Here is a 57671-nt window from a genome sequence, read left to right on the forward strand (position 1 = left end):
GCGTTCCCGCTACCGTCCCGGCAGCGAAGAAACCGAACTATACCGACTCAAAAACATCCAGTCAATACCCGATAACTCAAAAATATCCAACATATCATCACTACTTTGTTTATCTTGAGAATTTTTTTAAACGCTATTTTATCTTTATCCAACACTCGGCTATTACAACTCTATTTTTTTCATACATTAAGCCAGCTGATCAGTATATTTTTTGATATGATTTGGTGTTCTTTTTTATAAGGCTTAGGTTATGTCTGTTTACACCAGTGTTTCCGATGAAGAGATGCGCCAGTTTCTAACTGATTATGATTTAGGTGATTTTCTTTCGCTTCAAGGGATTGCTCAAGGAATTACCAATAGTAATTACTTTTTAACGACAACTGCGGGACGTTTTGTTTTAACCATTTTTGAAACACTAAAACAAAATGAACTGCCTTTCTTCTTAATTCTGAAACAGCATCTAAGCCAAAACGGCGTTGCCTGCCCTGCCCCCATCGCCCGTAAAGACGGAAAGTTTGACTCGGTTTTATCGGGGAAACCGGCTTGCCTGGTGACTTGCTTGGAAGGTTCAAATACCAGCTGGCCATCTGAAAAACAGTGTTTCCATACCGGTGAAATGTTGGCCAAAATGCATCTGGCCGGCCAAAATTTCCCATTAAAAATGGATAATCCCCGTTACACACGATGGTGGCATGACGCTGCCGTTCAATTACAGCCTGTATTAGATACGGAAGACGCTGAATTACTCCAAAGTGAAATCCGTTTTATTGATGAGCATAATGGTGAAAATTTACCATCAGGCATTATTCATGCGGATCTTTTTAAGGATAATGTTTTATTAAATGGTGAGGAAGTTGCCGGTTTTATTGATTTTTATTATGCCTGCAATGGTAATTTTATGTATGACTTAGCCATTGCTGTAAATGACTGGGCTAGAACTGCCGATAATCAACCTGATGCCAATCTTGAACAAGCTTTTCTAGACGGATATGAAAATATCCGTCCATTAAGCACTGAAGAGCATAATTATTACCCTATTGCAAAACGGGCTGGCTGCTTACGCTTTTGGGTTTCCCGTCTCATGGATTTTCACTTTCCTCAAGAGGGTGAAATGACATTTATTAAAGATCCCAATGCTTTTAAAGATTTATTACTTAGATTACGGGCAGAATAAATAAGCGACAAAGGCCGTCTGAAAAGTTTTCAGACGGCCTATCATCAACCACCAAACTATATCATTAATGCCCACCTCCGGATGAAGATCCAAATGGTGGTTTGGCAAACCAAATCACAACAATCAATGCAATAAACAACAGTCCGCCTGCAAAAAATATCTCATTGGATCCAATAATAAAACCTTGCTGAGTAATAAGTCTCCTCATACTTTCCAAGCCTTGCTCTTGTGATAAGCCTGATTGTGACATAGTTTGGACTGCATTTTGCATTTGCGGTGAGAATCCATTGATATGTTCAGTTAATCTTGCATGATGCAAGGCTTCCCTTCTCTCCCACAAGGTAGTCACAATCGACACTCCGACGCCACCCATAAATACCCTTAAAAAGTTAGACAGGCTTCCGGCTGCGGCAAGCCGTGCATTGGGGATATGTGACAAAGTAATGGTGGTTAATGGCAAGAAAAACATAGCAACGCCCAAACCCTGCCAAAACTGAGGGCCAATCACGCTTGATATCCCCATATCAACATAAAAATCAGTGCGCCAATAGAATGTGCAGGCAAAAATTAAAAAGCTTGCTGTTACTAACCAGCGCATATCGACACGATGACCGAACCGTCCGATAATAGGTGACAACAGAACAGGGAAAAATCCGATTGGCGCAGCAACCAATCCGGCCCAAGTGGCGGTATAGCCCAAATTTGTCTGCAACACTAATGGCAACAAGGTTAATGTGCCCATATACAGCATAAAGCCTAAAGAAGTGGCAATCGTACCGACTGTAAAATTCCGTTCTTTAAACAAAGATAAATCAACGATGGGATGCTGTTCATCCAATTCCCAGATAATAAAATAAGTTAAACAAACCACTGCTACTACGGCTAATATAATAATTTCAGTAGAGGCAAACCAATCTAGTTCTTTACCGCGATCAAGCATCATTTGCAAAGCGCCGATACCGATAATCATCAGAACCAAGCCCGTATAGTCGATAGGGGTTTTCTTAATTTCTGTTTCACGCTTGCTCAATTGCTTCCATGTTACAATTGCAGCCACCACGCCGACTGGAATATTAATAAAGAAAATCCAACCCCAGTGCCAATTATCGGAAATCCAACCACCTAAAATCGGCCCCAATACAGGGGCAACCACCACTGTCATTGCCCAAAGCGCCAACGCCAAAGTTCGCTTTTCAGGCGGATACGAAGCCATCAGTAGACTTTGCGACAACGGAATCAACGGTCCTGCAACAAATCCCTGCACAACTCTAAATAAAACCAACACCGTTAAATTCGGTGCCATACCGCACAACCAAGAGGTAATCACAAAACCGACAATCGAAATAACGAACACCCTCACCTCTCCAAACCGATTGGCCATAAACCCGGTTAGCGGTACGGAAATCGCATTGGCAACGGCAAAGGCCGTAATCACCCAAGTTCCCTGAGTGGTTGCCGCACCCAAATCTCCGGCAATCACCGGCACAACCACATTGGCAATGGTGGTATCCAAAACCTCCATAAATACCGCCAGACTCAATGCCAGCGTTACCCATACCAGATTGACACCTTTTAAAGGAGGATGAGCCATTTCAATCTATACTTTCTCTTGATATTGAGGTTGATATCATTTCATTTCAGACGGCCTTTATGCTACATATCCGTCATATTATCAGGATCGCCGCAAAGCCGCCTATAAAGAGTCTAAACATCATTCTAAATAAATGATATATAGTTGAAATCCTAGTGATTTGACAACAAAGGCCGTCTGAAATCTGTTTTTTCAGACGGCCTAATACTTATGATTTCAACCAGTAGCTATTTTGCATATTTATCAAAAATCTGTTCAATAAGTGCATCTGCCGCCGACCAATCTACCGTATCGGCTTCAGCCGCAGCCATATTTTTATCAGCTGCTTCAGCCATGGTTTTTCCGCTTGCACTATCAGAAGTATCCACCGTTACCTGCATAGATAGGCCGACACGCAGCGGATTCGCCCTCAATTGCTGTTGATCCAAACTGATGCGCACCGGAACACGTTGTACGACTTTAATCCAGTTACCTGTTGCATTTTCCGGCGGCAATACGGAAAACGCGCTACCCGTTCCGGCCGACAATCCCATCACTTTGCCATTGTAAACCACTCGGCTGCCATAAAGATCGGCTGTCATTTCTACGGGCTGACCGATACGCATCTTGCGTAATTGCGCCTCTTTAAAGTTAGCATCTACCCATAAATTCTGCAGAGGTACAACCGCCATCATCAAAGCACCCGGTGCAATACGCTGGCCAACTTGGACATTGCGCTTGGCAATCTGCCCCATCATTGGCGAGCGGATTTGTGTACGCTGTAAATTCAGCCAAGCATCTTTAACACGGCTAATTGCCGTTTGCACCGCAGGTTGTTGGCGTAAAGGGATATTTTTACCCAAAGCCGCCTGAGCCGCTACCTCTTCCGCCTCAACCGCTCTTAAAGCAGCCTGAGCCTGCACCACGGCCGCACGCGCATGACTCAATTCTTCACCAGAAATCGCATCGGTTCCTTCTAAAGATTGACGACGGCGCAAATCCGATTGTGCTTTAGCCAAATCGGCTTTGCGCATCAAAACTTGTGCTTTGGCACGGCTATCTGCAGCAGATTGTTGATTATATTGCCTAATGGCTTGAATCAATTCATTTTGTGCACGGTCGTAAGCCAATTGGAAGTCGCTGTCGTCCAACAACACCAAAACTTCACCTTTTTTCACCAAGTCGGTATCATCAACCAGCACTTTACGCACCGTACCACCTACTTGCGGTGTGATTTGCACCAAATGACCGGCCACATAAGCATCATCGGTTTCTTCTTCATGCTGCCAAATTAAAAAATAAGCAATAGCGAAACCCAACGCAATCACAATAAAAAACAAAGTAGCCAATGTAAGGTTACGTTTGCGATGTGACGATCGGCGGCGTTCAACCGTATTATCAGCATTATTATTTGGAGTATCCATCATCCCGTCCGTTTTGATTTTATGTCTAACACCCATATTTCAGACGGCCTGCTGGCTTAAACAGGCCGTCTGAAAACATCCGGGCGAAATCTTTATAAATAAGATAATGAAAATATTGATTTCAGAATATTTATTTAAGCTAAAGTATTATAAGAATAATATGTTGGTATTTTATCCGCCCGTCTATTAATTAGGCAAGTTATAATATCAATTTAAAAATAAATATACCCAATCTTAATGAGTACAGGAAAACGGTACGGCAACCCAATGTGAATACATTAATAAATAGCTACCAATACTTTGAGATGATTCAAAAAATTATTTTTTCCTATGTTTATCAAAATTTAATAACGGCTCAATAGAAAGATAAGCCGATGCCTTATCGGCATCGGCATGGGGAAGATAAGGCATTGCCCCCAGAAAAGGAGCGGGAATACGCTGTTTTAATTCAGCCAAATAATCCTCAAAACGATGTGAGTATGCACTCAAACAATTGGCAATCCAACCTGCTAACGGCAATCCGGCCTGCGCAACTGCACGCGCGGTTAATAAAGCATGATTGAGACAACCCAGTTTCATACCGACCACCATAATGACAGGCAACCGCTCAAACGCAACCCAGTCGGAAAAATCAGTTTGGTGATTGAGCGGAGTCAGCCACCCCCCAGCGCCTTCGGTTAAAATAAAATCACCTTGTTTTTTCAGTGCAATCAGACCATCACTCAATTTTTGCGGCTGAATCATCATGCCCATATCGGCAGCAGCCAAATGTGGTGCCGTTGCCTCCGAAAAAGTATAAATATTATGTTGCTTGTAATCCAAACGAACGGATGAAGCAACTTGCAATGCCAAAACATCCGTATTCAAACCATCCTCACCCGCCTCCGAAGCCACCGGTTTAAATCCGATGCTAATCCGCCCCTGATTAGCGGCGGCACGCAACAAAGCAGCCGTACAAAATGTTTTACCTGATTCGGTATCGGTTCCGGTAACAAAATAAGTAAGCAACGGCATAATTTTTCAGACGGCCTTTAAATAAAAAATATATTTTACCTATCAATCAAAGAGGCTACCATCCTTAGCAAGGATGCATAACAAACTAAACCGTTCTGGAATATTGTGCGGAAGTTTCTTTATGCCGCAAATAATAGTCAAAAACCATAGCAATATTGCGGATAAGAAAACGTCCTTTAGCTGTAACATCCAACCCGTTTTTTCTTATCTTCAACAAACCCAGTTCGGCTAATTGCTGCAAATCAGCTAATTCGGTTTGAAAATATTGCGAGAAATGAATGCAGAAAACACGCTCATAAATTTGAAAGTCTAATGAAAATCGACACATTAAATCTTGAATAATATTACGACGTAATAAGTCGTCTTTACTCAAACAATAACCGCGCATCACTGGCAATCTACCATCATCAATAGCTGCATAATAGGCCTCGATATCCCGCTCATTCTGAACATAAATATTGCCGACCTTTCCGATAGAAGACACGCCAAGTGCCAATAAATCACAGTCGGCATAAGTAGAGTAACCTTGAAAATTGCGTTGTAGCCGACCTTCTTTGAGCGCAACAGACAATTCATCATCAGGCTTGGCAAAATGATCCATGCCAATAAAAAGATAGCCGTGTGAAGTTAAAGTTTGTACGGCATATTGAAGCATATCCAGTTTTTCTTCACTGTCGGGCACGCTATCCGTATCAATACGGCGTTGCGGTTTAAAAATATGCGGCAGATGAGCATAATGATAAAGCGCCAACCGATCCGGATTCAAAGAAAGAACTGTTTCCAAAGTCGGCTTAATACTTTCTCTTGATTGATGGGGTAAGCCATAAATCAAATCGACACTAATTGATTTAAAGCCTACTTCCCTAGCCGCATCTATTACCTCTTTGGTTTCTTCCAATGTTTGAATACGATTCACTGCTTTTTGAACTTTAGAATCAAAGTCTTGAATACCGACACTCATTCGATTAAAACCAAGCCGTCCTAAATGAAACACGGTTTCCCGAGTCACCTTACGCGGATCAATTTCAATAGAATATTCACCATCAGGCAGTAAATAGAAATAACGATGGATAATATTAAAAATACGCCCAAGTTGCTCATTACTTAAGAAAGTGGGGGTGCCGCCACCGAAATGGAGCTGCACCAATGGTCGTCGCTCGCATAAATAGGGAGCAAGCAATGCCAATTCTTTTTCAAGATATTCAATATACTTATCTGCCTTACTCTGATCTTTAGTAATAATTTTATTACAGCCGCAGTAATAACAAATGGTATTGCAAAAAGGTATATGGATATAAAGTGAAAGCGGCTTATTCAACGCCCCCATCTGGCGCGCACCAAGTGCTTGAAGATATTCCCGCTCTGTAAAACTACTGCTAAAACGGTCGGCAGTCGGATAAGATGTATAACGCGGACCTGTTGCAGGCAATGCCCCGATAAGTTTTCTATCAAACTCAGGAAGAACATTCGAAATTATTTCAATAGTCTTCATATTCATCGGTAGTTGTGTTCTATTTGGAAGTTTAGTGAATATACACAATGATTAAGCGTCGTACTATTTACACATTCCTATTCGCGGATATATAACTTAACTCATTGATTTAATTACTTTGGCAGACTTTGAGCAATAGAGAAAAGTTGCCCTATTATTAATAAATAGGCAGATAAGCCGTATTTTGATAAAATAACAATAGTATGGCAAATATGCTTTGATGCGGGTCAAAATATAATCCGTAAGGGCGAAATAAAGTTGCTCAGTTATTTATTTAAAAGGTTTTAATATGCCCTCTCGCACCATAAACAATCAGATGAAAACATTATGTTCTACCTGTTCTTTACGCGAACTGTGTCTGCCTTCCGGCCTAATGCCATCTGAATTTGCCCAATTGGATGCTGTTATCCGTCAGAGCCGCCGCTTAAAAAAAGGTGAATGTCTTTTCCGCGCCGGAGAACCTTTTTCTTCTTTATTTGCTATCCGCACCGGTTTTTTTAAAACTACTATTGCCAGCCAAGACGGACGTGATCAGGTTACCGGCTTTTTTATGTCGGGCGAACTCATCGGTATGGATGGCATCTGTACCCATACCCATAGTTGTGATGCCATAGCATTAGAAGACGGTGAAGTATGCGAACTACCGTTTGCCAATATGGAAGAGTTGGGGAAAACCATCCCCAGCCTACAAACCCATTTTTTCCGACTAATGAGCCGTGAAATCGTACGCGATCAAGGTGTAATGCTATTATTAGGCAATATGCGCGCGGAAGAGCGGTTGGCGGCATTTTTATTAAACTTATCCACCCGCCTTCATTCGCGGGGATTTGCTGCTAATGACTTCATCTTGCGTATGTCTCGTGAAGAAATCGGTAGTTATTTGGGGTTGAAATTAGAAACGGTTAGCCGAACCTTATCAAAATTCCATCACGAAGGGCTGATTAAGGTAGACCATAAACATATTAAAATACTGGAACCGCAAATACTGAAAGGTATGATTTCAGGGTGTACTCACGCCATATAATCAACACCATCCTATATATTTAATTTTTCTTTTACATACCTTTAGAGGCCGTCTGAAACATTTCAGACGGCCTCTAAAGGTATAAACCATGAGATTAATTTAGTATTATTCCAACTCAACCGAGCATGCCGCTTTGATTCGCGAGGAATAATAAAGTAAACCCGCTTAAATAGATCAACCCTAACCAACCCAACACCATTAGCCATCGTTTCAATCCATAATTGCTATTCCGTACCAAAGTTAAATTTAACCAAGCAAATACAGGTGTACTCACAAAAGAAGCAATCATGGCAAACTTAAGCATCGGCATCACTGCACCTTGGAAAAATAAAATAATGCACAACGCAGCAATCGCCGCAAAAGTAATCCATATTCCCAAGATACGGTTGGTATTACGCTCGCCTTTAACAATCAAACGGAACGCTTCCATATTCGCACGGGAATAACCATCTAACACAGTAATCGTCGTACCGTACATACAAGCAAAAGCAACAAATGTTACCAACCAACGCGACCACTCACCAATAGTCGAAGCATACATATTCACCAATTGCCCGATATAAGCACCTCCGGCCATTTTCACCTCTTCCCCTGAGCCATATTGCACCAACGCTCCCAAGGCCAGAAAGACTAACGCCAATAATGCCGTTCCGATATAGCCGACATTAAAATCAAACAATCCGTCTTCATATTTAACAGGTTCGAGTTTAGCCTTTGCCGCCACCCACATCGAATTAACGGTTGATATTTCAATGGGTGCCGGCATCCACCCCATCAATGCCACAATAAATGCCAATGCCCCCAAATTCCACGGACTGGGTTCAATAAAGTCGGCCTGCATCTGCGAACCCTGCATCGCCGCAACAATAACCGCTGCTACCGTTGTAATCGTCAGACTCACCATAATGATTTTCGACATACCGTCTACCGTACGGTACGGGCCGACAAGCAACATCAACACACCGGACATTAATACGATTACCGAGAGCATATTGACCGACCACTCGCCAGGCAACACAAAGCTCAAAATGACCGCACATAACATACTGACAGCAGCCGCATTAATAATCGTTGCAAATACATTCAATAGGAAAAAAATCCACAAATAAATACGGCTTTTTTCCGCATAGCCCTCTAATAAACTTTTACCGGTCGATAAAGTATATTGCGGGCCAAAACGAAAAAAAGGATATTTAAACACATTTGCCAATACAACAATTAAAGCCAACTGCCAACCATAAAGCGCTCCAGCTTGTGTGGATGCCACGAGATGTGAACCGCCTACGGCTGCCGAGGCCATCATAATTCCAGGCCCCATCGCCTTAAGCCGATCTTTCCAACGTGAACCGCCTACTGTTTTCTCACTCATATTTCCATTCCATTAATCAATAAAGATCAGTATGTTTTTCACTATACAATTAAGAAAAGTTATTATACGTCAACTCTATTCAAAAAATCCGAACAACCAACTACATTTAAAATCATACATCGTCAAATAATCATTCTTTTATTCACCACCCGTGTCGAACAATAAAAGGCCGTCTGAAACATTTCAAACAGCCTTTTATATATTTAGTATTTTTGCCTATTTAACCCAACACGCCACTTTGATGCAGAAGAAATAATATTGTAAACCCACTTAAATAACACAAGCCTACCCAAGCCAATATCATTAACCATGGTTTTGATTCATGGCGGTCGCTTCGTACCAAACTCAAATTCAACCAAGCGAATATAGGTGTACTTACAAAAGAGGTAATCATCGCGAATTTAAGCATCGGCATTACTGCACCTTTAAAAAACAAAATAACACTCAGAGCCGTTACAGCGGCATAAATAATCCATATACTTAAAATACGGTTATTATTGCGTTCACCTTTAACCACCAAACGCAAAGATTCCATATTCACACGGGAATAACCATCCATAACGGTAATCGTCGTGCCATACATACAGGCAAAAGCAATAAATGTGACCAGCCAACGCGACCACTCACCGATTGTAGAAGCATACATATTCACCAATTGACCAATATAAGCGCCACCGGCCATTTTCACTTCTTCCCCGGTACCATATTGCACCAATGCGCCCAAAGCCAAAAAGACCAATGCCAATAATGCGGTTCCGATATAGCCGACATTAAAATCAAACAATCCGTCTTCATAGCTAACATGATCAATCTTACGTTTGGCCGCCACCCACATCGAATTAATCGCTGAAATTTCAATCGGTGCCGGCATCCAGCCCATTAGCGCCACAATAAAAGCCAATGCACCCAAATTCCACGGGCTGGGCTCAATAAAGTCAGCCTGTACCTGCGATCCCTGCATAGCGGCAACCACAACCGCAGCCACCGTGGTTACCGTTAGGCTTATCATAATAATTTTTGATATGCCATCCACAGTGCGATACGGGCCGGCCAATAACATCAATACGGCAGAAACCAGTACCGCTACGGAAAGCCCGTTTACCGACCACTCGCCAGGCAATACAAAACTCAAAATAACAGCACACAACATACTGACTGCCGCTGTATTAATAATCGTCGCAAACAAACTCAGTATGAAGAAAACCCATAAATAGACACGGCTTTTTTCCGCATAGCCCTCGAGTAAGCTTTTGCCTGTCGACAACGTATATTGCGGACCAAAACGAAAAAAAGGATATTTAAACAAGTTTGCAAAAACAATAATCAAGGCCAATTGCCAACCATACAATGCCCCAGCTTGGGTAGAAGCAATAATATGCGAACCACCAATGGCGGCAGACGCCATCATCACACCGGGGCCCATAGCCTTAAGCCGAGCTTTCCAACGAGAATGGTTTAATGTTCTCTCACTCATATTTCAATCCTATTCAATATATTATTATCGGGGCAGCATGCTTCACGCTACATTGTTAAGAAAAACCATTATACGTCAACTTTATTAAAACAACGCTATCGCCTTACTTCGCCACCAATAAAAAAACGCCGCATTCCTGCGGCGTTTGGTTTGAATAAACCCTTATTGGTTTTCCATAGCTTGGTCTACGCGCTCACGCAATTCTTTACCGGGTTTAAAATGTGGAACAAACTTCTCGGGAACTTCCACACGGTCACCGGTTTTAGGATTACGACCGACACGAGCCGGACGACGGTTCAAGTCAAAACTACCAAAACCTCGGATTTCAATGCGTTGGCCTTTTGCAAGCGAACGGGTCATGGTGTCTACCAAAACTTTTACACTGTATTCGACATCTTTTGCCATCAACTGCGTACCGTTCTTTTCAGCAAAAACCTCTGCTAAACGTACCATTAACTCAGACTTGGTCATATTGACACCTTATTCCTGATCACCGGACAGTTTGGCTTTCAACAAGTCGCCCAAGCTGGTCGTACCTGCGCTGGCAGTTGATGAAGCATTCACATTATTCAACGCTTCACGGCTGTCTTTCGCATCTTTGGCTTTAACAGACAATTTGATGCTGCGGTTTTTACGGTCAACCGTTGCCACAACCGCTTCTACTTCGTCGCCTTCTTTTAATACGTTACGCAAATCTTCAACGCGCTCACTAGACCACTCGGCAGCAGGCAGGTAAGCTTCTACATCGTCGGACAACGCAATAACCGCGCCTTTGGCATCTACTGATTTAGCAGTACCTTTAACCAAAGAACCTTTATCGTTTACGCTGATGAAGTTACCGAACGGATCGCCTTCCAACTGTTTGATGCCCAAAGAGATGCGCTCTTTTTCAACATCAATGGCCAATACAACGGCTTCAACTTCTTCACCTTTTTTGTATTTGCGTACGGCTTCTTCACCGGCTTCCGTCCAAGAAAGATCAGACAAGTGAACCAAACCGTCGATGCCGCCGGGCAGGCCCACGAACACACCGAAATCGGTAATGGATTTAACTGCGCCTGAGATTTTATCGCCTTTATTGTGGTTGGCGGCAAACTCTTCCCAAGGATTGGGCTGACATTGTTTCATGCCCAAGCTGATACGGCGACGGTCTTCGTCGATTTCCAAAATCATCACTTCTACTTCGTCACCCAATTGAACGACTTTGCTCGGATGTACGTTTTTGTTGGTCCAGTCCATTTCGGAAACGTGTACCAAACCTTCGATACCTTGTTCGATTTCAACGAATGCACCGTAATCGGTCAGGTTAGATACTTTACCGAATATACGGGTGCCTTGCGGATAACGACGGGTCAAACCAGTCCAAGGATCTTCGCCCAATTGTTTCATACCCAATGAAACACGTTGTTTTTCTTGGTCGAATTTCAATACTTTGGCTTCAACTTCTTGGCCGACTTCCAACACTTCGCTCGGATGTTTCACACGGCGCCATGCCAAATCGGTGATGTGCAGCAAGCCATCGATACCGCCCAAGTCAACGAACGCACCGTAATCGGTAATGTTTTTAACGATACCTTTAACCACGGCACCTTCTTGCAGGTTTTCCAACAATGCTTTGCGCTCTTCGCCCAAAGTCACTTCGAGAACGGCACGGCGTGATACCACAACGTTATTGCGTTTTTTATCCAGTTTAATCACTTTGAATTCAACTTCTTTACCTTCAAAGTGAGAAGTATCTTTAACAGGACGCACATCAACCAAAGAACCCGGCAAGAATGCACGGATGCTGTTGATCATAACAGTCAGGCCGCCTTTTACTTTGCCATTGATAACACCAGACAGGATGTCGCCGTTTTCCATAGCTTCTTCCAAAGCGATCCAATCGGCAGCACGTTTGGCTTTTTCACGGGATAATTTGGTTTCACCGAAACCGTTTTCAACGGATTCGATGGTGACGGTAACAAAATCACCGACTTTTACTTCAATCTCACCCTGAGCATTTTTGAACTCGTTTACATCAATCAGAGACTCTGATTTCAAACCGGCATTCACGGTAACAAAGTTATTATCGATTGCCACTACTTCAGCGGTAATCACCTCACCGGGATTCATCTCTTGAAGGGTAAAGCTTTCTTCCAAAAGCTGGGCAAAATTTTCCATAGTCATATAGTAACTCTTTTCAATACACTGCCAAGGCGTGCGGGGTTGGTTTTAAAAACAGTTTGCCGCCCTTGGCGCGGCAAACAATCATACAAAAATTTTCAGACGGCCTTCCTTAAATAAAAGGCAGTCTGAAAATATGGTTTAATTATAACAGTATCGTTAGATTTGTGCATACCAATCAAGCACTTTTTTTACAGCTTGTTCGATGTTTAAATCCGACGTATCTAGTAAATATGCATCTGGTAATTGTTTCAACGGGGCAACCGTCCGGCGACGGTCTGCTTCATCACGGGTTTCAATATCGGAAAGAATACGCTCAAACGCTACACCTTCGGTAGAAATCCCGATTTGCGCAGCTCTACGCTCGGCACGAATGCGGGCAGATGCGGTTAAAAAAACCTTTAACCCTGCTTCAGGAAAAACCACCGACCCCATATCACGGCCATCACCCACCAAGCCTTTATCTGTTAAGAAATGACGTTGACGCTGCAATAAAGCCGCCCGAACTTTCGGAAAACGTGCTACCGCCGAAGCACCCATACCGATTTCTTCACTACGGATAATATTGGAAACATCCTGACCATCCAACCGTATTGCATCCGTTTCAAACACAACCGGCAGGTTTTCAGCCAATCGGGCGACTGCATCTTCATCTTCCCAACTAACACCTTGTTGCTGCGCATAAAGAGCGGCCAAACGATACAATGCGCCGGAGTCCAAATAATCGAATCCCAGTGCCGCAGCAACACGAGATGCCACTGTTCCTTTTCCCGATGCGCTTGGCCCGTCGATAGCAATAATTTTACGGTTTAAATTCATATGGTTTCGTCTCAATTTTCCGACTGATTCAAATAGTTGGAAAATGTTTCAGACGGCCTAAAATGATATTCATCAGGCCGTCTGAAACATTAATAATTTGATGAATTGAAATTATATAGCTTTCGTGTTTAATTGTAATTAATTTTTATATCTTATCGTCCAACCATCAAAATAACCGTAAAAAATCCGTTTACGTTTATATTACGAACAAACCGACGCTACATACAAAACATAACGGCAGCGTTATAATCCGCCACATCCAAACCCCAAAAAGTTACGGAATTTAACATGCAGCAACTCAAACTTGCCATTTCAGGCGCACAAATTTTATTCGTCGCATTCGGTGCTATGGTTTTGGTACCGCTTCTCACGGGGCTAAACCCTTCTATGGCTTTATTGGGGGCAGGTATCGGCACGCTGCTGTTTCAAGTTGTCACCCGCTTCAAAGTACCGGTATTTCTCGGTTCGTCATTTGCTTTTATCGCACCGATTATTTATTCGATTAGCGAATGGGGACTACCCTCTACCATGTTTGCCTTATTTGCTGCCGGTTTTATGTATTTTGTTTTTGCCGGATTGGTAAAGTGGCGCGGCTTGGCGACAGTGAACCGCTTACTTCCGCCCGTTGTCATCGGCCCGGTCATTATGGTTATCGGCTTATCGGTTGCCATGGTTGCCAGCCAAATGGCTATGGGTCAAGCAGGTGGCAAGCAGGCCGTGGACTACACCCAATCATTAATCCTTTCGGGCTTTACCTTTGCTGTAACCGTCATTGTTGCCGTGTTCGGCAGTAAAATGATGAAACTGGTTCCGATTCTAATCGGGGTGGTAGCCGGCTATATTGCCGCCTTATTTATGGGATTGGTCGATACCACACCGATTATTAATGCACCTTGGTTTGCCAAACCGGATTTTGTGACGCCGCAAATAAACTGGCAAGCTGCGCTCTTTATGCTACCCGTGGCCATTGCCCCGGCGATTGAACATATCGGCGGCGTCATGGCTATTGGTAAAGTTACCGGAAACAATTACGTTAAAGATCCGGGCTTACATAAAACACTTGCAGGCGACGGCTTAGGTGTGTGCGTTGCCGGTTTAATCGGTGGTCCGCCGGTAACCACTTACGGCGAAGTAACCGGTGCGGTGATGATTACCAAAAACAGCAACCCTAAAATCATGACTTGGGCGGCTATTTTTGCTATTTGTATGGCTTTCTTCGGCAAATTCAATGCTTTTCTGGCCTCTATCCCCTTGCCCGTTATGGGCGGTATTATGATTCTACTATTCGGCACCATTGCATCACTGGGCTTAAAAACCTTAATTGATGCGCATGTGGATTTAATGAAACCTAAAAATTTAGTGATTGTCAGCTCTGTATTAACCACCGGCGTAGGCGGTATGGTGATTAAATTCGGCAGTATCAGTTTTGCAGGTGTCGGGCTTTGCGCTATTCTGGCCATTATATTGAACAGGCTGTTACCGGACGAATAACCTTTATCCAAACCAAATAATAACCGTTAGCTGTTGTTTCAGACGGCCTCCAATATTATTTATTCAATAAAATAAAGCCGTCTGAATTTATTCAGACGGCTTTATTAACCCATTGCTAAAAAGTAACTCGATATCAGTTTAACGTTTGCCGGCAATACCGATTGCACCATTTTTTTGTATAACGGCACCACCGATTTCTTCGGCATTTTGACCAAAGAAGTGAACTCTGTAATCACCTTGACCCAGTTTTTCAGAATTTGAGTGGCCTTCAATACCTTGAGTAGTTACAAGCGTATCATCCTCATTCACAAAAGATGTATTTTTAATACTTGCTTCTAACAAATCAATTTTACCTGATGAAGCCAAGCCTGTTACCGAACCGCTACCGACTCTCTTATCAAAGTCGACATTGTAAGTCAGTTTACCGGTTTCGCTTTCACTAAATGCAGCACCATTGTAGGCATATTTGCCTGATGTCGGCACTGTTTTGGTAACTTCGCCATTAACCAATCCGACCGCCATCGGATTCTTCATTTCCGCAACTTCCGTTGTCATCTCTGGGTCGTCTTTAAGGTTTTCACCACCAATTTTTTCTGAGCTAAAGCGACCGGCAATAATAGAGAATTGTTGGCGGTATGCACGAACAGTTTCATTGCCTTCCTGATTAACAATGTCAGTCACTTTATCAGAAGCCAAATCAGATACTTTATAAGATTTACCATCCAAATTAATGGTGTATGCGGCCGCATTATAAGCGGAACCGGCAGATGCGTTGTCAAGACTGGCAGCTTGTGCACCGGCAGTCGGTGTGGCATCGCGGAAAGCAGCATTAGACGACTGAGTAGCGGTAGGTGTAGCCGCAGTAGAAGGGCTTCCTCCACCGCCGCCGCCACACGCAGCCAGACCAAATGCTAAAAAAACTGCCAAACCGATTTTATTGTAAGTAGACATTTCCGTAATCCTTGTGTTTGTTTTTTAGTAAAGGTTAAATGTGGTTCTCTTTGCCACGGGGGATATATTATCAATTCCCAACATATCTTAACAACTGTTCATCATAAAAAAATGCCATACACCTACAAAAATATTTTCTTGTTTTTGCTAAAATTATTTTAAAAATGACATATCAATAATTATATTTCATAAATATTTTTTATATATACTTGTTTTAAATATAAATATTTATTTAATATTATTTTTTATAAAAATTTATTTTTCAGCCTGTTTTTTGTATTCTAATTGCAACAGTTACTATTTCTTAATAAATTATAAAAACCCGATTAACATAATTTACATTTGCTTTACAAACTAGCATAGGGATAAAAATTTTCTATAAGGCCGGATGATGCTTAGCTAATTTGTTATGATTTAGTCATAACAGTAATAGTTATATCGGGCTCAAATAAACAAAAGCCGCCACCTGATAGAGGATAGCGACTTGATACAAAACTTTTATGTGAGATAAAAGTAAATATACTATTGTTCGACAGCCTGATCATCGGCACGGATTTTACGAATCACAGCTTTTAATGTGCCTGAAGAATGTTCTTGAATCGACTTATCGCTTAATCTGCCTGCATCCTCCCCCCATATAGCCAACGCCGCGCCCAAAATATTATCGGTATTCCGAACGGCATTATTTAAATTTTCGCCATCCCATACGCCCAGATTCCAACGCTTTTCAATATCTTTTCCGGCAAAATCAGCTTGATGGCCAAAATTATCACCCTCTTTAGGCACTAAGTAGAGATAATATGAGTTATAGTTTAAAACAGTAAACCCTTTATTTATCAGATCCGGCATACTGGCACGCATTTGACGTCTTCTTGCCGCAGCGGCTCGATTTTCAGTGTCCCCGTCATAACTCCAATAAGTAATCTGAATATTATGATCCAGGCCATCCACCGTTTTGGTAATTAACCCGTCGTTCCACATCCGCGGCGTTAATCCTTTCTGCTCTAAATACGCTGCCAATTTATTTATATAGTCGATAAATTCCTGATTATTTTCTTCACTGTATCCGAATTCATCACCCCCCATATGAAAATGCTTGCTCTGGCTGCCAAATACATCGGCAACTTCGGCCATCAGTTTTTTCATAAACTCAATACTTTCAGGTTTATTGATATCGATTTCATCATCAACCTGAGCGGATTTCAATGAATCCACATAACCTTGCCCATATTTATTTGTCATAAGCTGAAAAATACCATCCATATGGTTGGGGCTGCCAACTTCAGGAATCAATTCGATATTTTTAGACTGCGCATAACGGGCAAGCTCCTTCAACTGCCGATAACTTAAAAACGGCTTACCCGTTTGCGGATTGATATACACACCGTCTTTCCTACGAGTGGCATTTTCTGCTTTCTGTCCGAGTAAATCACTTTCCAAAGCATAATTTTCATGATCGGAAAAATGCAAATGTAAAAAACTACCGCCCGATGCGGCCAAAGTATCAATAAAATTTTTAATTACATTAACCGAATAAAAATGACGGGCGGTATCCAACATCAATCCGCTTTCTTTATGAGCGTAAGTGCTTGATTTATTTGATTGAACAGAAGAAGCGGAAGATAGCGTACCATTATTGTCCGACGCCGCGCCACAGGCGGCTAAACCGCCCGACATCAGACCCAATAAAAGATATGTGGCCGCGGTCTTCAACCGCATAAACCGGTAAGCATCACTTGATGGGTATGTCATATAAGGTTTTGTTTTTTTGAGCATAATTTAACTTCGTATTGTACTGGTTTCCAATGTAGGGCGTTATAACTTGCTTTTTTTTAAATGTACGCTAATTTTTATAATAATTTGCCGACAGGATGTAACACTTGGTTATTAACACTAACACAAATTAACCACTGTTTTTTCAATTAAACAAAATATTTTCCAAAAGTTTTAAATCATAAATTTTTATTTAAAAACAAAATATTAAATTCATTTTCTTGGCTTAATAGTACAAAATAGGCTATAATTTTATCTATTTTCACACTAATGAAGCAGGCCGTCTGAACACAGACGGACACTACCGCAGGAGTATAAAAAATTATGATGACACTTTATTCGGGCATTACCTGCCCTTTCAGCCAACGTTGCCGGTTTGTGCTGTTTGAAAAAGGTATGGATTTTGAAATCAAAGATGTGGATATTTTCAATAAACCCGAAGATCTGGCCATAATGAATCCTTACAACCAAGTGCCTGTTTTGGTTGAACGCGACTTAATCCTCCATGAGTCCAATATTATCAACGAATATATCGACGAACGCTTTCCCCACCCGCAATTAATGCCCGGCGACCCCGTTATGCGCGGTCGTGGCCGTTTGGTATTGTTCCGTATGGAAAAAGAATTGTTCACTCATGTTCAGCTGCTTGAATCTGCCGATGCCACCACCAAAGAACAGGCCAAAGCGCGTGAAGCCATTGCCAACGGGTTAACCATGCTTGCCCCTGCTTTCTCAAAAACTAAATTTATTATGGGTGACGAATTTTCTATGATTGATGTTGCCTTGTCGCCCCTATTATGGCGCTTAGACCATTACGACATCAAACTGGGGAAATCCGCCGCCCCGATTCTGAAATATGCGGAACGTATTTTCCAACGCGAAGCCTTCATCGAAGCACTGACACCCGCCGAAAAAGCCATGCGCCGTTAAGACTCAAAGGAAACATAACCGTGACCAGCACCAAACCTTATCTGATTCGTGCACTGTATGAATGGTGTATGGATAACAACCAAACCCCGCATATTGCCGTTTGGGTAAACGAGCACACCCGTGTGCCTATGCAATATGTGCGTGAAAATGAAATCGTATTGAATATCGGCGCAACGGCAAGCCACAATTTAACCATTGATAACGAATGGATCAATTTTTCCGCCCGTTTCTCCGGTGTTGCGCATGATATTTGGATTCCGATTGGTCATGTGATCAGTATTTTTGCACGGGAAAGTGGCGAAGGCATGGGGTTTGAAGTGGAACCCTATCAAACCGAAAGTGAAAAACAAGGTGTCGAGCCACTGCACTTAGTCGAAAAAGAAACTACCGATAGTGCCAAAGAGAAGCCGTCTGAAAACAAAGACGATACCCCTCCCGAAAACGGTGGCACGAAACCTAAAAAAGGTTTGAAACTGGTGAAATAAAACTGCTGCGTATATTCATAAAAACTGGCCGTCTGAATCATTCAGACGGCCAGTTTTAACTTGAAAACCCAGCAAACTTAAACGCTCACGCCTACCGCACGGGCAATTTCCAAGCCTTCTTCCGTGCCCATATAAACAGGTGGCTCCGGCCGGTCTCGGCGCACAATATCGCCCTGATAAAACATCACCAACTCATCTACGGCCAACTGAGACCACTGCTCATTAGCCGTTAGCGGCAAAGTGGCAATCACCGCCACTTTATCGTTCGGCGTAGTAACCGCGGCAAAGTCGATACTGACATCGTCATCCAACAAATGCGCTTCGCCAAAAGGCGCTTTGCGAACAATATAATGCAGCAGCGTGCTAGCGTGGGCAAACAGATAATCACCGTTTGACATCATAAAGTTAAACAAACCGTATGCGCGTATTTCTTTGGTCAGCTCTTTAACCGCTTCAAACAAAGTATCCGCATCGGGGCGCTCCGGAAAACGGGTACGCAATTGTTCGAGCATATAGCAAAAAGCCCGCTCAGAATCGGTATTACCGACGGCATGGTAATATTGCCCGATTTCAGGGAAAAAGTTTTTCAAATGCCCATTATGGGCAAACAACCAATATTCCCCCCACATTTCACGCATAAACGGATGGGTATTGGCCAACGAAGTTTGCCCTTGTGTGGCTTTGCGGATATGGGCAATCACATTTTCAGATTTGATTTGATACGCACGGATTAAATCGGCAACCGGCGAATGTGCGCTGGGTTTATCATCATGAAACAGGCGCACACCGCGACCTTCAAAAAAACCAATACCGAAACCGTCGGCATGATGGTCGGTTAGACCACCGCGACGGCGGAATCCTTCAAAAGAAAACACAATATCAGTAGGGGTATTGCAGTTCATGCCGAGCAACTGGCACATAATATTTGCCTTTCCTTTAATTTTTATTTCATGGCAGAGAACTATATTGTGGGGTAAACCCACTATTTTTTAAAGTACTTTCAAGTATACGATAACAATTTTACAACCAAACAATGCACTATATCATTCTGATATTGCAGGCCGTCTGAAAAACCAACACACTTTATATTGCCCTTTCAATGCAAAGCCTTATTAAACGGCTATCTTATAAAAAAGCAGGTGCCCATTACGAAGCACCTGCTTTTTACAATAACAATAGGCCGTCTGAAACAGGCTTTACTCGAAATTCAATACTGCAGAAGTATAAACATCTTGAACGTCGTCTAAATCTTCGAGCGCATCAATCAGTTTCTGCATTTTCTCGGCATCTTCGCCACTCAATTCGGTTTCGTTTTGCGCGCGCATGGTCACATCGCCGTCTTCCGATTTGAAGCCGGCCGCTTCCAATGCCGCTTTCACGCCGGCCCAATCATTCGGCGCGGTAATCACTTCAATCGAACCGTCTTCATTATTCACCACATCTTCCGCACCCGCTTCCAATGCCGCTTCCATCAGCGCATCTTCGTCCGTACCCGGCGCAAAAAGCAGATAACCTTGATGAACGAAGTTAAAGGCCACACAACCATCGGTGCCTAAATTGCCGCCGTTTTTGTTAAAAGCATGGCGTACATCGGCAACCGTACGGGTTTTATTATCGGTTAAGCAATCCACCATCAGTGCAGCACCGCCGATACCGTAGCCTTCGTAGCGCAACTCAACGTATTCCGCCCCCTCCAGATTGCCCGTACCTTTATCAATCGCACGTTGCACATTGTCTTTCGGCATATTGTTGTCAAACGCCTTATCCATAGCCAAACGCAAACGCGGGTTTGAGTTCGGATCACCGCCGCCCATTTTGGCCGCTACGGTAATTTCTTTAATCAAACGCGTAAAAATTTTGCCGCGCTTGGCATCCTGACGCTCTTTCTTGTGGCGGATATTCGCCCATTTACTATGGCCTGCCATATTCTTTCCTTTCCTTGCCGCCCGCACTGCGATACGGCCGAATTTATTTTTAAGCTGGCTATTTTAACATAGCAAAAAAGCATTTTAAAACCTAAGCCAAACAGCACCGATTCGGCTATTTCGTTCGGGCTATGCAGAAACACAATGCCAATAAATACCCTGCGCCAATACCCGTAAAATATTCTGTTTTTACAGGGATACTTGATTTAAAACGGCTTGCAACCATATTTAGCTCATCTGAAAAATTTAAGCAGGAAAATATAAGTATGCAAGCACAAGCCAACACGCCGGCCATTACCGCCGCCGACAACCGTACCCGTTTTATTTTTGATGATATGCCTATTCGCGGGCAACATGTATTACTTGAAAAAGTATGGCAGCATATTGTCGGCCAAAAACACTACCCTGTTGCCATACGGCGCGCACTGGGCGAGCTATTGGCGGCCGGCGTATTGTTATCGAGCAACCTAAAAATCGACGGCACCCTAACCGTGCAGGTACAAGGGCAGGGCCGTCTGAAAATGCTGGTGGTAGAGGCAGGCTCTGCCGACACTTGCCGTGCAACCGCCCGTTGGGACGAACAGGCGCAAATCAACGATGACGACAGCCTTGCCGAACTCTTAGGCGAAAACGGCGTATTTGTGATTACCCTACAACCGCGCGACGGCGACCCTTGGCAAGGGGTGGTGCCTTTGGAAGGCGGCAGTATTTCTGAAATGTTGATGAACTATATGAAGCGTTCCGAGCAATTGGATACCCATATTACTTTGGCCGCTTCCGATACCGCATGCAGCGGGTTATTGTTACAACGGCTGCCCGAATCGAAACCCGAACCGGAAACATGGGAGCATGTCGTAACATTGGCACAAACCGCTACGCAAGAAGAGCTGCTTTCGCTTAGCGTACAGCACATACTCTACCGCTTATTCCATGAAACACCACCACGCCTTTTCGAACCGGAACCCATCGAATTCGCCTGTACCTGTTCGCGTGGGAAAGTTAGCGATATGTTGCTTCTGCTCGGTGGCGAAGAAGTCGGCTCGGTATTGGTGGAACAAGGCAGCATCGAAATCGATTGCGACTTCTGCCACGCCCAATATGTTTTTGATGAAACCGACGTCAATACACTATTCGGCACCGATATTGCTGCGGCATACCGTGAGTCAAGAAACGCTGCACAACTACAATAAAACCTTTACTGCTCAAGATTAAATAAAGCCGTCTGAATATTATTTCAGACGGCCTTATTTGAATCAGCTCGCTTTATTGATTTTCGACAATAATTTCCAAAAGCTCCGGCATCGGACTGGATCCGACTTGGCTACGGCCATTAGGGAACGCCAGCGAAGGCGTACCATTAAATCCCAATCTTTCGCCCAATTCGGCAGTTTCTGCAACCGGATCTTCACAACCGCCCACTTCCGGCGGCATTTTTCCTTCCCGCATCCATGCTACCCACGCAGCAGAACGATCAGGCTGGCACCATATTTGTTTGGCTTTACGCTCCGCATCGGGGTGTAGCTCTGTTAACGGCATCATAAAGTTATAAATGGTAATATTGTCTATTTGAGCAAATTCATGCTCCAAACGTTGGCAATACGGACAATCCGGATCTGCAAATACGGCCACTTTCAATTTACCATCGCCGTGAACTTCCTTAATGGCTTTATCAAACGGTAACGAGTCAAAATTTATCATGTGTGTCTCCATATTGTTAGACTGTTTAATATCAAACAGATTTATTTTGAATCAATGATTTAACCAAACCATACCAGCGGTTTAATTGTATTAATACTACTCCGTACAGCCTATCGGACAATATATTTTGCTTATTTTTTCATAGTCATGATTAACTTTAAATCTACGTTTCAATACAGATAAAAAACCATGGGTACATTATCAACAAGGCCGTCTGAAAACCATTTCAGACGGCCTTGTTTATATTTTAATAACCACTATAATTTCTTAAACTCCCATACTGTTTTATCAGCATTGAGACTTAAATAATATTGGGTGCCGACAGCCTCAATGGTTGCCGTATGCCAAAACCGTTTGTTTTGACTTCTTAAGTAAACAAACGAAACATAATAAGCATCATCCACCACCGCATTCACCGAACGGGCTTTTTGCTCCCACACTTTCGCCACATCAGCCACATCGGCAAACCGAACCTGAGAAAGTGGCGTCAGGTGTTCGGCAATATTGAGTTTTTCAGGTGGCGGCGGTTTACGCAAAATATCATTGCGGCGCCATGTGCCCTGCCAGTAAACATAATGATCAATTCTTTCAGGGTTTTCCGTGTTTTGGATATCCAATTCAATACGCGGACGCGGCCCGCTGAAAAAAACAATATTGTCAAAAAACTTCAAATCTTTGCCATGAAAGCGGGGCAAAGATTTCAAATCATCTTCCGCCTTAGCCAACGCTGCCGCATCTTTAAGAAAATTGCCCCGATAAACCGGCACAGGTTTTGCCACCGATGCGGGCTGAACAGCAGGCACACTCGGGGTAGCAGCCAGCGCCTGGCTTTCACTCGGGCTACACGCATTCAGCATTAAACTGCCTAAGCATAAAAAAACCGTGCTTAACTTAAATAAATTCATTTTGATCTAACCATCTAAAAAATGAAAATGTTGGATAGTCCTATTGTATCTTAATGTTAGAGTATTGTATGCAAAAGAAAAACTGCTAATAAAAAAGCAGAAACGCTATGTTTCTGCTTTTTTACTTTTATCATCACGATAATTAGACAATTAAGGCTGTTGCGATGCAGGTGCTGCAGTTGCGCCGACCACACCCTTCCAACCGTTCTCTTTATTTTCAAACGAAGCCCGACCGGTTAATACGCTACCGTTTTTGCCATACAAACCGCCTGAAAACTGACCATTAGCTATCGGTCTGGAATCTTGGTTACCGGTAAACGCCAAATATCCGGATACGGAACCGTCTTCGCCCACACTAGCCGGCGTGATGCTTCTCGGTGATCTATCGTTATGCAGCGTCCAGATATCTTGTTCTTTTGTGGTTATCCGCATATCCAATGTTTTATCGCGCCCATGATAAGTTGCCCTTACAACAGCCTCGTCCGCATCATTGGGATTATTATCATAGCGATAAATCATTTTTCCCTGATAAGTAATGTCACCCATGCCTTCCGGACGTTGCTTCATGCTGTCATCTGCGTTTTGTAAAAAATAACTGCGAATTTCCGCATCTTTCTCATCAAAATCTTGATTGATTTGTTTGCTATACCTTGCATGGCCATAGTAACCAATCAATCGGCCATCGCTATCACGCAATGTTTCCAACTTTGACTGCCCTACCGGACTATGTGGCGCCAATACTTGAAGCTCTACTTTTTGGCTGCCATCATTAATCATTAATTTAAACGGCGTATCTAAAAGCGCACCACCTTCATGGGGGCTGTAAATACCCAATTTTTCCAATATTTCCTGATCTGCTTTTACACGGGTATCCGGCTGTTGCGGTACGTCTTCCGGCTTTGGCGCTACCGGTGGCTGCGGGGCAGGCGCTTGCGGTACTTCCGCTTCCGGCTGAGCCGGGGGTTGCGGCATTTCTTCCGGCTTTGGTTGTTGCGGCTGTTCGGGCTGCGGATCCACCGGTGGCTGCGGAGCCGGTACTTGAGGAACTTCCGCCTCCGGTTGTGCCGGCGGTTGTTGCGGCTGCTGCTCTTGTTGAACAGGAGGCGGCATAACACTAGGGCCGTTGCCACCGCCGCTACCGCAGGCGGATAAGGTTAATGCTGTAGCCAAACAGGCAAGTGTATAGTAGTTTGTGTTGCGTTTTATTTTCATTTTATGCAATTCCAATTATATTTATCATAATAAACAAAAAGGGCGCGCGCATTATACTACCGCCACCCCTTTTGCATAAAATATTAATATTTAAATATAACAGCAACTTACCTACTACTATGAATTACATCACCTCTAAAGTACGAATTCCCAAAAGCGCCAACCCCTGCTGCAAAATACGCCCTGTTAATAATGCCAGTTGCAAGCGGGTATTTCGTGCTTCACCCTCTGCTTTTAATATCGGGCAGGCTTCATAAAAACGGCTGAAAAGCGTCGCCACCTGATAGAGATACGCTGCCAAATAATGCGGATATGAAGAATCGGCAGCGGTTTGCAAGACATCTTCAAATTTCAACAATTCAACCGCCAATTGTTTTTCTAACGGCTCCGTTAATACCGGATCGGCAGCGGCATCCCACTCGCCTGCTTTGCGGAATACGCTTTGAACGCGGGTATAAGCATATTGTAAATAAGGGGCGGTATTGCCTTCGAAACTGAGCATATTGTCCCAATCGAACACATAATCGCTGGTACGGTTTTTACTCAAATCGGCATATTTAACCGCACCGATGCCGACAGCCTGCCCGATTTCGGCAGCATCTTCGCCGCTTAATTCGGGATTTTTCTGCCGCACCAATTCGGTGGCGCGCTCTACCGCCTCATCCAATAAATCCACCAGTTTCACCGTATCGCCGCTACGGGTTTTAAACGGTTTGCCGTCTTTGCCCATCATAGTACCGAAACCAATAAACTCGGCTTCCACATTATCGGGCAAATAACCTGCTTTGCGCGACAAGGTAAACAGCTGCTCGAAGTGAAGTTTTTGACGGGTATCGACCACATATAACAATCGGTCGGCTTTCAGACGGCCTACACGGTAGCGGATACAGGCCAAGTCGGTACTGGCATAAAGAAAACCGCCGCCTTTCTTTTGTACGATATAGGCAGAAGGTTCGCCGTCTTGGTTTTTAAATTCGTCTAAAAACACCACTTTCGCGCCTTGATCGTCCACCGCCAAACCTTTGGCAGACAAATCATCCACCACGGCTTGCAAGTCGTTATTGTAGGTAGATTCGCCTGCCACATCTTCGGGCTTTAACAACAAACCCAAAGTATCGTAAACATTTTGCGCATGTTGCAACGAAATTTCGACAAACTGCTTCCACAATGCCAACACGGCTTCATCACCGCTTTGAAGTTTCACCACATAGTCACGGGCGGTATCGGCAAACGCGGCATCTTCATCAAAACGGATTTTGGCATTGCGGTAAAACTGTTCCAAATCCGACAATTCAAAGCCGGCATCCGCTTTTTGCTGTTCCACCATATAGGCCACCAACATACCGAACTGAGTACCCCAGTCGCCGACATGATTTTGGCGGATAACGTTATGGCCTAAAAAGCCGAGAATACGGGCGATACTGTCGCCGATAATGCTGGAACGCAAATGGCCGACGTGCATTTCTTTGGCCAAATTGGGCGACGAATAATCAATCACAACGGTTTTTTTATCGGCCGTTTCATTAATGCCCATACGTTGCTTATCAGCCAAAGCTTTTTGAAGGCCGTCTGAAAGAAAATCGGCATGCAAACGTAAATTAATAAAGCCCGGCCCGGCTACTTCGGCACTTTCAATCACGCTGTTATCCGCTAACGCTGCGGCAACTTTTTGCGCCAACTCGCGCGGGTTTTGCTTGGCTTTCTTGGCGGCACCCATTACGCCGTTGATTTGAAAATCACCGAAATCGGCATTTTTAGCGGGTTGTAAAATCACGGCCTCGCCGCCGATACCCGCCCGAGTAAAAGCTTTTTCTGCTTCTGCTGTAATAATCTGCTGTAAATTCATAGTTGTTATGCCCTGCTGCTGTCGCTGTAATCTGCTTCCTAGCGATTACTGCTTATGTATCAATAGTAAAAGCCGTGTAATCACCCATTACTCGGCTTTTCGTAAATTATAACCTTATCAAACTAATAAATGATAACCGAACGAATCGATTTGCCTTCATGCATTAAATCGAATGCTTGGTTAATGTCTTCCAGCTTCATCGTGTGCGTAACAAAAGGTTCCAGCTCAATATCGCCTTTCATCGCATCCTCAACCATACCGGGCAACTGCGAACGGCCTTTCACGCCGCCGAATGCCGTGCCTTTCCATACCCGTCCGGTAACCAATTGAAACGGCCGGGTCGATATTTCCTGCCCTGCTCCGGCCACACCGATAATAATCGACTGACCCCAACCACGATGGGCACTTTCCAAAGCTTCTCTCATTACATTCACATTGCCGATGCACTCAAACGTATGATCGATGCCCCATTTGTTGATATCCAATAAAACCTCTTTAACCGGTTTATCATAATCATTCGGATTAATACAATCGGTCGCCCCGAATCGTTTCGCCAGTTCAAACTTGGCCGGATTGGTGTCTATGGCGATAATACGGCCTGCTTTCGCCTGTCTGGCACCTTGAACAACAGCCAAGCCAATCGCCCCCAGCCCGAATACGGCTACAGAATCACCCTCTTGAACTTTCGCCGTATTATGCACCGCACCGATACCGGTGGTGATGCCGCAACCCAATAAGCAAACATGCTCATGGTTGGCTTTCGGATTGATTTTTGCCAACGATACTTCGGCCACAACGGAATATTCACTAAAAGTCGAGCAGCCCATATAATGAAAAATCGGCTTGCCCTGATAAGAATATCGGGTGGTGCCGTCCGGCATTAAGCCTTTGCCTTGTGTTTCCCTCACTGCAATACACAAATTGGTTTTACCGGATAAACAAAACTCACACTCGCCACATTCGGCGGTATAAAGCGGAATCACATGGTCGCCGGGTTTAACGCTGGTTACCCCTTCGCCCACCTCAACCACAATGCCCGCCCCCTCATGGCCTAACACTACGGGAAAAACGCCTTCGGGATCATCGCCCGACAGCGTAAAAGCATCGGTATGGCAAACGCCGGTATGGGTGTTTCTGATTAAAACTTCGCCTTTTTTGGGCGGTGCCACATCAATTTCGACAATTTCCAATGGTTTACCCGGTGCAAAAGCAACGGCTGCGCGTGATTTCATCATGATTCCTTCGATTGATATCTTTATGGAAAGGTATTAAAAGCTACGGTTATTCTACCCCAATCAACACCGAATAGATATGAATAAAGAAAAGGCCGTCTGAAAACGGCCTTAATTAACAATAGTTTGATTTTAAAATAACCAATTAACGGTGTCCGCTTTTTTTGCGTTTATCAACGTGTTTCTCATCTTTATCACTGCCTTTTAACCAACCGAATAATCCGCCGTCCTCTTCTTTATCACTGCCGCTAAACAGTTCGGGATGCTCGCGCCGGACATCGTCTTCAAACTGGTCTTCACACGGAATACCGTCTTTATCGTCATCCATCTTCACATTGGGGCAATAAGCCAGAAAAAACTTGGCTTCCGTAAAAGATTTCATTTGCGAACAATACTGCCTGCCATCGCAGCTAAACTTGCCGGCACCCGACCGTTTACCGGTAGACTCTACAGCCTGCTTCCATGCGGCACGCTCGGCCATCATTTTTTCCGCCACTTGGTCAACCACTACTTCATTATCCGTATGCGATGCCCGGTAGCTATCCCAATAATCGAGCCCATAATAGGCAGCCGCACCCAATAGAGGAATGCCGACGATAGCCGCAACCATACCCCGCAGCCAACCCGGTAAATTTTTCGGTGTATCATCATCAAAATCAATTACTTGGGCAGCCGACTTATGACTCCGGTTACTGTATTGGATATTTTTTGCTTCTTCAACGCCACGCTGATTGCTGACAATGTCAAACGACACCGTTTCCCCGTCGCGAGGCGGTGGATTTTCTGTTTCAAATTCGCCGATATGGGCAAAAATTTCCGCTTTGCTTTGCTCTTCTTTAATAAATCCGAAGCCAAGCTCATAATCCCAGCGCATGATGGTTCCGTGATAGCGCATGTGTCCCCTTAATCTATCATCATTATGCAAGTGCTATATTTTACAAAGAAAATCGTTTACTTAGTAATTTTTTTACACTTTTCGAATAACCAACCTGATTTTATGAAGAAATTTTGTGAAATTATGAAAAATAACGTTTAAAAATAACAGATAATCCGATATCAAAAAACAACATTAAAAAATAATGAATCTTCATAATATAACTTAGGCCGTCTGAAAATCATGTTTCAGACGGCCTTAATCAAACATGAATTCAATATACTTAAGGATTCATAATCCTAGCAACCAATGCCCGGTCTTTACCCGCCATATTCGGGATTTTCACCTGAATACCATTGCCCGGCGCCACGTCTACCGCTTCGCCTTTACGCGTCATAGCCTCTAAAACAACGGTCTGATTGCCTTGCGGATGGATAATTTCAATCGTATCGCCGACGGCAAAGCGGTTTTTCACTTCCACCGTTGCCCAACCCTGCGCATCGATTTCGGTCACTTGGCCGACAAACTGGCTTTGTTTGGCCAATGAATGACCGTTCAGATAATTTTGATAGTCTTGTGTTTGGTGCCGCTCCAAGAAGCCCGAGGTATAACCGCGGTTGGCCAAGCCTTCCAATTCGGCCAGCAGGCTGTAATCAAACGGTCTGCCTGCTACGGCATCATCAATGGCTTTACGATAGGCTTGTGCCACGCGGGCAACATAGTAAACCGACTTGGTGCGCCCTTCTACTTTTAAACTGTCCACACCGATTTCCGCTAATTTAGCCACTTGCTCAATCGCACGCAAATCTTTGGAGTTCATAATATAAGTGCCGTGTTCATCTTCCATAATCGGCATCAACTCACCGGGGCGGTTGGCTTCTTCAATCAAAAAGACTTTATTGGCTTCGGGATGACGAACCTGCCCGTTAATGCCTTCAAATGCAGCATCGGCCTCTTCTTGCGCCTGATGGAAATTAAAACCCTGCAATAATTTGGCATCGCCCATTTCATCGGTTTCGGCATCATGGACTTTATAATCCCATCGGCAGGCATTGGTGCATGTGCCCTGATTCGGATCGCGGTGGTTGAAATAGCCGGAAAGCAGGCAGCGACCCGAATAAGCGATACACAAAGCACCGTGCACAAATACTTCCAACTCGATATCGGGGCATTCTTGGCGGATTTCGGTGATTTCCTCCATGCTCAATTCACGCGACAGGATAATCCGTTCAACGCCGATTTTCTGCCAAAATTTCACACCCCAATAATTGGTGGTATTGGCCTGTACGGAAAGGTGAATCGGCATTTCCGGCCATTTTTCACGCACCTGCATAATCAAACCCGGATCGGCCATAATCAACGCATCCGGACGCATGGCGATTAACGGCTCCATATCGGATAAGAAGGTTTTTAATTTTGAATTATGCGGCAGGGTGTTTACGGTTAAAAAGAATTTTTTACCGCGTTGATGCGCTTCAGTAATCCCCTGTTCCAAAACGGGTAATTTAGCAAATTCGTTGTTGCGGGCGCGTAGGGAATAACGCGGGCTGCCGGCATAAACGGCATCGGCGCCGTAATCAAAAGCGGCGCGCATACGCTCGAGGCCGCCGGCGGGAAGAAGCAATTCTGGTGATTTCATGGTGTGTCTGCTTTTTATTAAAATAATATGTTTCAAACAGTTAGGCCGTCTGAAACAAAACGGGCAAGGCTTGGAATTATGCGCCTTTTCAGGCTTCAGGTCAATTTAAGCCAAACAGGATACGGTTTTCAGACGGCCTAATGGTTAATATCAGAACGTGTTTGGCATCAGGCCGTCTGAATACGTTTATCCGTTATCTTATCTCTGCCAAATCATGCCGATAATTGCTCGTTGAATATCTAATATTTTTAGATAATCCTCCAGTTTCTTCGCCATAAATCATCTCAAGTTATGTATTTTCTTGTAAAATACGATGTTTATCCAAACGCTGCGGACAACACACCGCTTTTTTGTTTACCCAAACCACTATAGAGCCGACACATGAATTTCCGCTTCGACATTATTTACGAATATCGCGAGATGTTCTTTTACGGTGCGCTGACCACATTGGGGCTAACCGTTGTCGCCACGTTGGGCGGCACCATTTTAGGTTTATTCGGTGCGCTTGCCCGTATTATCCGTTTTGAAAAAGGCAACCTGATCACACGCACTATTGCGTGGTTACTGCGAACCATCTCACTGATTTATGTGACCCTATTCCGCGGCACGCCCCTGTTCGTACAAATTTTTATCTGGTTCAATGTTTGGGCGGTCGCACTCATCCACCCGAATGACGGCCTGCTGATTAGCGGCGAACTTGCCAGCGAATTACGCCGCAACTACGGCGCCTTGATTGCCGGCGGTTTGGCACTGATTTTTAATGCCGGCGCCTACATTACCGAAATTTTCCGTGCCGGTATCCAATCTATCGACCGCGGTCAGATTGAAGCCGCACGCTCATTGGGCATGACCTATCCGCAAGCCATGCGCTATGTGATTTTACCGCAGGCGCTGCGCCGTATGCTGCCGCCGTTGGCCAACGAATTTATTACCCTGTTAAAAGACAGCTCGTTACTTTCCGCCATTGCCGTAGCCGAATTGGCATCGGTGCAAGCTGCTATTTCCGGCCGTTATTCGATTTTCGACACCCCGCTTTATACCGTCGCCCTGATTTATCTGGCGATGACCATGTGTTTGGGCTGGCTGTTTTCCCGTTTGGAAAAACGGTACAGCACTACAGGCCACCGATAAACCCTTATGGCCGTCTGAATATTTTCAGACGGCTTTTTTACAGTGAAACCCAACCATGCGCGCCGTGATTCAAGAAGTAACCCATGCCGAAGTAACCGTTATCGAAGCCGAACACAACGAAACCATCGGGCAAATTCAAAACGGCTTAATGGTTCTGCTCGGGGTTTCTCATGACGACACCGAAGCCGATGCCCGCTATATGGCCGACAAAATCGCCCAATTGCGTATTTTTGAAGATGATGCGGGCAAATTAAACCTATCACTAAAAGATACCGGCGGCTCGGTATTATTGGTATCTCAATTCACTTTATACGCCGACGCCCGCAACGGCAGGCGCCCTTCTTTTTCGCAAGCCGCCAAGCCAGAACAGGCCAATCAACTTTATCAACAAGTCGGCACTTTGCTAGAACAGCAAGGCATTACCGTTGAAACAGGCCGCTTTCAAACCCACATGCAGGTTAGCTTGTGCAATGACGGCCCGGTAACCTTATTGCTGGATTCTCAAAAATTATTCTAGGCCGACGGATTGAACATTAAACCGAGTAGCTATTAATATTGAAAGCCGTCTGAAAACATTTCAGACGGCCTTTTCAAGCTTTACTTAAAAATCAGCAATATTCAAAAAATAATCGTACGGTTTTACATTTCCGTCCAGCTTATCCAACCCATCTGCCAAGAAAGTAGAATCAGTCCGCCGAATATAATCCGGTAATAAGCAAAGGGTACATAATTTTTAGATGCCACAAACTTCAGCAATGCTTTAACCGCCAGCAAACCGGCGATAAAAGCAGACACAAAACCAATCACAATCAGGCCGACATCTTGTAAAGTAAACAGCTCATAGTTTTTCAAAACATCATAAAAAGTTGCCGCAATCATCACCGGAACGGCCAAGAAAAACGAAAACTCGGTAGCAACCTTGCGTTCCAACCCCCAAATCATACCGCCCATAATCGTACTACCCGAACGGGAAGTGCCCGGAATCAGCGCACAAATCTGGGCAAGGCCGACCACCAATGCATCGCGTATTTTCATATCATCGACACGGTTAACGCGTGGCGGGATACTTTTTTGTCTGTTTTCCACCCATAGAATAATGAATCCGCCCACCACCAAAGCCGTCGCCACACTAATCGGATTAAACAGATACAGTTTAATCTGCTTGCTGAACAATAAACCCACGACTGCGGCAGGGATAAAGGCTACCCCTAAATTCACAACAAAACGGTTCACTTCGGCATCTTTGCCTACATGGGTCAACACATGCTTAAAGCGTTGGCGGTATTCAAAAATAACGGCCAATACGGCACCCAACTGGATGGCGATTTCAAATACCTTTCCGTTGCTGCGAAAATCAAGCAGATCACCCACCACAATCAAATGGCCCGTGCTGGAAATCGGCAAAAACTCGGTTAACCCTTCGATAATACCGAGAATCAGGGCTTTTAACGACAAAAGAATATCCATAATTATTTCAGACGGCCTTATGAAAGAAATAAAGAAATAGAGAAGGCAGCCCTGTTTGGCTGCCTATTGACTGATTACACGTTACTTATTAGCTGATTTGGCAATAAAGGCACCTTTGCTTTTCAAAGCTTGAACAGGGGCTTTAGCAGCCGGTTTCGGCAGCCCGCGCTCTTGGCGTACTTTATCTACCAATGCATCAATGGTATTCATCGCACTGTTCCAATCACCGGAAAATTTAGCCTGATACTTACCACCAATAATAATGGTCGGCGTGCCGCTGATTTGATACATATTGGTCAACTCTTCCATTTTCTTGGCTTGGGCAGGATTGCTGAACGAATCATATGCAGCAACCAATTTGGCGCTATCAAAGCTTTTTTGGTTTGCCGCCCATTTTTTGAATGTATCGGTATCGCCCAAGTTGATTCTTTGTTCGTAAACCGCTTTGAAAACCTCAGGGTTTGCCTGATACTTCAAACCGGAACTGGTTACCGCTGCGGCCACACGCGCCAAGCCCAAATGCTCCGGCTGCCACACCACATGCTCGGTACGCAAATAAGTATCTGAAGGGAAGCTGCGGGTATGTTTCAATAAAATCGGATCAAGATGGTAACAGTGTACGCAGAAATAACCGAAGAATTCCAATACTTCGATTTTATTATCCGGTTGGATTTGCGGAATCGGTTGCGGCAGAACAGTGTAGTCGGTTCCTTCTACCAGTGCTGCATTTGCCTGTGTTGCCAAAGTCAATGCTGTGGCGGTTGCCAGTAATATAGTTTTCAATTTCATGTGTTTTTTCCTATCTTCTATTATTTAACGGTTCGTGCAAAACTATCGACACCGTTTTTCTTCAAAACTTGTTGGGTTTGTTTGGCCGAATTGCTATCCAAACGGTTGCTTTGTACGCGGTAAACATGTTTACCGTTTACGTCAGCCTCGGTAATGCGGCCGGGAACGCCCATCATCGCCAATTTGGCACGATGTGTTTCCGCACTTGCGCGATCATTAAACGAGCCCATCTGTAACACAACCATACGGCTGCTTCGGGCGGATTGTTTTTCCGCTTGGCTTGCTTTAGCTTTTCTATCCTCTTCTTTGCGAACATCCTCACGGGCTTTTTCAATGCTGCCGCTGTTTAAAATCTGTTCGGCGGAGGGTTGCGTTTCTTTCTTGGGTGTTGCCTTAGGTGTTGCCTTTTTCGGCTGCTCACGCTCTTTTTTCGGTTTCGGTTTGGCTTCCGCTTTTTTCTCGACAGGTTTGCTTTCGCGTTTAGGTTCAACGCGGGGGGCTGGCGGAGTTGCTTTTTCCGTTTCAACCGGAGGCGGTGTGACCACGTTGTCTTCTTCCTCAACAATAACTTCCCCAGTTTCTTCTTCGGATGCCTGTTGCTCTTTAATAAAGTCACCCATCACATCAGACGCTTGTGATGCTTCTAAAGCCGGTTCACTGGCTGTCGATGGTTCGGATACGGCGGAAACGCTTCTGTCCGGCGTTAATATTTCAGGTTCCGGCGCTTCTTCGACAACATCTTCTTTAAATACTTTTTCATTGCTTCTGTTAATGAAAAAAACCACGCCGGCAATCACTATGGTTGCCAGCAATAATCCCAATAAAAAGCCCGATAGGCCCTTACCGCTTTGTTTTTTTGTGTTCATAAATAACCAACATCTTTCTACTTGTGATGCCGTCTGAAAAGTATCGTATCAATATATTTTCAAATGGCGCATTCTAGCAACATCTTATAGTTAAAGCAAAGCTTTACAAAGCCCGCCGAAAACCGACCGCCCGCAATACATGGCCTTTATCCACCGCTTCATCGCCGTTTAAATCGGCCAAGGTACGGGCAACCCGCATAATACGGTGAAAACTGCGTGCGGAAAGGGCTAATTTTTCCAACACGCCGGCCAAGGTTTTTTGAGCTTCTTTAGAGACCGCAGCAACATTATCCAGTTCCGTAACGTTCAAGGCGGAATTGAGCTTACTTTGGCGACGGTATTGCCGCGCACGCGCCGCTTCCACCCGTTTGCGCACGTCAATACTGGCCTCCCCCGCTTCCTGCACCACCAACTCTTCCGCCGACAATGCCGGCACTTCGATCGTCAGATCGATACGGTCGAGCAGCGGTCCCGATATTTTACCGCGATAGCGGGCAATACTTTCAGGCGTACAGCGGCATGGTTTGACCGGATGCCCCAGATAGCCGCACGGGCAGGGGTTCATGGCCGCCACCAATTGGAACTTAGCCGGATAAACCGCTTTGTGCGCCGCACGGGAAATATGGATTTCACCCGTTTCCAAAGGCTCGCGCAACACTTCCAAAACTTTACGGTCAAATTCGGGCAATTCGTCTAAAAACAAAATACCGTTATGCGCCAGAGAAATTTCTCCCGGCCCCGAATTTCCGCCGACAATAGCCACCGGGCTGGAAGTATGATGCGGCATTTGCGCCGGACGGCTGCCGTTTAACACCTGCCTATGGTTCGGCAGCAACGAACGCAGCGACCATACTTCAATTAATTCTTCGTCGGTTAACGGCGGCATAATACCCGGCAGCCGTTGTGCCAACATCGATTTTCCCGTGCCCGGCGGGCCGACCATCAGCAAACTATGTCCGCCTGCCGCCGCAATTTCCAAAGCCAATCTTGCAGTATGCTGCCCTTTAACATCGCGTAAATCAGGCATATCGGCATATTCGGACGGCCTTTGGCCTGCATCGTAAACAGTTTGGGCCAGCGGCTCAACCGCATTCAGATGGGCGGTCACCTGCCCGAGACTGTCGGCGCCGTAAACGGTACTACCACGCATAACCGCCGCCTGACAAGCGTTTTCAGACGGCAGCACAAACGCCCTACCCGCCTGCATACCCTGCCATGCCATCGCCAAAGCACCGCGAACGGGGCGCAACATGCCCGACAATGCCAACTCTCCGGCAAATTCGTATTCAGGCAATTTGTCTGCCGCCACTTGGCCGGAAGCCGCCAAGATACCGAGCGCTATCGGTAAATCAAAGCGCCCCGACTCTTTAGGCAGATCGGCAGGCGCAAGATTGACGGTAATTTTTTTTGCGGGAAAATCAAAACCGCTTTGGATAATGGCCGCCCGCACACGGTCGCGGCTTTCCTTAACCTCAGTATCGGGCAGCCCGACAATATTGAAAGCAGGCAATCCGTTGGCAAGATGGGCTTCCACCTCAACCAACGGAGCATTCATGCCGCTTAATGCGCGGCTATAGACGACGGCCAGAGACATTGATTTCAGACGGCCTTGTTTTCTGTATTTTCTTCTACATTATCTGTCTGTTCGGTATTTTCCGCAGCAGGCGGTACAGTAGTTGTTTCGACTTGTTCGGGCGGTTGGCCGCCTTCCAATTTTGCCAACCGCTCTTCCAGCTCGGTAAGCTTGGTACGGGTTTTAATCAATACCTGCTGCTGAATATCAAACTCTTCGCGGGTTACCAAATCCATGCGGTTAAATGCGCTGCCCAGCATGGCTTTCACATTTTTTTCCACGTCTTTGGCCGGGCTGTTGGCAATGGTTTCGCCGAGTTTTGCCGACACTTCTTCAAATATCTTTTTGCCGATCATTTCCGTATTCCTTTTCATTCACGGGTGGGTTTTAAGCCATTGTATAGCGAATCAGGCCGTCTGAAAACCGTTGCTCCGGTGTTTTCAGACGGCCTGAACATCATATTGCCAAACACATAAACCTTATCAAGGCTGCCTTAGCCGATAATCAATCGGCATCTTGGCTTAAATCCACTTCTTGTAAAGGCACTTTATGGGTTTTATAACGCAGCTTGTGGTAGAAATAAAAACCGAAGAATACCGGCAAGCCCATATAGGTAATAATCAAACGATCCCAATCCAAACTGCCTTTCAATACCAGTTCGGTATCTTGACCGATAATCACCAATATACACAAAGCCAACGCCAACAAGGGGCCGAAAGGGAACCATTTCGCACGGTAAACCAAATGGTTCAAATCTTTACCTTGAGCCAAATAAGCACGACGAAAACGGTAATGGCTGACTGCAATACCCAACCACGCGATAAATCCGGTTAAGCCCGAAGCCGCCAGAATATACTCATAGGCTTTATCACTGAACAACTGCAAGAAAAATACTGCCAACACCACAATAGCCGTCGCCAATAATGAGAATACCGGCACACCGTTTGCAGAAGTACGGGCAAACGCTTTATAAGCCAAACCGTCTTTAGCCATCGCATACAGCATACGCGTTGACGCATACATGCCCGAATTACCCGCCGAAAGAATAGAGGTTAGAATCACCGCATTCATCACGGCAGCGGCAAACGCCAAGCCTGCACGCTCGAACACCAGCGTAAACGGTGATTTGGCAATTTCATCGACATCCGCACCCAATAGTTCGGGGCTGGTATAGGGAATCAGCAACCCGATGACCAAAATGGCCAAAATATAAAAAATCAGAATCCGCCAAAACACCTGATTAACCGCTTTGGGAATACTTTCCTGCGGGTTTTCCGACTCGCCGGCGGTAATCCCGATCAGCTCCGTTCCCTGAAATGAGAAACCGGCAATCAAAAACACGCCCAACATCGTTAGAAACTGGCCGCCGACGCCATCGCCCAAAAACGGTGCATCGCCCACCACCATATTGCTCAAACCGACATATTCGCCGCCGAGAATACCGAAAATCGTTAAAATACCGACACCCAAAAAGACCACCACGGTTACCACTTTAATCAGTGCAAACCAATATTCCGATTCGCCGTACGCCCGTACAGATAAGGTATTCAGCATAAAGATAATGGCAAAAAGAACCAAACTCCACGCCCACGGCTCCATAAAGCGCATCGGTTCCCAATAAGTAATCACCACCGCTGCAATCACCACGTCGGCGGCCACCGTAATCACCCAGTTAAACCAATAGTTCCAGCCGAGTGCAAAGCCGAGCGACGGATCGACAAAGCGTGTCGCATAAGTGCTGAACGAGCCGGAAGTCGGCAAATAAGTGGCCATTTCGCCCAATGAAGTCATCAAAAAATAAACCATCAAACCGATGGCGGCGTAAGCGACAAGCGCGCCGCCGGGGCCGGCCGAACTGATGGCCGTACCGCTGGCCATAAACAGCCCCGTGCCGATACAGCCGCCGATGGCAATCATCGACAAGTGACGCGTTTTCAGGCGACGTTGTACCTGAGTATTGTGTTGAATATCTGACATAATGTTAATCCGGACGAAAAGCCGCAATAAAAAGTAAAAAAACGGTAAAGAAGCGCATCATACCTAAAAAATTTAGTGATGTGTGTGATTATTATCAGAAATGTATCAGACAACGTTCCTAAATATCATGAGAAAAACCAACCATAGCAAGCTATAAGCCGCAGCCAATAAAAAATGTTTCAGACGGCCTCTTGACATATCCTTTATAATATCAACCCATTGAACACTATTCAGACGGCCTATTGAATACAACAACTTAAACAGGCCGTCTGAAAACAACGCTTAGAGAACCATATGAAATTTATAGACGAAGCAAAAATCGAAGTGGCCGCTGGCAAAGGCGGCAACGGCGCAGTCAGCTTCCGCCGCGAAAAATTTGTCCCGCGCGGCGGGCCCGACGGCGGCGACGGCGGCAAAGGCGGCAGCATTTTCGCCATTGCCGACGAAAACATCAACACCTTGATTGAATACCGCTTCGTTAAACGTTATCAAGCCAAAAACGGCGAAAAAGGCCACGGTTCCGACCGCTACGGCAGAGGTGCCGACGATATCGAATTACACATGCCTATCGGCACGGTTATCCGCGACACCGATACCGGCGAAACGCTTGCCGACCTCACTCGTCACGGCCAAAAGGTCTGCCTAGCCCGTGGCGGCAAAGGCGGATTGGGCAATATCCACTTTAAATCATCCGTTAACCGCGCCCCCAAACAGGCCACACCCGGTGAAGACGGGGAAATCCGCAGTTTACAACTGGAATTAAAAGTATTGGCCGACGTCGGCCTACTCGGCATGCCCAATGCCGGCAAATCCACCCTGATTTCAGCCGTTTCCGCCGCCCGCCCGAAAGTGGCGGACTATCCGTTTACCACCCTGCACCCGAATCTCGGTGTGGTGCGTATGGATGAGAACAACAGCTTTGTGATGGCCGACATTCCCGGCCTGATTGAAGGCGCGGCCGAAGGTGCCGGCTTAGGGCACCGCTTTCTGAAACACCTTTCACGCACCGGTTTGCTGCTACACGTTGTCGATCTCGCTCCTTTCGACGACAGCATCAACCCGGCCGAAGAAGCCTTGGCGATTGTTGAAGAATTGCGCAAATATGATGAAGAAGAGCTTTACGGCAAACCCCGTTGGTTGGTTCTCAACAAACTCGACATGCTCAGCGAGGAAGAAGCCGAACAACGCACTGCCGAATTTCTAAAGCAAATCGGTTGGAACCATCCCGCCCCCGACGACCGTTTCGGTTTCGACATGAATACCCCGCGCCTGTTTAAAATCAGTGCACTGGCGCATCAGGGTACGCAAGAGTTGGTTTATCAAATCAACGCCTACCTGACAGAGAAAAAACGTTTGGCGGCAGAAACCGAAGAAGCGGAAAAATATCATGAAGCCGTAGCAGAGCAATCAAAAACAGACACATCCGTGTTTAAAGCGGAATAAAGCCGTCTGAAACCCAAATCATGATATAAAACCGCTTCAACCCAAATATGTATGCACCAATAGACAAGGCTATGCCATAATTTAGCGTTCGGTTTGTCCATGCGGCATAACCGATAATTATTTTTCTAAAGAAAGAATCTAAAGAAAAACCATGCTGACTGTTTACAACACACTAACCCGCCAAAAAGAACCGTTTCACCCCATCAATCCCGAAAATGTGCGTATGTACGTTTGCGGTATGACTGTTTACGACTATTGCCATTTGGGTCATGCCCGCGTGATGGTGGTGTTCGACATGATTGCCCGTTGGTTGCGCCAACAAGGCTATCCGCTCACTTATGTGCGCAATATTACCGATATCGACGATAAAATCATTGCCCGCGCGGCGGAAAACGGTGAAAGCATTCAAGCGCTGACCACACGGTTTATCCAAGCCATGAATGAAGACTCGGCGGCTTTAGGCGTGATTCCGCCCGATGTCGAGCCGAAAGCGACCGAACACGTCCGGCAAATGATTGAAATGATTCAGCGTTTAATCGACAACGGCAAAGCCTATCCCGCAGACAACGGTGATGTTTATTACGCCGTGCGTGAATTTGCCGCCTACGGACAACTGTCCGGCAAATCGTTGGATGATTTACGGGCAGGCGAACGGGTGGAAGTAGACGGTTTCAAACGCGATCCGCTGGATTTTGTATTGTGGAAAGCAGCCAAACCCGGCGAACCGGCATGGGAAAGCCCATGGGGGCAAGGCCGTCCGGGCTGGCATATCGAATGCTCGGCCATGAGTGAAGAATTATTCGGCAACACCTTCGATATCCACGGCGGCGGTGCCGACCTGCAATTCCCCCATCATGAAAACGAAATCGCCCAAAGCTGCGGTGCACAAGGCGGCGGTTGCAGTCATAGCCATCATGAAGTAAACGGTAAAACCATTGCCAGCCATGTGAAATATTGGTTGCACAACGGCTTTATCCGTGTCGACAATGAAAAAATGTCGAAATCATTGGGCAATTTCTTCACCATCCGCCAAGTATTGGAACAATACGATGCCGAAGTGATCCGTTTCTTTATTTTACGCGCCCACTACCGCAGCCCGCTTAATTATTCCGATGCCCATCTGAATGATGCCAAAGGTGCGTTAACCCGCTTATACACGGCGCTAAAAAATACGCCGCCGGCAGAATTTGAAGTAACAGAAAATGCCAACGACTACACCCGCCGTTTCTATGCGGCCATGAATGATGACTTCGGCACTGCCGAAGCCGTAGCGGTATTATTCGAACTGGCCAATGAAGTCAATAAAACCAATAGTGCCGAGTTGTCCGGCTGCCTGAAAGCACTGGGCGGCGTTATCGGTTTATTGCAACGCGACCCTGTAACCTTCCTGCAAGGCGGCAGTATTTCAGACGGCCTTTCTTCCGAAGAAATTGAAAAACTGATTGAACAACGCAAACAAGCGCGTGCCGAAAAAAATTGGGCCGAATCCGACCGCATTCGTGATTTACTCAATGCCGAAAATATTATTTTGGAAGACGGCGCTGGCGGCACCACTTGGCGGCGCGGCTGATGACAGTATGTCGAACTTTATCCGACTATCCCCCTCTAAGATTTAATATATTGAAAAATAAATTTATTTTTTAAAGCAATTTAAATCGAATCTTTCCAGACAAGCTGGTGTATACAAAATACAATGCCGTCTGAAATTTATTCAGACGGCATTGTTAATCATGGAAAAATAAATACACTCATGCTAACTATCACCAAAAAATATTGGCTGATACCTTAAAATTGTTTATTATAGTAAATGTTTAGTATTGTTAAGATAATTGGCTGGATTGTTAACCCACTCTATCCGAACACATCATACAATAGCTAAATATTATGTAACCATTCGGTTTTATGGGTAATGAAATCGCTATTTTTTATGAAATATCCACCTCACCTGCTCAGAACTTCATAGGGAGAAAGAATGAATAAATTAGCAACCGTTTTACTAACTACCCCCATTGTGATTGCCGCACCTTACGCTGCCGCAGCACAAGCCCAGCTTCATCCGGCTCAAATCCAATTACAACAGAATATCGAATCTGTTCTGAAAATCGCACGCAATGACAATTTAAGTGACCAGCAAAAAATCCGCCAAATCGAACACTATGCGGATAACTATCTTGATTACCAACGCATCGCAGCACTCGCCGTAGGTTTGCCGTGGCGCCAATTTAGCCCCAAACAAAAAACAGATTTTATCGCCGCATTCAAAGAAATGATGATTGCCATGTATTCCCGTTCGGCGCTATTGGGGGCATCAACCACAAAAGTTAAGCTCCTGCCGAAGCTGGTGGATAACGGTAGAAACCGGATAGACGTTTTTACAGAAGTACAAACCAAAAACGGTAATAGATACGAAGTATCCTACCAACTCTATAAAACCGGTTCGGCATATAAACTGTACAATATCCGCGTTGACGGCGTGAGTATGGTCACGGTTTACCGCAATCAGTTTAACGACTTAATCAAACAAAAAGGTATCGACGGCACCATCAGCACCGTTCGTGCCAAGGGTTTAAAAAAAGCCGATGCCATAAAAGATTAATAAAAACCATTTCCAAACTTAAAGCCGTCTGAAAAATTTCAGACGGCTTTAAGTTTATCCTAACCCAGTTGCTGTTGTTTTTCACTCAATAAACGATGAACGGCTGCTGCCGTCTCATGCCTATCGTCACTCGCCTCAACCGGCTCTAAGAAATGTAACTCCACCACACCGCTACTTTGGCCAACCACCATCTTCATCGATTCAATCAGACTGATATCGCCATAATATGCCATAGCCGGATTCGGGCTGCTGCCGTCGGCATTCGGATAACGGCACAATACCGGAATTAAAGATACGCCCGCTTCATAAGGTGCCTGAAAAAAACTGGTTTTAAAGGGCAGAATCATGTGCCCTTCCGTGCTGGTTCCTTCAGGAAACAAAGTCACCGTATCACCGTTTTTCAACGCCTCGGTTACCTGTCGGATTTTTACGCTGTTGCCCTCCGTTCCCTTATTGCGGGCGACATAAACGGTTTGCGCCTGCGTGGCCAGATAGCCGACTATCGGCCACTTGGCCACATCATCTTTCGCCACAAACCGCCCGGGAAAGGCTGCATTAATTGCCATAATATCGAGCCAGGAAATATGATTGCAAACCATCATCTGCCCTTGCCCTACTTCAGGCAATTTACCGTAAACCTTGAGTTTCAGCCCACATGAAGCCAATACCCGCAGCGACCAAAGCTGAATGGCACGCAATTTACGTTGTTTACTGTAAAAAGGAAACAAAACAAATATTTCCACCGTACCGTACAATAAACAACCGGCAATACACAACAAACGAAAAAGGGATCTTAAGATAGTCATATTGAAAAAATACAGATAGAGGCCGTCTGAAACCTTTCAGACGGCCTCAAAATTATTGATATTAGAGTCTGTCGGAAAAACGTTGCAAATAACGGTCTTCCAAACGGTTAACATCCATCAGGATCAAAATATCGGCGCAATTAAACGATTCATCCACACAAGGCTCGCCGCAAAACCAAGCGCCTACATTGAGATAACCTTTAATTAACGATGGGCAGGCAGGATTTTCAACCGGCTGTACTTTATCCCATTTCATAGGATTCAACGGTTTGACCCGCCATTGTTCGGGTGCCAGATAATCTTTTTTCAACAAATGATACAAACCCGCCGCTTCATGACCGCCGTCTTCCATGCTGATACTGCCGCAACCGATCATAAAACGGAAATTTCCGTCTTTTATAAATTTTATCAACCCGGACCACAACAGCATAATCAGGCCGCCGTTACGGTAGTCGGGATGAATACAGGCACGCCCCAATTCCACTGTTTGCGGCAGTATATCTTTCAGCGGGCTTAAATCAAATTCATGCTCGCTATACCAGCCGCCTGCAGCTTTGGCAGTCTCTTCGGTAATCAGTCGATAACAGCCGACCACTTCACCGGTGGCATCGTCAAAAGCCAATAAATGGTGGCAGTGCTCATCATATTCGTCTACATCCAACCCGTTACTGCTTTCAATTTCTGCACCCAATTCTTGGGCAAACACTTGAAAGCGCAAACGCTGGGCGGCTTCCACTTCCTCCCGTGTTTCCGCCAAACGGACGGTAAATCCGATTTTAGGGCCGGTCGTATTAAAACGGTTTTGTTCTGGCATACAGATATGCTCTCGTTTTATGAGTAAGGCGCAAAGTATAACAGAGACGGCTTGGCTTTTACCATTGGCTCCATACACTCTCGCCAAGAGTTATATCAAATACTGTTCAGTATCAAAAAAGTGATATAAATATTGGTGATTTTACAACATTAGTTGATATATTTTAAACAACGGTTTGCCCGCACACACGGCAATTGGGATCTCGCTCGAAAGTAAACCGATGCCACTCGTTGGTAAGCGCATTGTAAGTAGACAACACGCCATGAGCGCTTTTACCGATACCGGTGAGGATTTTTAAGGCTTCGGACGCTTGTGTCGTGCCGATAATACCCACCAATGGCGCAAATACGCCGAACACGGCACATGCCCCGTCTTCGGCATGATCGCCGTCAAACAGGCAAGCATAACAGGGGGAATCGGGTAAATCGGGGCGGTATATCGCCAGCTGCCCTTCAAAGCGCACGGCCGCACCTGAAACCAAAGGGGTACGGGTGATTACGGCAGCACGGTTAATCGCTTGGCGGGTGGCAAAATTATCGCAACAATCCAACACAATATCACATTGCCGCATGAGTTCGCTTAAACGCTGCTCGGTTAACCTTTCGTTTAACGCAGTAATATCCACACGGCTGTTAATGCCTTTCAGACGGCCTGCCATAGTTTCGGCTTTACTCTGCCCGATATTTGCTTCGGTAAAAGTAATCTGGCGTTGCAGGTTGGTATCGTCGATGGTGTCATCATCGGCAATAATCAGTTTACCCACCCCGGCGGCGGCCAAATAAGGCAGGGCGGCCGCGCCCAAACCGCCGCAGCCGACCACCAATACAGTGGCGTCCAGCAATTTTTGCTGGCCTTCAATGCCGATTTCATCAAGCAAGATATGGCGGCTGTATCGCAGTAGGTCGCGGTCGTCCATGTGTTCGCACCAATAATTTATTGTATATTTATATTGATTAATAATTTAAATTTTCAAGGCTGTCGTCGAATACGAAGGTTCCGCTTTTACCGCCGGTTTTGGTTTCCAGATGAATTTGTGAAATCACCATGTTTTTATCTACCGCCTTAAGCATATCGTAAATCGTCAGCAGGGAAATATTAACTGCGGTCAAGGCTTCCATCTCTACCCCGGTTTTCCCTTCCGTACTGGCGGTTACCGTGGTTTTGACACGGGCAAGCTGTACATCGACATCAAAATCCACCCGCACATGCGTTAGGGCAACCGGATGGCACAGCGGAATCAGAAAACCGGTTTGCTTGGCCGCCTGAATACCGGCCACACGGGCAATACCGAGCACATCGCCCTTAGCCGCGCCCTTAATAATAAATTGAATGGCCTCATGGCTCATATTAATATAGCCGCTGGCTTTGGCAGTACGCTTGGTCGGTGCTTTTTCGCCCACATCCACCATGTGGGCTTCGTTATTTTCGTTGAAGTGAGTTAAGTCAATCATGATCGTTTCCTGAATGTATTTCAAAATATTAGCCTTGCAGCCGTCTGAAAATGGACTGCACGCTTGTGTATTTTAAGTGATTTTAATGGTGCCGACTATGGTATTACCATTGATTGTGATGAAATTTATTGATTAAATCCAACAATAACGATATCAATTCGGCATAAACAATCATATTACAAAAAATGTTTTCCGGATATGGTTGCCCGTGATGGTTTCTTCTTTAACCTTGCTATACAATTCCCGCACTTTTTCCGTTCAGAAAGGCCTCTATGCAGCTTCACATACTCAATCATCCCAAAGATACCGCGTTGGCAGGGGATGTCGAATTTTTGACACAGTCTTTATTCAAACTGTTGCACAATGAAACCACCGAAATTGTGTTGGATGCCGTTAAAAAACTGGCAGCATCTAACGACAGCGGCCCTATTATCGAAGAAGTGCTGCCTTTGCTGAACGAAAACCAAGTGCAAAATCTGATTATCGCCTGCGGCATGTTTTCGCAAATGCTTAATATTGCCGAAGACGTTCACCACGAACGCCGCCGCTTGGCGCATGAACAAGCCGGTAGTAATGCCGCGGCCGGTAGTGTGGCCGATACCGTTCGCAAGCTGCAAGAACATCAGATTGATGCCGCCACGGTTCAACAACAACTCGACCACACCCACATTGCCGCCGTACTCACCGCACACCCGACCGAAGTGCAACGGCAGGCCACCTTGAATTTCCACCGCCGCATCAGCGCCCTATTGCCGAAGCGGGAAAATTGCAACAGTGCCGAAGCCTTGGCCGAACTTCAACGCGAAGTCGATACCACCCTGTTGGCTTTATGGCAAACCAGCGAAACCCGCCATTACAAAATCACCGTCAACAACGAAATCAACAACGGCGTTTCGATTTTCCCGCTCAGTTTTTTCCAAGCCCTACCCAAACTCTACCGCAGCATGGAAAAAGCTTTTCAGACGGCCTATCCCAAAATCCGCGTGCCCGATATTCTGCAAATCGGCGGCTGGATAGGCGGCGACCGCGACGGCAACCCTTTTGTTTCCGCCGACACCCTACGCTATGCCTTTACCCAGCATGCCGACACCGTTTTCCATTATTACCGCCGCGAACTGGCCGCGCTGTATCACGACCTGCCGCTTTCCATCCGCCGCGTTGATGTAAGTGAAGCCCTGTTGGCGCTATCCGCCCGCTCGCCCGACACCGAAATCGCGCATGAAGAAGAGCACTACCGCCGTGCCATCGCCTACATTATGGCGCGCCTGATTGCACGCGGTCATGAAATCGGTTTAACACTGGGTTGCCGTTTCGGCCTATTGGAGCCCTACCGCAACGCCGACGAATTTATCGCCGACCTAGAAATCCTCAGCCGCTCATTGCGTGAAAACGGCAGCGGTATGCTGGCAGATGCCCGTTTGGCGGATTTAATCCGCATGGCTTCCGTATTCGGTTTCTATATGATGCCGCTCGACCTGCGCCAACATGCCGCCAAACATGGTGAAGTCGTGGCCGAATTGTTTCAAAAAGCCGGGTTAGAAGCCTACGAAACCTTATCGGAAGCCGAAAAACAAACGGTTTTATTGCGCGAACTGCAACACCAGCGGCCGCTATACAGCCCCTATATCGATTACAGCGACCATACCCGCCACGAATTGGCTATTTTCCAAGAAGCCCGGAAAATCAAAAACGAATTGGGCGAACACGCCATCAACCAAAGCATTATTTCCAATTGCGAACAGCCCAGCGACTTACTGGCCTTGGCATTGCTGCTGAAAGAAAGCGGCCTGCTCACATTGGAAAACGGCAAACCACACAGCCGCATCAATATCGTGCCGCTGTTTGAAACCATCGAAGCCTTAGAAAACGCCTGCTCGGTAATGAATACCCTATTCAGCCTGCCGTGGTATCGCGATTTATTATCCGGCCGCGACAACATCCAAGAAATCATGCTCGGCTATTCCGACAGCAATAAAGACGGCGGCTATGTCAGCAGCTCATGGGGGCTTTATCAGGCCGAATTAGGCTTGGTCGAACTCTTCAAACAACACGGCATCCGCATGCGCCTTTTCCACGGACGCGGCGGCAGCGTCGGGCGCGGCGGCGGCCCCTCTTACCAAGCCATTCTGGCGCAACCGGCCGACAGCGTCGCCGGCCAGATACGCATTACCGAACAGGGCGAAGTGATTACCGCCAAATACGCCGAACCCGGCAATGCCCGCCGCAATCTTGAAACACTGATAGCCGCCACCCTCGAAGCCAGCCTGCTGCCGCAACACAAAATACCCGACGGCCAACTAATGCAGGCGCTTTCCGACAGCGCGTTTAAGCACTATCGCGCCCTGATTACCCGTGACGGCTTTATCGACTACTTCCTGCAAACCAGCCCGATTCGGGAAATCGCCACCCTCAACCTCGGCAGCCGCCCGGCCAGCCGTAAAACCTTGGCGCGGATTCAGGATTTGCGCGCTATCCCGTGGGTATTCTCATGGGCGCAAAACCGCCTGATGCTGCCCGCATGGTACGGCTTCGGCAGCGCGGTCGAAGAAGTCTGCCAAGCCGACAAAGGCCGTCTGAAAGACTTACAGCAACACGCACAAAGCGATCCGTTCTTCCAAGCCATGCTCTCGAATATGGAGCAAGTAATGGCCAAAACCGATTTAACACTGGCGGAAAACTACGCCGGCCTAAGCGAATCGCCCGAACAGGCAGCGGAAATTTTCGGCCTAATCAAAACCGAATACCTCAAAAGCCGCCAAGCCTTACTGGATATTCTGCAAGCCGACGAACTGCTCAGCGATAACCGCACCCTCGCACGCTCGCTGGCCTTGAGAATCCCCTACCTCAACGCCCTCGGCAGCCTGCAAATCGCATTGCTCAAGCGGCTGCGGCAAGACCCCGACAACCCGCGCCTGCTGCAAATGGTGCATCTCACCATTAACGGCGTTGCCCAAGGTTTGCGCAATACCGGCTAACGTATCCGCAACCGAATCAGGCCGTCTGAAAAGCCATTTATCCCTTTTCAGACGGCCTGATTTTTTATACTTACCGTTATCGTATCAACCATACCTTTCAGACGGCCTCACCCACCGAAAACAGCCGAACAAGCCGTTTGGCGCTATAATTTACGTTTGAAATGTAGGTTCTGACTTCTACATTTTTCTATTCCCGATAACGGATAACAACAAGAGAATCCGCACCATGCCCTACCGCTACCGACAACCCCTACCCGATACGCCGCTGGATATTATCGGCGACGTACACGGCGAGCTTGAACCGCTTCAAGCCCTGCTTCATCAGCTTGGCTACAACAGCGACGGCAGCCACCCGCAGGGTAGGAAAATCGTGTTTGTCGGCGACTTATGCGACCGCGGCCCCGACAGCCCTGCGGTTTTAAACTGGTTTTTCCAAGCGCATCAGGCCGGCAATGCCTTGATGGTACTCGGCAATCACGAGCTGAATTTATTGGTATCCGACCCCAAAGACGGCTCGGGTTGGTTTTTCCCCCAACGCGGCAACGCCGACACCGAACGCTACGCACCGTGGCACATTCTTCCCGACTCGGAAAAATCCGCACTCACCGACTGGTTGGCCGAACAGCCGCTCATTCTCGAACGGCACGACCTGCGCATTGTCCATGCTGCTTGGATAGCCCGAACCTTTCCGGCACTCGATGCCGCTTACGGTGAAAGCATTGTCGAACAATACCGCCGCTTTGATGACGAACTGAAACAACAACTCCGAACCGCCGACTGGTATGCCGATTATCTCGACGAACAGCAACGCTATAAACCGCTGCTCGACGATGCCGACCGCCTGCCGCCCGCCATGCCCGCTACGGCACAATACGAACTCAACCGCAGCCGCCTCCACCCCATCCGCGCCCTCACCAGCGGCATCGAGCACCTCGCCGCCAAGCCTTTTTATGCCGGCGGCCGTTGGCGTTTTACCGCCCGATACGGCTGGTGGGACGACTATACCGAAAACATTCCGGTGCTCATCGGCCACTATTGGCGCAGCCGCTACCCGCAACCGCCCGCCTCCGACAGGGAAAACATCCTCCCTGCCGCCGGCAACGCATGGCACGGCGCAAACAATAATGTGTTTTGTGTCGATTTTTCCATCGGCGCCCGTTGGCGCGACCGCAAACGCGGCATACCGCCGCAACAATCCAAATTCTTTTTGGCCGCCCTACGCTGGCCGGAAAACGTGCTGGTATTCCACAACGGCGAGCGCGAACCCACCGTTTAAACATCCGCCTCAAATGTTCAGACGGCCTCCAAGCCATAAATCCTTTATAATAAGCGCTGATTAAAATAGATAAGGCCGTCTGAAAACATGACTCAAAACGCAACCCATCTTTGCTGGCTCGATATGGAAATGACCGGGCTGAACCCCGAAACCGACAAAATTATCGAAGTCGCCATGATTATTACCGATCAGGATTTAAACGTATTGGCACAATCCGAAGTGTATGCCATCCATCAAAGCGACGACATCCTAAACAATATGGACGCATGGAACACCGCCACCCACGCCCGCACGGGGCTGACGCAGCGGGTGCGCGAATCGAAACACACCGAAGCCGAAGTCGAGCAAAAACTATTGGACTTTATGGCAGAATGGATTCCCGCCCAAACTTCCCCGATGTGCGGCAACACCATCCACCAAGACCGCCGTTTTATGGTGCGCTATATGCCCCGTCTTGAAACCTACTTCCATTACCGCAATCTGGATGTTTCCACCCTAAAAGAACTGGCACGCCGTTGGAACCCCGCCGTTTACAAAGGCGTGGTCAAAAAAGGCGCGCATCAGGCTTTAGACGATATTTTGGAAAGCATTGAAGAAATGCGTTATTACCGCGAACACTTCCTGCGGCTGCCGACGGCATAAACCGACAGGCCGTCTGAAAATAACCGCCTGAAACCGCCCGATACCGACATCACCGAATTTTATAGAAGAGCGCTTTATGAGCAAAACCGTACATTACCTGAAAGACTATCAGGCTCCGGCCTACACCGTTTCCCACACCGACCTACATTTCGACATACAGGAACCCTACACCACCGTTCAAGCAGATTTGGCCGTTGTGCCGCAAACCATCGGCGCCCCGTTGGTGTTGGACGGGTCCGCCGAATTGCTATCAGTCCGCATCAACGGCAACGACGTCAGCGACTACACACTGGCCGACGAAAAACTCACCATCGCCAACGTGCCGCACGAAGCCTTTACCCTATCGGTAGCAACACGCATCAAGCCGTCTGAAAACAAATCGCTAATGGGATTGTATGCATCGGGCGGCAACCTGTTTACCCAGTGCGAACCGGAAGGTTTTCGTAAAATCACGTTTTACCCCGACCGCCCCGATGTGATGTCGGTTTTCACCACCACCATCACCGCCGACGAAAGCCGCTACCCCGTTTTGCTGTCCAACGGCAACAAAACCGACAGCGGCAAACTTTCAGACGGCCGCCATTGGGTAAAATGGTCGGATCCGTTTGCCAAACCGAGCTACCTGTTTGCTTTGGTTGCCGGCGATTTGGCCAAAACCAGCGACAGCTTCACCACCCGCAGCGGTAAAACAGTCGCCATCGAATTCTATACCGCCGCAGCCGACCAAAATAAAACCGGATTTGCCGTCGAATCGCTGAAAAACGCCATGCGTTGGGACGAAACCCGCTTCGATCTCGAGTACGATTTGGATATCTACATGGTTGTCGCCGTCGGCGACTTCAATATGGGCGCGATGGAAAACAAAGGCCTGAATATTTTCAACACCAAATACGTTTTGGCCGACAGCCGTACCGCCACCGATGCCGATTTTGCCGGTATCGAAAGCGTGATTGCCCACGAATATTTCCACAACTGGACAGGCAACCGCGTGACCTGCCGCGACTGGTTCCAACTTTCACTCAAAGAAGGGCTGACCGTTTTCCGAGATCAGGAATTCTCAGCCGACCGCGCCGGCATGCTGACCCGCATCGAAAACGTCGCCCTGTTGCGGCAGCACCAGTTCCCCGAAGATGCCGGCCCCACCGCCCACCCCGTCCGCCCCGCTTCTTACGAAGAAATGAACAACTTCTACACCATGACGGTTTATGAAAAAGGCGCGGAAGTGGTGCGCATGTACCACACTTTCTTAGGCGAAGCAGGCTTCCAAAAAGGCATGAAACTGTATTTCCAACGCCACGACGGCCAAGCCGTTACCTGCGACGACTTCCGCGCCGCGATGGCCGATGCCAACGGCTTCGACTTCGACCAATTCGCCCTATGGTACAGCCAAGCCGGCACCCCTGTTTTAGACGTTGCCACCGAAGCGCAAAATAACGGCGGCTACCTTATCCGCATCAAACAGCACATTCCCGCCACGCCGGATATGGCCGATAAAAAACCGATGATGATACCGGTGAAAATCGCCCTCTTTAGCGCCGAAACCGATTCATTCGGCCAACCGGTCGCATTCGGATTGGACAACAGCGATGCCTTGCAAACCGAAACCGTTTTGCGCGTTACCGAAGCCGAACAAACATTCGTTTTAAAAGGCGTTAACCGCCAAGTCGTTCCCTCGCTGCTGCGCGGTTTCTCCGCCCCCGTGCACCTCAACTACCCATACAGCGACGAAGATTTAAGCGTTTTATTGGCCGCCGACAACGATCCTTTTGCCCGTTGGGAAGCCGGACAAACCCTATACCGCCGCGCCATTGCCGCCAATGAAACCGCTTTGGCACAAAAGCAACCGCTGCCGGAACACACTAAGCTGTTGCAAGCAGTCGAATATGTGTTAAAAGCGGATTTAGACGCCGGTTTCAAAGCCATGCTGTTAGGCATCCCACACGAAGCCGAATTATGGGCCGACCGCAACACCATCGACCCCTTGCGCATCCACCACGCCCGCGAAGCCCTGCTTGATCTTATCGCCACCCGCTTCAAAGATTATTTTTACGCCCTCAATAGCGAAGGTGCGCAACATGAGCAACAAGCCGACCCGGCCACCCGCTACGAATACAGCCCCGAGCTGGCCGGCTGGCGCAGCTTGCGTAATGTCTGCCGCGCTTTTGTCTTACGCGCCGATCCGGCACATATCGACACCGTCGCCGAACGCTATGCCGCTATGGCGCAAAACATGACCCACGAATGGGGTGTCTTGTCGGCCGTCAACCACAACGAAAGCGATAAGCGCAACGAATTACTGGCCGCCTTTGCTGAAAAATTCAGCGAAGATGCTTTGGTGATGGACAAATATTTCATGCTCGTTGCCGCCAGCCGCCGCAGCGACACCCTCACCCAAGTTCAGACGGCCTTGCAACACCCAAAATTCAGCTTGGAAAACCCCAATAAAGCACGTTCGCTACTGGGTGCGTTCAGCCGTAACATCCCCCATTTCCATGCCGAAAACGGTTCGGGCTATGCCTTTATCGCCGACAAAGTGATGGAAATCGACCGCTTCAACCCGCAAGTTGCCGCCCGCTTGGTACAGGCCTTCAATATCTGCAACAAACTCGAACCTGTCCGCCAACAACACATGAAAGAACAACTCAAACGGATTCAGGCGCAACAAGGCTTATCGAAAGATACCGCCGAAATTGTCGGCAAAATCCTTGCCTAACCGTGTTTACCGAGCTTAGGCCGTCTGAAAACTGTTCAGACGGCCTAAGCATCCCTACTTTGCAGCTGTTTACAACAACCATTTGAAACACATCAAACCCATGCGCTTGCACGGTCTGCATGATTGTTTTAAAGTAAACGGCATTACATCTGCGAGAACAACCGACATGAACATTACCGTTATAGGCGCAGGCTCTTGGGGAACTGCATTAGCCATCCACTTCGCCCTACACGGGCACCGCGTTGCTTTATGGTCACGAAACCGCGACCACATCGAAACCATCGAAGCAGAGCGTGAAAACAAACACCACCTGCCCGGATTCGCTTTCCCCGAAAACCTAACCGCACACACGGATTTAACCGATGCGTTAAAAGACAGCGAACTGGTTTTAATCGCCACGTCCGTTGCCGGTTTGCGCGACAGCGCACAATTGCTGGCCGAACACAATGCCGGACACCTGCCGGTATTAACCGCCTGCAAAGGCTTTGAGCAAGATACCGGATTGATGGCGTTCCAAGTGGTGAAAGAAGTGCTGCCGGACAACAACCGCATCGGCATGCTTTCCGGCCCCAGCTTTGCGCAGGAACTGGCCAAACAACTGCCTTGCGCCGTGGTATTGGCTTCTGAAAACAAAGCATGGATTGAAGCATTGGTGGGCAGCCTCAATACCAATGTATTGCGTCTATACGGCAGCGAAGACGTTATCGGCGTGGCTGTCGGCGGTTCGGTGAAAAATATTATGGCCATCGCCACCGGCCTTTCAGACGGCCTCGAATACGGCTTAAACGCACGCGCAGCCTTGGTAACGCGCGGTTTGGCCGAAATCACCCGCTTGGCCGTTGCCATGGGTGCACACCCCAAAACCATGATGGGCTTGGCCGGCATCGGCGACCTTATTCTTACCTGTACCGGTGCGCTTTCACGCAACCGCCGCGTCGGCTTGGGCTTGGCAGAAGGCAAAGATCTGCATCAGGTATTGCTGGAAATCGGCCATGTATCCGAGGGCGTCAGCACCATCGAAGAAGTCTTCAATACCGCGTGCAAGTACCAAATCGATATGCCGATCACGCATACCCTACTGCAACTCTTACGCAAAGAGCTCAACCCGCAGCAGGTTGTCGAACGCCTGATGGATCGCGAAGCCCGTTTCGAATAATCGTTCAACCCATACGGCAGGCCGTCTGAAAAATATCGCGTTCAGACGGCCTTATTTGACAGCATCTTTTATCCCTACTATGCTTGCGCCCATATTAACCGAGCGGTGTACAACATGAATCAGTATCTAGACAAACTCGAAGCCGGCGTTTACCAACTGATACAAAAATTTGAAACCCAAATAGGTGAAAACAAACGCCAACAGGAAGAAATTGCCCGTCTGCAAGCAGCGATTGCCAAGCAAAAAGAGGCGCAAGCGCAACAAAAAAACGAACACGAAGCCGCAGTAGACGAACTGAGCGAAGCACTCATGGCGCAGATGCACAACCTCAAAAATGAAACCGAACAGCGGATTCAAGAAGTGACCGATGAAATGCAAAGCAGAATAGATGCATTAACTGCCGAAAACCAAAAATACCGCGACGCATTGGCTGCCAATGCCGAGCACCTCCGCACCCTGTTGGCACGCCTGCCGCAAGAAAATACCACAACCATACAAGAGGGCTAAACCATGAGTATCGAACAAGTGAATCTGGATATTATGGGCCGCTCCTTCACCATCGGCACCCCCACAGAAGAAAAAGCCACCCTGATGCAAGCCGTTAACATGTTGAATGAAAAGTTTAATACGATTAGACAAAACGGACGTATCGTCGAAACCGACAAGATTTTGATTATGGCCGCATTGAACTTGGTACACGACTTATTAAAAATGTCGATGAAAGATGATTTGGCAATCGGTGATTTTGAGCGTAAAATAACCGACATGACTAATGCTTGTGAAAAAGTTTTATCAAAAATAAACTGAATCAAACAAGTGTTAAAACTTTTATATCCCTGCGGTGTTCGCGACGGCATATATTCCTTTGAACCAATACGTTCGCTTAAGGTTGCCGAGAGTTTGCAGTGGGCGTGCGCGTCTTCACAGATGAACCCGAAACTGCCCGTGGTGACCGCCTTGTCTACAAGGTTCAAGCGGATTCAGCCGAAACGGCATATGCGGGGATACCCTTTTAAAAGCACCGTGTTAACACGGTGCTTTTTCTCTATCACCGCAAAAACAACATAACGGTGGCAAACCCGCCATATAGCGCCCCGTATCCATGCCCGAGAAAATCTATTCAGATTGACAGCCGCTAAAATCATCTATAAAATTGGCAGCTTTCTATATCTATCTGGATTACCCCTTATGAAAACCTTTTCAGCCAAGCCGCATGAAGTAAAGCGCGAGTGGTTTGTGGTTGACGCCCAAGACAAAGTTTTGGGTCGCGTTGCCGCAGAAATCGCACGTCGTTTGCGCGGCAAACATAAGCCCGAATATACCCCCCACGTTGACACCGGCGATTACATTATCGTCATCAATGCAGACAAATTACGCGTTACCGGTAAAAAAGCGTTGGATAAAAAATACTATCGCCACTCAGGCTACCCCGGCGGTATCTACGAGCGCAATTTCACCGAAATGCAAAACCAATTCCCCGAGCGTGTTTTGGAAAAAGCCGTAAAAGGCATGTTGCCCAAAGGCCCCTTAGGCTACGCCATGATTAAAAAATTAAAAGTGTATGCCGGCTCAGAGCACGGTCATGCAGCCCAACAACCCAAAGTTTTGGAAATCTAAGGACACGACATGAACGGTAAATACTATTACGGCACAGGCCGCCGAAAAAGTTCAGTGGCTCGTGTATTCTTACAAAAAGGCACTGGTCAAATTATTGTAAACGGCCGCCCGGTTGACGAATTTTTCGCCCGCGAAACCAGCCGCATGGTCGTGCGCCAACCTTTGGTTCTGACTGACAACGCAGAAGCATTCGATATTAAAGTGAATGTTATCGGCGGCGGTGAAACCGGCCAATCAGGTGCGATTCGTCACGGCATTACCCGTGCATTGATCGACTATGATGCCGCTTTGAAACCGACACTTTCACAAGCCGGCTTCGTTACCCGCGATGCGCGTGAAGTTGAACGTAAAAAGCCCGGTCTGCGCAAAGCACGTCGTGCAAAACAATTCTCCAAACGTTAATTTGTTTTGGAAACTTATTCAAAAATCCCTGCCATGCAGGGATTTTTTATATATTGATTTTACAGCTTCAAAAGAATCGACAATATTAACGCCAATCTCAAGTTTTCATATCCTTACAAGCCATCCTAAACAGGATACCAAAGGCCGTCTGAAAAAATATTCCCTCATAAACCTCAAAATAAAAAAATCAGGCGGCGAACATTATTTTGCCCACCGCCCGATTTGCCAAATAAATTACAATAGCAATACTATAACCAATTATTCCAATATCACTTCTACACGGCGAGCTTCGGCACGATTGCCCGTACCGGTTGCATTTTCAGGTTTACGCAATTCGATTTGCGATTCCGGCACGCCCAAGCCCAATAAAGCATTGCGCACGGCAAAGGCTCGGTCTTTAGACAATGATTCATTCTGAGCCTGATTGCCGGTGGCATCATGGAAACCGGAAATCACCGCTTTTTTACCCTCTTTCACACCGGCCAATACATCTTGCAGCGCGTCTTGCGCATTAGCCGCTAAATCGGATTTTCCTGAAGCAAAATAAAATTTAACCACACCATTTTCTACAACCACTACGGCACCGTTATCCACCTCTTCTTCAGATGATGCCAACAATTGCTCCGCAACCGCATCGGTTAATGCTGCAGATGCCGCTGTTTCTTCGGGCACAACTGCCAATGCTTCCACTTCGCTGGCATCCTCATTAACAACAGCCGGTTCGGGTATAACCTCTTGCTCCTCAACCACCATCACTTCGGAAGCTGCCGCATCATAGCCCGGAGAACCTTCGATTTTACCGTTTTCCCAGCCCCATACCGCATAGAAAAGAATCGATAAAACAGCAAGCCCGGCAGCACCGCCGGCAATCCATAAGCCAATCCGTTGCTCTTTATGGTTATCGTTATCAGACATTCCTTAATTCCCTCTAAAAATAAATCAATTAAAAACCAGCCACATTATACTCAAAAATCGACTATAAAAAAGCATTTAGGTTCCGCCAAGCCTACCCAAACCAGCAGCGAAACAGTAGAATACCATCTTTTATTTCCAACAAAATCATCAGACAGAACGCCATCATGCTCACCTTCCAACAAATCATCTTCAAATTACAAACTTTCTGGGCCGAACGCGGCTGCACCATTATCCAACCATTCGATATGGAAGTCGGCGCCGGCACCAGCCACCCCGCCACATGTTTACGCGCCCTCGGCCCCGAGCCTTGGTTTGCCGCCTATGTCCAACCCAGCCGCCGCCCCAAAGACGGCCGCTACGGCGACAACCCCAACCGCCTGCAACATTACTATCAATTCCAAGTGGCCTTAAAACCCGCCCCTGCCGATATCCAAGAACAATATCTGGATTCATTACGCGAATTGGGCATCGACCCCAAAGTACACGATATCCGTTTTGTAGAAGACGACTGGGAAAACCCTACTCTCGGCGCTTGGGGTTTAGGTTGGGAAGTATGGCTCAACGGCATGGAAGTGACC

The 57671-nt window shown here is 46.6% G+C and carries 52 protein-coding genes, 1 other RNA gene and 1 pseudogene (1 of these 54 running past the window's edge); 23 read left to right on the forward strand and 31 right to left on the reverse strand.

The window, feature by feature from the left end:
- A partial coding sequence (locus tag NXS09_RS07205; RefSeq protein WP_259291880.1) for a hypothetical protein occupies positions 1-215 on the forward strand: 215 nt, incomplete at its 5' end.
- Between the two features lie 35 nt (positions 216-250).
- On the forward strand, positions 251-1174 hold the full coding sequence (gene thrB / locus NXS09_RS07210) for a homoserine kinase (protein ID WP_259291881.1): 924 nt from the start codon (positions 251-253) through the stop codon (positions 1172-1174).
- A gap of 64 nt (positions 1175-1238) precedes the next feature.
- Here the strand turns inward: thrB and NXS09_RS07215 are convergent, their stop codons facing one another.
- The 4 genes from NXS09_RS07215 to hemN form a co-directional block, all read right to left on the reverse strand.
- Positions 1239-2765, reverse strand: a complete 1527-nt coding sequence (locus NXS09_RS07215) for a DHA2 family efflux MFS transporter permease subunit (protein ID WP_259291882.1) — start codon at positions 2763-2765, stop codon at positions 1239-1241.
- Between the two features lie 227 nt (positions 2766-2992).
- A complete protein-coding gene (locus NXS09_RS07220) occupies positions 2993-4168 on the reverse strand; it encodes an HlyD family secretion protein (RefSeq protein WP_259291883.1) in 1176 nt (391 codons plus the stop codon).
- 318 nt (positions 4169-4486) lie between these two features.
- Positions 4487-5182 carry a dethiobiotin synthase gene (bioD, locus tag NXS09_RS07225; protein ID WP_259291884.1) on the reverse strand — a complete coding sequence of 232 codons (696 nt, stop codon included), beginning with the start codon at positions 5180-5182 and terminating at the stop codon, positions 4487-4489.
- A gap of 85 nt (positions 5183-5267) precedes the next feature.
- The gene (hemN, locus tag NXS09_RS07230; RefSeq protein WP_259291885.1) at positions 5268-6674 is read right to left on the reverse strand and encodes an oxygen-independent coproporphyrinogen III oxidase; all 1407 of its coding nucleotides are present in this window, start codon (positions 6672-6674) and stop codon (positions 5268-5270) included.
- 289 nt (positions 6675-6963) lie between these two features.
- Between hemN and fnr the strand changes: the two genes are divergently transcribed.
- The gene (gene fnr, locus NXS09_RS07235) at positions 6964-7698 is read left to right on the forward strand and encodes a fumarate/nitrate reduction transcriptional regulator Fnr (RefSeq protein WP_259291886.1); all 735 of its coding nucleotides are present in this window, start codon (positions 6964-6966) and stop codon (positions 7696-7698) included.
- A gap of 115 nt (positions 7699-7813) precedes the next feature.
- Here the strand turns inward: fnr and NXS09_RS07240 are convergent, their stop codons facing one another.
- The 5 genes from NXS09_RS07240 to cmk form a co-directional block, all read right to left on the reverse strand.
- Positions 7814-9067, reverse strand: coding sequence for an NRAMP family divalent metal transporter (locus NXS09_RS07240; RefSeq protein WP_259291887.1), 1254 nt, complete (start codon positions 9065-9067; stop codon positions 7814-7816).
- 220 nt (positions 9068-9287) lie between these two features.
- Positions 9288-10541: an Nramp family divalent metal transporter gene (locus NXS09_RS07245; RefSeq protein WP_259291888.1), complete on the reverse strand. Its 1254-nt coding sequence runs from the start codon at positions 10539-10541 to the stop codon at positions 9288-9290.
- Positions 10542-10703: 162 nt separating this feature from the next.
- On the reverse strand, positions 10704-11012 hold the full coding sequence (locus tag NXS09_RS07250) for an integration host factor subunit beta (protein WP_259291889.1): 309 nt from the start codon (positions 11010-11012) through the stop codon (positions 10704-10706).
- A gap of 9 nt (positions 11013-11021) precedes the next feature.
- Positions 11022-12707 (reverse strand): 30S ribosomal protein S1, encoded by a 1686-nt coding sequence (gene rpsA, locus NXS09_RS07255; RefSeq protein ID WP_259291890.1) that lies wholly within the window; start codon positions 12705-12707, stop codon positions 11022-11024.
- Between the two features lie 156 nt (positions 12708-12863).
- Positions 12864-13523 (reverse strand): (d)CMP kinase, encoded by a 660-nt coding sequence (cmk, locus tag NXS09_RS07260; RefSeq protein WP_259291891.1) that lies wholly within the window; start codon positions 13521-13523, stop codon positions 12864-12866.
- A gap of 288 nt (positions 13524-13811) precedes the next feature.
- On the opposite strand from cmk, the gene NXS09_RS07265 reads away from it, so the two are divergent.
- A complete protein-coding gene (locus NXS09_RS07265) occupies positions 13812-15014 on the forward strand; it encodes a uracil-xanthine permease family protein (RefSeq protein WP_259291892.1) in 1203 nt (400 codons plus the stop codon).
- Positions 15015-15152: 138 nt separating this feature from the next.
- On the opposite strand, the gene NXS09_RS07270 is transcribed toward NXS09_RS07265, so the two are convergent.
- Both NXS09_RS07270 and NXS09_RS07275 read right to left on the reverse strand, forming a co-directional pair.
- Positions 15153-15965, reverse strand: coding sequence for a factor H binding family protein (locus NXS09_RS07270; protein WP_259291893.1), 813 nt, complete (start codon positions 15963-15965; stop codon positions 15153-15155).
- Positions 15966-16487: 522 nt separating this feature from the next.
- Positions 16488-17684: a beta-N-acetylhexosaminidase gene (locus NXS09_RS07275; RefSeq protein WP_289623084.1), complete on the reverse strand. Its 1197-nt coding sequence runs from the start codon at positions 17682-17684 to the stop codon at positions 16488-16490.
- Positions 17685-18062: 378 nt separating this feature from the next.
- Between NXS09_RS07275 and NXS09_RS07280 the strand changes: the two genes are divergently transcribed.
- Both NXS09_RS07280 and NXS09_RS07285 read left to right on the forward strand, forming a co-directional pair.
- Positions 18063-18668: a glutathione S-transferase N-terminal domain-containing protein gene (locus tag NXS09_RS07280; protein WP_259291894.1), complete on the forward strand. Its 606-nt coding sequence runs from the start codon at positions 18063-18065 to the stop codon at positions 18666-18668.
- Positions 18669-18736: 68 nt separating this feature from the next.
- A complete protein-coding gene (locus NXS09_RS07285) occupies positions 18737-19153 on the forward strand; it encodes a stringent starvation protein B (RefSeq protein ID WP_434803015.1) in 417 nt (138 codons plus the stop codon).
- Positions 19154-19230: 77 nt separating this feature from the next.
- Here NXS09_RS07285 and NXS09_RS07290 read toward each other — a convergent pair whose 3' ends face one another.
- Both NXS09_RS07290 and NXS09_RS07295 read right to left on the reverse strand, forming a co-directional pair.
- Positions 19231-20073 (reverse strand): class II glutamine amidotransferase, encoded by an 843-nt coding sequence (locus tag NXS09_RS07290; RefSeq protein ID WP_259291896.1) that lies wholly within the window; start codon positions 20071-20073, stop codon positions 19231-19233.
- A gap of 276 nt (positions 20074-20349) precedes the next feature.
- Positions 20350-21078 carry a YebC/PmpR family DNA-binding transcriptional regulator gene (locus NXS09_RS07295; RefSeq protein ID WP_259291897.1) on the reverse strand — a complete coding sequence of 243 codons (729 nt, stop codon included), beginning with the start codon at positions 21076-21078 and terminating at the stop codon, positions 20350-20352.
- Between the two features lie 266 nt (positions 21079-21344).
- Here NXS09_RS07295 and hslO point away from each other — a divergent pair, with 266 nt between their 5' ends.
- Positions 21345-22268: an Hsp33 family molecular chaperone HslO gene (gene hslO, locus NXS09_RS07300; protein ID WP_259291898.1), complete on the forward strand. Its 924-nt coding sequence runs from the start codon at positions 21345-21347 to the stop codon at positions 22266-22268.
- A 73-nt stretch (positions 22269-22341) separates the two neighbouring features.
- Here the strand turns inward: hslO and NXS09_RS07305 are convergent.
- The 7 genes and pseudogenes from NXS09_RS07305 to trhP all read right to left on the reverse strand — a co-directional run.
- A pseudogene (locus NXS09_RS07305) lies at positions 22342-22827 on the reverse strand (DsbC family protein); the annotation flags it as partial.
- Between the two features lie 206 nt (positions 22828-23033).
- Positions 23034-23633 carry a hypothetical protein gene (locus NXS09_RS07310; RefSeq protein ID WP_259291899.1) on the reverse strand — a complete coding sequence of 200 codons (600 nt, stop codon included), beginning with the start codon at positions 23631-23633 and terminating at the stop codon, positions 23034-23036.
- A gap of 198 nt (positions 23634-23831) precedes the next feature.
- Positions 23832-24893, reverse strand: a complete 1062-nt coding sequence (locus NXS09_RS10785) for a hypothetical protein (RefSeq protein WP_289623085.1) — start codon at positions 24891-24893, stop codon at positions 23832-23834.
- Positions 24894-25017: 124 nt separating this feature from the next.
- Entirely contained in the window at positions 25018-26739 is a 1722-nt protein-coding gene (gene argS / locus NXS09_RS07320) for an arginine--tRNA ligase (RefSeq protein WP_259291900.1), read from the reverse strand.
- A gap of 122 nt (positions 26740-26861) precedes the next feature.
- Positions 26862-27971 (reverse strand): S-(hydroxymethyl)glutathione dehydrogenase/class III alcohol dehydrogenase, encoded by a 1110-nt coding sequence (locus NXS09_RS07325; protein WP_259291983.1) that lies wholly within the window; start codon positions 27969-27971, stop codon positions 26862-26864.
- Between the two features lie 145 nt (positions 27972-28116).
- Entirely contained in the window at positions 28117-28845 is a 729-nt protein-coding gene (locus NXS09_RS07330; RefSeq protein ID WP_259291901.1) for a cold shock domain-containing protein, read from the reverse strand.
- A gap of 283 nt (positions 28846-29128) precedes the next feature.
- Positions 29129-30484 carry a prephenate-dependent tRNA uridine(34) hydroxylase TrhP gene (trhP, locus tag NXS09_RS07335; RefSeq protein WP_259291902.1) on the reverse strand — a complete coding sequence of 452 codons (1356 nt, stop codon included), beginning with the start codon at positions 30482-30484 and terminating at the stop codon, positions 29129-29131.
- 381 nt (positions 30485-30865) lie between these two features.
- Between trhP and NXS09_RS07340 the strand changes: the two genes are divergently transcribed.
- The gene (locus NXS09_RS07340) at positions 30866-31615 is read left to right on the forward strand and encodes an amino acid ABC transporter permease (protein ID WP_259291903.1); all 750 of its coding nucleotides are present in this window, start codon (positions 30866-30868) and stop codon (positions 31613-31615) included.
- Between the two features lie 55 nt (positions 31616-31670).
- Positions 31671-32132, forward strand: coding sequence for a D-aminoacyl-tRNA deacylase (gene dtd, locus NXS09_RS07345; protein WP_259291904.1), 462 nt, complete (start codon positions 31671-31673; stop codon positions 32130-32132).
- A 122-nt stretch (positions 32133-32254) separates the two neighbouring features.
- Here the strand turns inward: dtd and NXS09_RS07350 are convergent, their stop codons facing one another.
- The 6 genes from NXS09_RS07350 to NXS09_RS07375 form a co-directional block, all read right to left on the reverse strand.
- On the reverse strand, positions 32255-33082 hold the full coding sequence (locus NXS09_RS07350; RefSeq protein WP_259291905.1) for an undecaprenyl-diphosphate phosphatase: 828 nt from the start codon (positions 33080-33082) through the stop codon (positions 32255-32257).
- Positions 33083-33163: 81 nt separating this feature from the next.
- Positions 33164-33871, reverse strand: coding sequence for a thiol:disulfide interchange protein DsbA/DsbL (locus NXS09_RS07355; protein ID WP_259291906.1), 708 nt, complete (start codon positions 33869-33871; stop codon positions 33164-33166).
- A 20-nt stretch (positions 33872-33891) separates the two neighbouring features.
- Positions 33892-34737 carry an SPOR domain-containing protein gene (locus NXS09_RS07360; protein ID WP_259291907.1) on the reverse strand — a complete coding sequence of 282 codons (846 nt, stop codon included), beginning with the start codon at positions 34735-34737 and terminating at the stop codon, positions 33892-33894.
- Positions 34738-34840: 103 nt separating this feature from the next.
- On the reverse strand, positions 34841-36331 hold the full coding sequence (locus tag NXS09_RS07365; RefSeq protein ID WP_259291908.1) for a YifB family Mg chelatase-like AAA ATPase: 1491 nt from the start codon (positions 36329-36331) through the stop codon (positions 34841-34843).
- A gap of 5 nt (positions 36332-36336) precedes the next feature.
- A complete protein-coding gene (locus tag NXS09_RS07370) occupies positions 36337-36666 on the reverse strand; it encodes an accessory factor UbiK family protein (protein WP_259291909.1) in 330 nt (109 codons plus the stop codon).
- 148 nt (positions 36667-36814) lie between these two features.
- Positions 36815-38287, reverse strand: coding sequence for an amino acid permease (locus tag NXS09_RS07375; protein WP_259291910.1), 1473 nt, complete (start codon positions 38285-38287; stop codon positions 36815-36817).
- Between the two features lie 294 nt (positions 38288-38581).
- Here NXS09_RS07375 and obgE point away from each other — a divergent pair, with 294 nt between their 5' ends.
- From obgE to NXS09_RS07390, 3 genes are all read left to right on the forward strand, one after another.
- On the forward strand, positions 38582-39730 hold the full coding sequence (gene obgE / locus NXS09_RS07380) for a GTPase ObgE (RefSeq protein WP_259291911.1): 1149 nt from the start codon (positions 38582-38584) through the stop codon (positions 39728-39730).
- 151 nt (positions 39731-39881) lie between these two features.
- Complete coding sequence (gene cysS / locus NXS09_RS07385; protein ID WP_259291912.1) at positions 39882-41300, forward strand: cysteine--tRNA ligase; 1419 nt, start codon at positions 39882-39884, stop codon at positions 41298-41300.
- Positions 41301-41702: 402 nt separating this feature from the next.
- Positions 41703-42326, forward strand: coding sequence for an MlaC/ttg2D family ABC transporter substrate-binding protein (locus tag NXS09_RS07390; RefSeq protein ID WP_259291913.1), 624 nt, complete (start codon positions 41703-41705; stop codon positions 42324-42326).
- A 59-nt stretch (positions 42327-42385) separates the two neighbouring features.
- On the opposite strand, the gene NXS09_RS07395 is transcribed toward NXS09_RS07390, so the two are convergent.
- From NXS09_RS07395 to moaC, 4 genes are all read right to left on the reverse strand, one after another.
- Positions 42386-43132 (reverse strand): lysophospholipid acyltransferase family protein, encoded by a 747-nt coding sequence (locus NXS09_RS07395; protein ID WP_259291914.1) that lies wholly within the window; start codon positions 43130-43132, stop codon positions 42386-42388.
- A gap of 61 nt (positions 43133-43193) precedes the next feature.
- Entirely contained in the window at positions 43194-43946 is a 753-nt protein-coding gene (locus tag NXS09_RS07400) for a GNAT family N-acetyltransferase (RefSeq protein ID WP_259291915.1), read from the reverse strand.
- A 163-nt stretch (positions 43947-44109) separates the two neighbouring features.
- Positions 44110-44862, reverse strand: coding sequence for a HesA/MoeB/ThiF family protein (locus NXS09_RS07405; protein WP_259291916.1), 753 nt, complete (start codon positions 44860-44862; stop codon positions 44110-44112).
- A gap of 37 nt (positions 44863-44899) precedes the next feature.
- A complete protein-coding gene (gene moaC / locus NXS09_RS07410; protein ID WP_259291917.1) occupies positions 44900-45397 on the reverse strand; it encodes a cyclic pyranopterin monophosphate synthase MoaC in 498 nt (165 codons plus the stop codon).
- Positions 45398-45669: 272 nt separating this feature from the next.
- On the opposite strand from moaC, the gene ppc reads away from it, so the two are divergent.
- From ppc to rpsI, 10 genes are all read left to right on the forward strand, one after another.
- Complete coding sequence (ppc, locus tag NXS09_RS07415) at positions 45670-48372, forward strand: phosphoenolpyruvate carboxylase (protein ID WP_259291918.1); 2703 nt, start codon at positions 45670-45672, stop codon at positions 48370-48372.
- Positions 48373-48598: 226 nt separating this feature from the next.
- The gene (locus NXS09_RS07420; protein ID WP_259291919.1) at positions 48599-49648 is read left to right on the forward strand and encodes a metallophosphoesterase; all 1050 of its coding nucleotides are present in this window, start codon (positions 48599-48601) and stop codon (positions 49646-49648) included.
- A gap of 87 nt (positions 49649-49735) precedes the next feature.
- Positions 49736-50290, forward strand: coding sequence for an oligoribonuclease (gene orn / locus NXS09_RS07425; RefSeq protein WP_259291920.1), 555 nt, complete (start codon positions 49736-49738; stop codon positions 50288-50290).
- 76 nt (positions 50291-50366) lie between these two features.
- Positions 50367-53003 (forward strand): aminopeptidase N, encoded by a 2637-nt coding sequence (gene pepN, locus NXS09_RS07430; RefSeq protein ID WP_259291921.1) that lies wholly within the window; start codon positions 50367-50369, stop codon positions 53001-53003.
- Positions 53004-53169: 166 nt separating this feature from the next.
- Positions 53170-54159 carry an NAD(P)H-dependent glycerol-3-phosphate dehydrogenase gene (locus NXS09_RS07435; RefSeq protein ID WP_259291984.1) on the forward strand — a complete coding sequence of 330 codons (990 nt, stop codon included), beginning with the start codon at positions 53170-53172 and terminating at the stop codon, positions 54157-54159.
- A 114-nt stretch (positions 54160-54273) separates the two neighbouring features.
- The gene (locus NXS09_RS07440) at positions 54274-54666 is read left to right on the forward strand and encodes a hypothetical protein (RefSeq protein WP_259291922.1); all 393 of its coding nucleotides are present in this window, start codon (positions 54274-54276) and stop codon (positions 54664-54666) included.
- Between the two features lie 3 nt (positions 54667-54669).
- Positions 54670-54966 (forward strand): cell division protein ZapA, encoded by a 297-nt coding sequence (locus NXS09_RS07445; protein ID WP_259291923.1) that lies wholly within the window; start codon positions 54670-54672, stop codon positions 54964-54966.
- 23 nt (positions 54967-54989) lie between these two features.
- Positions 54990-55168: non-coding RNA, 6S RNA (ssrS, locus tag NXS09_RS07450), on the forward strand.
- 179 nt (positions 55169-55347) lie between these two features.
- Positions 55348-55776 carry a 50S ribosomal protein L13 gene (gene rplM / locus NXS09_RS07455; protein WP_259291924.1) on the forward strand — a complete coding sequence of 143 codons (429 nt, stop codon included), beginning with the start codon at positions 55348-55350 and terminating at the stop codon, positions 55774-55776.
- 9 nt (positions 55777-55785) lie between these two features.
- On the forward strand, positions 55786-56178 hold the full coding sequence (gene rpsI / locus NXS09_RS07460) for a 30S ribosomal protein S9 (protein WP_259291925.1): 393 nt from the start codon (positions 55786-55788) through the stop codon (positions 56176-56178).
- Positions 56179-56436: 258 nt separating this feature from the next.
- Here the strand turns inward: rpsI and NXS09_RS07465 are convergent, their stop codons facing one another.
- On the reverse strand, positions 56437-57093 hold the full coding sequence (locus tag NXS09_RS07465) for an OmpA family protein (RefSeq protein ID WP_259291926.1): 657 nt from the start codon (positions 57091-57093) through the stop codon (positions 56437-56439).
- A gap of 164 nt (positions 57094-57257) precedes the next feature.
- Between NXS09_RS07465 and glyQ the strand changes: the two genes are divergently transcribed.
- Positions 57258-57671: the start of a glycine--tRNA ligase subunit alpha gene (glyQ, locus tag NXS09_RS07470; protein WP_259291927.1), read on the forward strand. Its footprint extends 492 nt past the window's final position; the window shows 414 of its 906 coding nt (coding positions 1-414); its start codon is at positions 57258-57260; the stop codon falls past the right edge of the window.

Source organism: Neisseria montereyensis (assembly GCF_024834045.1).
GTDB lineage: Bacteria > Pseudomonadota > Gammaproteobacteria > Burkholderiales > Neisseriaceae > Neisseria > Neisseria montereyensis.

Coding starts and splice junctions, on each gene's coding strand:
- thrB (WP_259291881.1), top strand. CDS start 251: ATGTCTGTTTACACCAGTGTTTCCGATGAAGAGATGCGCCAGTTTCTA.
- NXS09_RS07215 (WP_259291882.1), bottom strand. CDS start 2,765: ATGGCTCATCCTCCTTTAAAAGGTGTCAATCTGGTATGGGTAACGCTG.
- NXS09_RS07220 (WP_259291883.1), bottom strand. CDS start 4,168: ATGGATACTCCAAATAATAATGCTGATAATACGGTTGAACGCCGCCGA.
- bioD (WP_259291884.1), bottom strand. CDS start 5,182: ATGCCGTTGCTTACTTATTTTGTTACCGGAACCGATACCGAATCAGGT.
- hemN (WP_259291885.1), bottom strand. CDS start 6,674: ATGAAGACTATTGAAATAATTTCGAATGTTCTTCCTGAGTTTGATAGA.
- fnr (WP_259291886.1), top strand. CDS start 6,964: ATGCCCTCTCGCACCATAAACAATCAGATGAAAACATTATGTTCTACC.
- NXS09_RS07240 (WP_259291887.1), bottom strand. CDS start 9,067: ATGAGTGAGAAAACAGTAGGCGGTTCACGTTGGAAAGATCGGCTTAAG.
- NXS09_RS07245 (WP_259291888.1), bottom strand. CDS start 10,541: ATGAGTGAGAGAACATTAAACCATTCTCGTTGGAAAGCTCGGCTTAAG.
- NXS09_RS07250 (WP_259291889.1), bottom strand. CDS start 11,012: ATGACCAAGTCTGAGTTAATGGTACGTTTAGCAGAGGTTTTTGCTGAA.
- rpsA (WP_259291890.1), bottom strand. CDS start 12,707: ATGACTATGGAAAATTTTGCCCAGCTTTTGGAAGAAAGCTTTACCCTT.
- cmk (WP_259291891.1), bottom strand. CDS start 13,523: ATGAATTTAAACCGTAAAATTATTGCTATCGACGGGCCAAGCGCATCG.
- NXS09_RS07265 (WP_259291892.1), top strand. CDS start 13,812: ATGCAGCAACTCAAACTTGCCATTTCAGGCGCACAAATTTTATTCGTC.
- NXS09_RS07270 (WP_259291893.1), bottom strand. CDS start 15,965: ATGTCTACTTACAATAAAATCGGTTTGGCAGTTTTTTTAGCATTTGGT.
- NXS09_RS07275 (WP_289623084.1), bottom strand. CDS start 17,684: ATGCGGTTGAAGACCGCGGCCACATATCTTTTATTGGGTCTGATGTCG.
- NXS09_RS07280 (WP_259291894.1), top strand. CDS start 18,063: ATGATGACACTTTATTCGGGCATTACCTGCCCTTTCAGCCAACGTTGC.
- NXS09_RS07285 (WP_434803015.1), top strand. CDS start 18,737: ATGGATAACAACCAAACCCCGCATATTGCCGTTTGGGTAAACGAGCAC.
- NXS09_RS07290 (WP_259291896.1), bottom strand. CDS start 20,073: ATGTGCCAGTTGCTCGGCATGAACTGCAATACCCCTACTGATATTGTG.
- NXS09_RS07295 (WP_259291897.1), bottom strand. CDS start 21,078: ATGGCAGGCCATAGTAAATGGGCGAATATCCGCCACAAGAAAGAGCGT.
- hslO (WP_259291898.1), top strand. CDS start 21,345: ATGCAAGCACAAGCCAACACGCCGGCCATTACCGCCGCCGACAACCGT.
- NXS09_RS07310 (WP_259291899.1), bottom strand. CDS start 23,633: ATGCTGAATGCGTGTAGCCCGAGTGAAAGCCAGGCGCTGGCTGCTACC.
- NXS09_RS10785 (WP_289623085.1), bottom strand. CDS start 24,893: ATGAAAATAAAACGCAACACAAACTACTATACACTTGCCTGTTTGGCT.
- argS (WP_259291900.1), bottom strand. CDS start 26,739: ATGAATTTACAGCAGATTATTACAGCAGAAGCAGAAAAAGCTTTTACT.
- NXS09_RS07325 (WP_259291983.1), bottom strand. CDS start 27,971: ATGAAATCACGCGCAGCCGTTGCTTTTGCACCGGGTAAACCATTGGAA.
- NXS09_RS07330 (WP_259291901.1), bottom strand. CDS start 28,845: ATGCGCTGGGATTATGAGCTTGGCTTCGGATTTATTAAAGAAGAGCAA.
- trhP (WP_259291902.1), bottom strand. CDS start 30,484: ATGAAATCACCAGAATTGCTTCTTCCCGCCGGCGGCCTCGAGCGTATG.
- NXS09_RS07340 (WP_259291903.1), top strand. CDS start 30,866: ATGAATTTCCGCTTCGACATTATTTACGAATATCGCGAGATGTTCTTT.
- dtd (WP_259291904.1), top strand. CDS start 31,671: ATGCGCGCCGTGATTCAAGAAGTAACCCATGCCGAAGTAACCGTTATC.
- NXS09_RS07350 (WP_259291905.1), bottom strand. CDS start 33,082: ATGGATATTCTTTTGTCGTTAAAAGCCCTGATTCTCGGTATTATCGAA.
- NXS09_RS07355 (WP_259291906.1), bottom strand. CDS start 33,871: ATGAAATTGAAAACTATATTACTGGCAACCGCCACAGCATTGACTTTG.
- NXS09_RS07360 (WP_259291907.1), bottom strand. CDS start 34,737: ATGAACACAAAAAAACAAAGCGGTAAGGGCCTATCGGGCTTTTTATTG.
- NXS09_RS07365 (WP_259291908.1), bottom strand. CDS start 36,331: ATGTCTCTGGCCGTCGTCTATAGCCGCGCATTAAGCGGCATGAATGCT.
- NXS09_RS07370 (WP_259291909.1), bottom strand. CDS start 36,666: ATGATCGGCAAAAAGATATTTGAAGAAGTGTCGGCAAAACTCGGCGAA.
- NXS09_RS07375 (WP_259291910.1), bottom strand. CDS start 38,287: ATGTCAGATATTCAACACAATACTCAGGTACAACGTCGCCTGAAAACG.
- obgE (WP_259291911.1), top strand. CDS start 38,582: ATGAAATTTATAGACGAAGCAAAAATCGAAGTGGCCGCTGGCAAAGGC.
- cysS (WP_259291912.1), top strand. CDS start 39,882: ATGCTGACTGTTTACAACACACTAACCCGCCAAAAAGAACCGTTTCAC.
- NXS09_RS07390 (WP_259291913.1), top strand. CDS start 41,703: ATGAATAAATTAGCAACCGTTTTACTAACTACCCCCATTGTGATTGCC.
- NXS09_RS07395 (WP_259291914.1), bottom strand. CDS start 43,132: ATGACTATCTTAAGATCCCTTTTTCGTTTGTTGTGTATTGCCGGTTGT.
- NXS09_RS07400 (WP_259291915.1), bottom strand. CDS start 43,946: ATGCCAGAACAAAACCGTTTTAATACGACCGGCCCTAAAATCGGATTT.
- NXS09_RS07405 (WP_259291916.1), bottom strand. CDS start 44,862: ATGGACGACCGCGACCTACTGCGATACAGCCGCCATATCTTGCTTGAT.
- moaC (WP_259291917.1), bottom strand. CDS start 45,397: ATGATTGACTTAACTCACTTCAACGAAAATAACGAAGCCCACATGGTG.
- ppc (WP_259291918.1), top strand. CDS start 45,670: ATGCAGCTTCACATACTCAATCATCCCAAAGATACCGCGTTGGCAGGG.
- NXS09_RS07420 (WP_259291919.1), top strand. CDS start 48,599: ATGCCCTACCGCTACCGACAACCCCTACCCGATACGCCGCTGGATATT.
- orn (WP_259291920.1), top strand. CDS start 49,736: ATGACTCAAAACGCAACCCATCTTTGCTGGCTCGATATGGAAATGACC.
- pepN (WP_259291921.1), top strand. CDS start 50,367: ATGAGCAAAACCGTACATTACCTGAAAGACTATCAGGCTCCGGCCTAC.
- NXS09_RS07435 (WP_259291984.1), top strand. CDS start 53,170: ATGAACATTACCGTTATAGGCGCAGGCTCTTGGGGAACTGCATTAGCC.
- NXS09_RS07440 (WP_259291922.1), top strand. CDS start 54,274: ATGAATCAGTATCTAGACAAACTCGAAGCCGGCGTTTACCAACTGATA.
- NXS09_RS07445 (WP_259291923.1), top strand. CDS start 54,670: ATGAGTATCGAACAAGTGAATCTGGATATTATGGGCCGCTCCTTCACC.
- rplM (WP_259291924.1), top strand. CDS start 55,348: ATGAAAACCTTTTCAGCCAAGCCGCATGAAGTAAAGCGCGAGTGGTTT.
- rpsI (WP_259291925.1), top strand. CDS start 55,786: ATGAACGGTAAATACTATTACGGCACAGGCCGCCGAAAAAGTTCAGTG.
- NXS09_RS07465 (WP_259291926.1), bottom strand. CDS start 57,093: ATGTCTGATAACGATAACCATAAAGAGCAACGGATTGGCTTATGGATT.